51 protein-coding genes and 1 tRNA gene (2 of these 52 cut by a window edge) are annotated in these 56,078 nt (G+C 67.1%); 28 read left to right on the forward strand and 24 right to left on the reverse strand.

The window, feature by feature from the left end; translation table 11 throughout:
- The 3 genes in view from ACILR9_RS08280 to ACILR9_RS08290 are tightly spaced (at most 11 nt apart) and all read left to right on the forward strand, a layout consistent with a single transcriptional unit that may run on beyond the window.
- Positions 1–855, forward strand: the 3' portion of a protein-coding gene (locus tag ACILR9_RS08280; protein WP_395709432.1) for a hypothetical protein. 441 nt of this gene lie to the left of the window's left edge; the window shows 855 of its 1,296 coding nt (coding positions 442–1,296); the start codon falls outside the window, past its left edge; the stop codon is at positions 853–855.
- Between the two features lies 1 nt (position 856).
- Positions 857–1,486, forward strand: a complete 630-nt coding sequence (locus ACILR9_RS08285; protein ID WP_395709433.1) for a GNAT family N-acetyltransferase — start codon at positions 857–859, stop codon at positions 1,484–1,486.
- A gap of 11 nt (positions 1,487–1,497) precedes the next feature.
- Positions 1,498–2,046, forward strand: a complete 549-nt coding sequence (locus tag ACILR9_RS08290; RefSeq protein WP_395709434.1) for a GNAT family N-acetyltransferase — start codon at positions 1,498–1,500, stop codon at positions 2,044–2,046.
- A gap of 84 nt (positions 2,047–2,130) precedes the next feature.
- Here the strand turns inward: ACILR9_RS08290 and ACILR9_RS08295 are convergent, their stop codons facing one another.
- Positions 2,131–2,550, reverse strand: a complete 420-nt coding sequence (locus tag ACILR9_RS08295; protein WP_395709435.1) for a hypothetical protein — start codon at positions 2,548–2,550, stop codon at positions 2,131–2,133.
- 198 nt (positions 2,551–2,748) lie between these two features.
- Between ACILR9_RS08295 and ACILR9_RS08300 the strand changes: the two genes are divergently transcribed.
- Positions 2,749–3,120, forward strand: a complete 372-nt coding sequence (locus ACILR9_RS08300; RefSeq protein ID WP_395709436.1) for a hypothetical protein — start codon at positions 2,749–2,751, stop codon at positions 3,118–3,120.
- 198 nt (positions 3,121–3,318) lie between these two features.
- Here the strand turns inward: ACILR9_RS08300 and ACILR9_RS08305 are convergent, their stop codons facing one another.
- The 8 genes from ACILR9_RS08305 to ACILR9_RS08340 form a co-directional block, all read right to left on the reverse strand.
- Complete coding sequence (locus ACILR9_RS08305) at positions 3,319–4,203, reverse strand: ABC transporter permease (protein ID WP_395709437.1); 885 nt, start codon at positions 4,201–4,203, stop codon at positions 3,319–3,321.
- The gene (locus ACILR9_RS08310) at positions 4,200–5,141 is read right to left on the reverse strand and encodes an ABC transporter permease (RefSeq protein WP_395709438.1); all 942 of its coding nucleotides are present in this window, start codon (positions 5,139–5,141) and stop codon (positions 4,200–4,202) included. The genes ACILR9_RS08305 and ACILR9_RS08310 overlap by 4 nt, the downstream gene beginning before the upstream one ends.
- Before the next feature lie 208 nt (positions 5,142–5,349).
- A complete protein-coding gene (locus tag ACILR9_RS08315) occupies positions 5,350–6,867 on the reverse strand; it encodes an ABC transporter substrate-binding protein (RefSeq protein ID WP_395709439.1) in 1,518 nt (505 codons plus the stop codon).
- Positions 6,864–7,940 (reverse strand): ABC transporter ATP-binding protein, encoded by a 1,077-nt coding sequence (locus ACILR9_RS08320; protein ID WP_395709440.1) that lies wholly within the window; start codon positions 7,938–7,940, stop codon positions 6,864–6,866. The genes ACILR9_RS08315 and ACILR9_RS08320 overlap by 4 nt, the downstream gene beginning before the upstream one ends.
- 190 nt (positions 7,941–8,130) lie before the next feature.
- Positions 8,131–9,114 carry an ABC transporter ATP-binding protein gene (locus ACILR9_RS08325; RefSeq protein WP_395709441.1) on the reverse strand — a complete coding sequence of 328 codons (984 nt, stop codon included), beginning with the start codon at positions 9,112–9,114 and terminating at the stop codon, positions 8,131–8,133.
- A complete protein-coding gene (locus tag ACILR9_RS08330; protein ID WP_395709442.1) occupies positions 9,111–9,824 on the reverse strand; it encodes a DUF1028 domain-containing protein in 714 nt (237 codons plus the stop codon). Before ACILR9_RS08330 ends, ACILR9_RS08325 begins: the two co-directional genes overlap by 4 nt.
- A 7-nt stretch (positions 9,825–9,831) precedes the next feature.
- Positions 9,832–11,637 (reverse strand): gamma-glutamyltransferase family protein, encoded by a 1,806-nt coding sequence (locus ACILR9_RS08335; protein ID WP_395709443.1) that lies wholly within the window; start codon positions 11,635–11,637, stop codon positions 9,832–9,834.
- A 264-nt stretch (positions 11,638–11,901) separates the two neighbouring features.
- Positions 11,902–12,780, reverse strand: coding sequence for a YgfZ/GcvT domain-containing protein (locus ACILR9_RS08340; RefSeq protein ID WP_395709444.1), 879 nt, complete (start codon positions 12,778–12,780; stop codon positions 11,902–11,904).
- A 122-nt stretch (positions 12,781–12,902) separates the two neighbouring features.
- Between ACILR9_RS08340 and ACILR9_RS08345 the strand changes: the two genes are divergently transcribed.
- Positions 12,903–13,607, forward strand: a complete 705-nt coding sequence (locus ACILR9_RS08345; protein ID WP_395709445.1) for a hypothetical protein — start codon at positions 12,903–12,905, stop codon at positions 13,605–13,607.
- A gap of 4 nt (positions 13,608–13,611) precedes the next feature.
- Here the strand turns inward: ACILR9_RS08345 and ACILR9_RS08350 are convergent, their stop codons facing one another.
- Entirely contained in the window at positions 13,612–14,451 is an 840-nt protein-coding gene (locus tag ACILR9_RS08350) for a TauD/TfdA dioxygenase family protein (RefSeq protein WP_395709446.1), read from the reverse strand.
- A gap of 92 nt (positions 14,452–14,543) precedes the next feature.
- On the opposite strand from ACILR9_RS08350, the gene ACILR9_RS08355 reads away from it, so the two are divergent.
- The gene (locus ACILR9_RS08355; RefSeq protein ID WP_395709447.1) at positions 14,544–15,329 is read left to right on the forward strand and encodes a helix-turn-helix domain-containing protein; all 786 of its coding nucleotides are present in this window, start codon (positions 14,544–14,546) and stop codon (positions 15,327–15,329) included.
- Between the two features lie 175 nt (positions 15,330–15,504).
- On the opposite strand, the gene ACILR9_RS08360 is transcribed toward ACILR9_RS08355, so the two are convergent.
- Positions 15,505–16,080 carry a TetR/AcrR family transcriptional regulator gene (locus ACILR9_RS08360; RefSeq protein ID WP_395709448.1) on the reverse strand — a complete coding sequence of 192 codons (576 nt, stop codon included), beginning with the start codon at positions 16,078–16,080 and terminating at the stop codon, positions 15,505–15,507.
- Positions 16,081–16,243: 163 nt separating this feature from the next.
- Here ACILR9_RS08360 and ACILR9_RS08365 point away from each other — a divergent pair, with 163 nt between their 5' ends.
- From ACILR9_RS08365 to ACILR9_RS08375, 3 genes are all read left to right on the forward strand, one after another.
- Positions 16,244–17,005, forward strand: a complete 762-nt coding sequence (locus ACILR9_RS08365; RefSeq protein WP_395709449.1) for an SDR family oxidoreductase — start codon at positions 16,244–16,246, stop codon at positions 17,003–17,005.
- A 104-nt stretch (positions 17,006–17,109) separates the two neighbouring features.
- Positions 17,110–18,120, forward strand: a complete 1,011-nt coding sequence (locus ACILR9_RS08370; RefSeq protein ID WP_395709450.1) for a phosphotransferase — start codon at positions 17,110–17,112, stop codon at positions 18,118–18,120.
- A 123-nt stretch (positions 18,121–18,243) separates the two neighbouring features.
- Entirely contained in the window at positions 18,244–19,431 is a 1,188-nt protein-coding gene (locus ACILR9_RS08375; protein ID WP_395709451.1) for an adenylate/guanylate cyclase domain-containing protein, read from the forward strand.
- A 200-nt stretch (positions 19,432–19,631) separates the two neighbouring features.
- On the opposite strand, the gene cysC is transcribed toward ACILR9_RS08375, so the two are convergent.
- From cysC to ACILR9_RS08390, 3 genes are read right to left on the reverse strand one after another with little or no spacing between them, the layout of a single operon-like run.
- Positions 19,632–21,488, reverse strand: a complete 1,857-nt coding sequence (cysC, locus tag ACILR9_RS08380) for an adenylyl-sulfate kinase (RefSeq protein ID WP_395709452.1) — start codon at positions 21,486–21,488, stop codon at positions 19,632–19,634.
- Entirely contained in the window at positions 21,488–22,393 is a 906-nt protein-coding gene (gene cysD / locus ACILR9_RS08385) for a sulfate adenylyltransferase subunit CysD (RefSeq protein ID WP_395709453.1), read from the reverse strand. The genes cysC and cysD overlap by 1 nt, the downstream gene beginning before the upstream one ends.
- Position 22,394: 1 nt before the next feature.
- Positions 22,395–23,387, reverse strand: coding sequence for a hypothetical protein (locus ACILR9_RS08390; RefSeq protein ID WP_395709454.1), 993 nt, complete (start codon positions 23,385–23,387; stop codon positions 22,395–22,397).
- Between the two features lie 132 nt (positions 23,388–23,519).
- Here ACILR9_RS08390 and ACILR9_RS08395 point away from each other — a divergent pair, with 132 nt between their 5' ends.
- From ACILR9_RS08395 to ACILR9_RS08405, 3 genes are all read left to right on the forward strand, one after another.
- Complete coding sequence (locus tag ACILR9_RS08395) at positions 23,520–24,512, forward strand: MDR family oxidoreductase (protein ID WP_395709455.1); 993 nt, start codon at positions 23,520–23,522, stop codon at positions 24,510–24,512.
- A gap of 231 nt (positions 24,513–24,743) precedes the next feature.
- On the forward strand, positions 24,744–26,069 hold the full coding sequence (locus ACILR9_RS08400) for an aspartate aminotransferase family protein (RefSeq protein WP_395709456.1): 1,326 nt from the start codon (positions 24,744–24,746) through the stop codon (positions 26,067–26,069).
- 134 nt (positions 26,070–26,203) lie between these two features.
- Complete coding sequence (locus tag ACILR9_RS08405; protein WP_395709457.1) at positions 26,204–27,631, forward strand: phospholipase D-like domain-containing protein; 1,428 nt, start codon at positions 26,204–26,206, stop codon at positions 27,629–27,631.
- On the opposite strand, the gene ACILR9_RS08410 is transcribed toward ACILR9_RS08405, so the two are convergent.
- Positions 27,622–28,290, reverse strand: a complete 669-nt coding sequence (locus tag ACILR9_RS08410) for an endonuclease/exonuclease/phosphatase family protein (protein ID WP_395709458.1) — start codon at positions 28,288–28,290, stop codon at positions 27,622–27,624. The genes ACILR9_RS08405 and ACILR9_RS08410 overlap by 10 nt on opposite strands.
- Before the next feature lie 116 nt (positions 28,291–28,406).
- Here ACILR9_RS08410 and denD point away from each other — a divergent pair, with 116 nt between their 5' ends.
- Positions 28,407–29,408, forward strand: a complete 1,002-nt coding sequence (gene denD, locus ACILR9_RS08415; RefSeq protein ID WP_395709459.1) for a D-erythronate dehydrogenase — start codon at positions 28,407–28,409, stop codon at positions 29,406–29,408.
- 31 nt (positions 29,409–29,439) lie between these two features.
- Here denD and ACILR9_RS08420 read toward each other — a convergent pair whose 3' ends face one another.
- Positions 29,440–30,249, reverse strand: a complete 810-nt coding sequence (locus ACILR9_RS08420) for a class I SAM-dependent methyltransferase (RefSeq protein ID WP_395709460.1) — start codon at positions 30,247–30,249, stop codon at positions 29,440–29,442.
- A 152-nt stretch (positions 30,250–30,401) separates the two neighbouring features.
- Between ACILR9_RS08420 and ACILR9_RS08425 the strand changes: the two genes are divergently transcribed.
- Positions 30,402–31,751 carry a hypothetical protein gene (locus tag ACILR9_RS08425; protein ID WP_395709461.1) on the forward strand — a complete coding sequence of 450 codons (1,350 nt, stop codon included), beginning with the start codon at positions 30,402–30,404 and terminating at the stop codon, positions 31,749–31,751.
- A 1-nt stretch (position 31,752) separates the two neighbouring features.
- Positions 31,753–33,099, forward strand: coding sequence for a hypothetical protein (locus tag ACILR9_RS08430; protein WP_395709462.1), 1,347 nt, complete (start codon positions 31,753–31,755; stop codon positions 33,097–33,099).
- 396 nt (positions 33,100–33,495) lie between these two features.
- Here ACILR9_RS08430 and ACILR9_RS08435 read toward each other — a convergent pair whose 3' ends face one another.
- The 3 genes from ACILR9_RS08435 to pxpB form a co-directional block, all read right to left on the reverse strand.
- Positions 33,496–35,046: an acyl-CoA carboxylase subunit beta gene (locus tag ACILR9_RS08435; RefSeq protein ID WP_395709463.1), complete on the reverse strand. Its 1,551-nt coding sequence runs from the start codon at positions 35,044–35,046 to the stop codon at positions 33,496–33,498.
- A gap of 259 nt (positions 35,047–35,305) precedes the next feature.
- Positions 35,306–36,349 (reverse strand): biotin-dependent carboxyltransferase family protein, encoded by a 1,044-nt coding sequence (locus ACILR9_RS08440; RefSeq protein ID WP_395709464.1) that lies wholly within the window; start codon positions 36,347–36,349, stop codon positions 35,306–35,308.
- The gene (pxpB, locus tag ACILR9_RS08445) at positions 36,346–37,095 is read right to left on the reverse strand and encodes a 5-oxoprolinase subunit PxpB (protein ID WP_395709465.1); all 750 of its coding nucleotides are present in this window, start codon (positions 37,093–37,095) and stop codon (positions 36,346–36,348) included. The genes ACILR9_RS08440 and pxpB overlap by 4 nt, the downstream gene beginning before the upstream one ends.
- A 38-nt stretch (positions 37,096–37,133) precedes the next feature.
- Between pxpB and ACILR9_RS08450 the strand changes: the two genes are divergently transcribed.
- The 6 genes from ACILR9_RS08450 (at position 37,134) to ACILR9_RS08475 (ending at position 43,828) form a co-directional block, all read left to right on the forward strand.
- Positions 37,134–37,925: a LamB/YcsF family protein gene (locus ACILR9_RS08450; protein ID WP_395709466.1), complete on the forward strand. Its 792-nt coding sequence runs from the start codon at positions 37,134–37,136 to the stop codon at positions 37,923–37,925.
- A gap of 216 nt (positions 37,926–38,141) precedes the next feature.
- Positions 38,142–38,639: a heme-binding protein gene (locus tag ACILR9_RS08455; RefSeq protein WP_395709467.1), complete on the forward strand. Its 498-nt coding sequence runs from the start codon at positions 38,142–38,144 to the stop codon at positions 38,637–38,639.
- A gap of 159 nt (positions 38,640–38,798) precedes the next feature.
- Complete coding sequence (locus tag ACILR9_RS08460; protein ID WP_395709468.1) at positions 38,799–40,040, forward strand: hypothetical protein; 1,242 nt, start codon at positions 38,799–38,801, stop codon at positions 40,038–40,040.
- Between the two features lie 138 nt (positions 40,041–40,178).
- Positions 40,179–41,579 (forward strand): L-seryl-tRNA(Sec) selenium transferase, encoded by a 1,401-nt coding sequence (selA, locus tag ACILR9_RS08465; RefSeq protein ID WP_395709469.1) that lies wholly within the window; start codon positions 40,179–40,181, stop codon positions 41,577–41,579.
- Between the two features lie 195 nt (positions 41,580–41,774).
- Positions 41,775–43,700: a selenocysteine-specific translation elongation factor gene (gene selB, locus ACILR9_RS08470; protein WP_395709470.1), complete on the forward strand. Its 1,926-nt coding sequence runs from the start codon at positions 41,775–41,777 to the stop codon at positions 43,698–43,700.
- A gap of 32 nt (positions 43,701–43,732) precedes the next feature.
- Positions 43,733–43,828 (forward strand) — tRNA-Sec (locus ACILR9_RS08475).
- Positions 43,829–43,922: 94 nt separating this feature from the next.
- Here ACILR9_RS08475 and ACILR9_RS08480 read toward each other — a convergent pair.
- Positions 43,923–44,258, reverse strand: coding sequence for a hypothetical protein (locus ACILR9_RS08480; RefSeq protein ID WP_395709471.1), 336 nt, complete (start codon positions 44,256–44,258; stop codon positions 43,923–43,925).
- A gap of 199 nt (positions 44,259–44,457) precedes the next feature.
- On the opposite strand from ACILR9_RS08480, the gene ACILR9_RS08485 reads away from it, so the two are divergent.
- The 4 genes from ACILR9_RS08485 (at position 44,458) to mobB (ending at position 46,935) form a co-directional block, all read left to right on the forward strand.
- Positions 44,458–44,796, forward strand: coding sequence for a hypothetical protein (locus tag ACILR9_RS08485; RefSeq protein WP_395709472.1), 339 nt, complete (start codon positions 44,458–44,460; stop codon positions 44,794–44,796).
- Positions 44,797–45,230: 434 nt separating this feature from the next.
- Positions 45,231–45,461 carry a hypothetical protein gene (locus tag ACILR9_RS08490; protein WP_395709473.1) on the forward strand — a complete coding sequence of 77 codons (231 nt, stop codon included), beginning with the start codon at positions 45,231–45,233 and terminating at the stop codon, positions 45,459–45,461.
- Positions 45,458–46,330 carry a formate dehydrogenase accessory sulfurtransferase FdhD gene (fdhD, locus tag ACILR9_RS08495; RefSeq protein WP_395709474.1) on the forward strand — a complete coding sequence of 291 codons (873 nt, stop codon included), beginning with the start codon at positions 45,458–45,460 and terminating at the stop codon, positions 46,328–46,330. Before ACILR9_RS08490 ends, fdhD begins: the two co-directional genes overlap by 4 nt.
- 122 nt (positions 46,331–46,452) lie before the next feature.
- Positions 46,453–46,935, forward strand: coding sequence for a molybdopterin-guanine dinucleotide biosynthesis protein B (gene mobB / locus ACILR9_RS08500; protein ID WP_395709475.1), 483 nt, complete (start codon positions 46,453–46,455; stop codon positions 46,933–46,935).
- 24 nt (positions 46,936–46,959) lie between these two features.
- Here the strand turns inward: mobB and ACILR9_RS08505 are convergent, their stop codons facing one another.
- The 4 genes from ACILR9_RS08505 to ACILR9_RS08520 all read right to left on the reverse strand — a co-directional run bounded on the left by ACILR9_RS08505 (position 46,960) and on the right by ACILR9_RS08520 (position 54,030).
- Complete coding sequence (locus ACILR9_RS08505; protein ID WP_395709476.1) at positions 46,960–49,833, reverse strand: FecR domain-containing protein; 2,874 nt, start codon at positions 49,831–49,833, stop codon at positions 46,960–46,962.
- Between the two features lie 17 nt (positions 49,834–49,850).
- Positions 49,851–51,170: a tetratricopeptide repeat protein gene (locus ACILR9_RS08510; RefSeq protein WP_395709477.1), complete on the reverse strand. Its 1,320-nt coding sequence runs from the start codon at positions 51,168–51,170 to the stop codon at positions 49,851–49,853.
- A 128-nt stretch (positions 51,171–51,298) separates the two neighbouring features.
- Positions 51,299–52,294 carry a glycosyltransferase family 2 protein gene (locus ACILR9_RS08515; protein ID WP_395709478.1) on the reverse strand — a complete coding sequence of 332 codons (996 nt, stop codon included), beginning with the start codon at positions 52,292–52,294 and terminating at the stop codon, positions 51,299–51,301.
- On the reverse strand, positions 52,291–54,030 hold the full coding sequence (locus ACILR9_RS08520) for an IlvD/Edd family dehydratase (protein ID WP_395709479.1): 1,740 nt from the start codon (positions 54,028–54,030) through the stop codon (positions 52,291–52,293). The genes ACILR9_RS08515 and ACILR9_RS08520 overlap by 4 nt, the downstream gene beginning before the upstream one ends.
- Positions 54,031–54,383: 353 nt before the next feature.
- On the opposite strand from ACILR9_RS08520, the gene ACILR9_RS08525 reads away from it, so the two are divergent.
- From ACILR9_RS08525 to ACILR9_RS08535, 3 genes are all read left to right on the forward strand, one after another.
- A complete protein-coding gene (locus ACILR9_RS08525) occupies positions 54,384–54,974 on the forward strand; it encodes a cysteine hydrolase family protein (RefSeq protein WP_395709480.1) in 591 nt (196 codons plus the stop codon).
- 115 nt (positions 54,975–55,089) lie between these two features.
- Positions 55,090–55,902 carry a universal stress protein gene (locus ACILR9_RS08530; protein WP_395709481.1) on the forward strand — a complete coding sequence of 271 codons (813 nt, stop codon included), beginning with the start codon at positions 55,090–55,092 and terminating at the stop codon, positions 55,900–55,902.
- A 47-nt stretch (positions 55,903–55,949) separates the two neighbouring features.
- On the forward strand, positions 55,950–56,078 hold the beginning of the coding sequence (locus ACILR9_RS08535; RefSeq protein WP_395709482.1) for a hypothetical protein. It continues 1,458 nt past the right edge of the window; only the first 129 of its 1,587 coding nucleotides appear in the window; its start codon is at positions 55,950–55,952; its stop codon lies beyond the right edge, outside the window.

The following is a 56,078-nucleotide window of genomic DNA, read 5'->3' on the forward strand; positions in this document are numbered from 1 at the left end:
TTCCAGCGGGGCATCGGCGATGCCAATCGCAACGTCCTGATTGGCCTGTCGGCGACCATGGTGCTGGTTGCGTTCGGGACGGCCGGCCTGCCAATCGCCCGCGAAGCATTCCTGGCCGTCGGACTTGGTTTTGGCGCATTGGTGTTCGGCATCGGGCTGTTGTCCGATGTTCGCTCGAAGGTCGCGCCGAAGGGCGGCATCGGGTTGTTCTTCGGCACCTTCAATCCCTTTCACAACAGTCATGTCGCGATCATCCGGCGCGCCATCGAGGAGCGTGGCCTTGACAAGGTGATCGTCCACCCGACGCTGATACCGCGGCTGCACGCCGATGCCTTTCGCAAGGGCCAGATCCGGGTTGCCCGGCTGGAGAACGGATTCCAGATCTACGAAGCGACCGAGAAAGCCGATCTCAACGTCGACTACTTCCCGACCGGAAAGCAGTTCCTGCCGCCGGAAACCCGGCGTGTGCTGATCGAGCTCGCGATTGCTGAAGCCGGCCTCGCCGACAAGGTCGAGGTCGTCTTCTACCGCGAGATCTACGACACCAAGGGGTTCCGGGGCGTGATCGGCGAGGTCAAGCGGCGCTACCCGGGGGCGCGACTGCACGGCCTGCACGGCACCGACAACGGCGGCATGTCGGTACGCGCGACCTTGGACGAATGCGGCTGGATCTACCCGTGGTGCATCCTGCGCCGCGACAAGGTGTCGGCGACCGCCATCCGGCGCGGCGCAAAGGGCATGACATCGACCGTTGTGACCGACGTGCTGGCACAATTGACGGCGAATCTTCCTGTCGTGACGGCCGGTGGCCGCCGCTTCCGGAACGAGAACGGTGTGCTGACCGAAAGGGAGTAATATGACTACGCAAACGACGCTGGCGCCACCTGCTTTGACGCCGGTCGTGACCATCAAGATCGCCTCGACATCGGACGAGATGCTGCAGTGCTATGCGATGCGGGCCGCCGTGTTCATGGGCGAGCAGGAATGCCCGTACGACGAGGAGTTCGACGGCAACGACTACACCGCAACGCACGTCATCATGTATGTCGACGGCGAGCCGGCCGGCTCGATGCGCCTGCGCTGGTTCCAGTCGTTTTGCAAGTTCGAGCGTTGCGTCGTGCTGCGCCGCTACCGCGGGCTCGGCATCCACCACCGGATCAACGCCTGGTGCAAGGAGTTCGCGCGGCGCAAGGGCTACACCAAGGTCTACATCCATCTGCAGAAGCGGCACATGCCGATGATGGAGAAGGAGGGCTTCCGCCGCGTCGACGACAAGGTCTTCAACTTCTGCGACCACGAGCACTACGCCATCTATTGTGACCTTGCGCCGTCGCCGGACGCCGTCACGCTCGAATCCGAACCGATGGTCGTCAACCGGCCGGAAGACCAGCTTGATGAGGAAGGCATCCTCGAACTGTCGATGGAGCGTGGCGCCTCCGACTCGGACGCGTCTCATTCGCCGCGCCCCGAACGGCACGTCAACTGAGGAGAATGACCATGACGACGATCTCAGCTTCGATCGACGGCGTGCCCGTCACGACCCGCACGGCGACCAAGATGGAGGACTCGCTGCAGGCGTTCGCCGTTCGCGCGGCCTGCTTCATCGGCGAGCTCGACATACCGTACACCGAGGAGTTCGACGGCCACGATTTCAACGCCACCCACATCGTCGCCTACGTGGACGAGAACCCGGTGGGCGCCGTGCGGATGCGCTGGTTCCAGACCTTCGCCATGCCCGAGCGGCTGTGCGTCATGCAGCGCTACCGTGGCCATGACGTCGGGCGTCTGCTCATCGAACGTTGCCGTCATCTGGCTGAGAGCCGCGGCTGCAACATGCTCTACGTCCACGTTCTGCCGAAGGACATGGCCTATTGGGAGAAGCAGGGCTGGCGCCGCCTCGACCCTGAGGCGCCGCCGGCCGTCAACGGCACCATTGCGCTCGTTCGGCCGGTGGTCGAAGTCACGGCTGCGGTTGCGGAGCAGGCGCCGGAAGTCGTGACGCTGCGCCGGGAAGCGCCGGAGGCCGCGAGCGCACGCCGCGCCTGAGACATTCTGTGAATGATCCCTCGCGGCGCTCGAGCGCCGTGAGGGTCGTGGCGCTCCCGGCCATGAGTATCGCAAAATCGTGCTTCAGGCAGGATCGGGCAGGCACACCGCCTGGGCCCAGCCGTCGACGCCGGCGTTGCTCGTCCAAGCCCAGACACAGACGAACTGCCAGGTGCCGGCGGCATCGCGCTCGGGGCCGAAATTCTGCAGCCAGCCGGTGCCCGACTTGACGACGCAGCTGCCACCGATCGCCCTGGTCTTGGGTGGACAGGCCGAGGCAAAGACCGAGCCGGGACCGCGCCTGACCGACGGCGCCCCGGATTGCGTCACCGCCGTCGGGCCGGCGGCGCGCTCGGGTTCGCTGGGCCTGCCGATCTCGATCTGCACGCCGGCGCCGCCGATCTTGACCGGCGTCTTGTCGAAGATCACGGCGATGACGACCGCGATGGTGAGGGCCAGCCACAACAGGCTGCGCACCCAGGGCTCGGGGTTGAAGTCCTTCATGGCGTCTCTCCCGCCTGCGCCACGATCGCCCGCTCCACCGCCCCCGAGCCGCGACCGTGCGGCAAGAGAAACACGACCCGCAATAGCTGTCCACGCGAGGCGCTCTCCGGTAGTCGGTCAGTTTGAGAAATAGGCCACCTTCCTTGACGCGCGACCGAAGAAGCAGAAGACTTGGAACTGCAACCAAGAGAGGCGGCAATGAGGCTGGGACCGTTTCTTGCGTCATTGATCGGGCTGGTGGGCGCTGCTCACGTCTCCAGCGCGGCAGACGCATCGTGGGTTGCCGTTTCCGAGAGTAAACACCTTTCGGCGTGGTGCGGCTCCAACAGTGCGGCTTTTGATGTCGTCATAAAGGGGAACACGCTTACTTTTACGAGCCGATCGACGACGAAGCTTTCGGAGACCGTCGATTTGACGGCGCTGCAGCCTGATGGCTCCGGAAAGCTTGTCGGCAAAGACTGGAAGGACAGAGAGTTCTACGTAACGTTCGAGCCGGGCGCCGGACCCCGCCCATTCTATGTGACCACTTTCATCGGCCACTGCCGGTACCTTTTTACGCCCAAGACATAGTTGTTGGCTCGCCCCTACCGGGCGGCCTCCCATTCCTCCACAACCTTCACGACGTCACCCATCGCGCCGCGAGGTCGTTCTCCCCACTTGCGTCGACCTTGAACGCCGACGTCAGCTTCGTACGGCCACTTGTTCCTCGGACGACATCATCGTCGTCACGGATGGGGCATGGCACGGGCCCCTTCCTCGCCAGGCCTTCTACTTGTGTCTCGGATCGAGTGCGTCGCGCAGGCCATCGCCCAGCAGGTTGAAGGACAAGACGGCGAAGAAGATGGCGAAGCCCGGCCAGAATGCCATCCACGGTGCCTGGGCAAGAAAGCGCTGGGCGGAGTTCAGCATGCTGCCCCAGGACGGCGCCGGCGGCTGCTGGCCCAGTCCCAGGAAAGAGAGCGCCGCCTCCGCGATGATGGCGCCGGCGATGGCGAGCGACGCCTGCACCAGGAGCGGCGGCACGATATTGGGCAGCACGTGGCGCAGCGCGATGCGCCAGTGCGGATTGCCGACGGCCCGCGCGGCCTCGACATAGTCCTCGACCTTGGCGGCGAGGGTCTGGCCGCGTGTGAGCCGCACGAAGATCGGCGTCGCGGTCACGCCGATTGCGATCATGGCGTTGGTCAGGCTGGGGCCGAGGAAGGCCGCCAGCGCGATCGCCAGGATGAGGAACGGCACGGCGAGCATGGCATCGACGATGCGCGACAGCACCGAGTCGATCCAGCCGCCGGCGTATCCCGCCAGCAGCCCGAGGGGCACCCCGATGCCGAGCGCGATGCCCACCGAGACCAGTCCTGCCGTGAGCGAGGCGCGCGCGCCGAACAGCACGCGGCTCAGCACGTCGCGGCCGACCTCGTCGGTACCCATCCAGTGCGCCCAGCTCGGCGCCTTGCGGACCGCGCTCCAGCTTGTGGCGATGGGGTCGTAGGGCGCCACCAGCGGCGCAAAGACGGCGAGCAGCACGAACAGCACCACGACCGCCAAGCCGACCATCGCGCCCTTGCGGCGACGCAGGCGGCGCCAGGCGCGCGCCCACGGGTTCTCCTCGTGGCTCTCGGCCGGCGGCGCGGCGGGGAGGGTCGCGGCGGTCATCCGCGCAGCCTCGGATTGACCAGCACGTAGGCGATGTCGGCCAGGAGGTTGAGCACGATGTAGGTCGTCGCCGTCACCAGCACGACACCCTGCACCACCGCATAGTCGCGGTTGAACACGGCATCGACGATCAGCTTGCCGAAGCCCGGGATGGTGAAGATCTGCTCGGTCAGCACCGCGCCCGAGAGCAGCGTGCCGAACTCGAGCGCGCCCAGGGTGATCACCGGAGTCATGGCATTGCGCAGGGCGTGCTTCAGCACGACGCGCCGCTCGTAGAGGCCCTTCGCGCGGGCGGTGCGCACGTAGTCCGCGCCCATCGCCTGCAGCATGGCGCTGCGCGTGTGGCGCATCAGGATGGCGGCAATGGCGTTGCCCAGCACGAAGGCGGGCATCACGGTGGTGGCGAGGCTGGAACGCCAGTCCTCGCCCAGGCGGACATAGCCCGAGGCCGGCAGCCATCCCAAGGTCACCGAGAACAGGAAGATCATCAGGATGCCGAGCCAGAAATTAGGCGTGCTGATGCCCCACAGCGCGAAGATGTTGGCGCCGTAATCCCAGGCCGTGTCCTTCTTCACCGCCGAGATGATGCCGGCGGGGATGCCGATGCCCAGCGCCACCAGGATCGCCATGCCGGCGAGTTGCAACGTCACGGGCAGCTTCTCGGCGACGAGCGAGGCCACCGAGCTTTTGAGCCGCATCGACTCTCCCAGGTTCCCCGAAAGCACGCCCTTGATCCAGTAGAGGTACTGGATCGGGATCGGCTCGTTCAGCCGGTACTGCTCGCGGATCTCCTCCAGCACCCTGGGGTCGCGCTCCTCGCCTGCCATGATCAGCGCCGGATCGCCGGGCAGGAGCTGCTGCAGGCCGAAGATCAGCATCGACACCAGGATCAGCGTCGGGATGATCTGCAGCACGCGCTGGGTGAGGAAGGCTAGCATGCCCCGTCCTTCTCCTCCCCAGCTTCGCTGGGGAGGTGTCGCCGTCTTACGGCGACGGAGGGGTCATGAGCAGCGGGACTGGGGCCCATGACCCCTCCGCCCCCGATTACGGGGGCACCTCCCCAGCTTCGCTGGGGAGGGGAACGAAAAGCGCGCCCATATGCGAATGTCCCGCCCGATGACGGCGGAGGGAAAAGAATGCCGTCTCTCATTTCAGCTTCACGCCCACCACGCGGATCAGGCCGTCGGGCATCTGCTTGTAGCCGTCGACCTTGTCGGACAGGGCGACCAGGACGCGGCGGTGATAGAGGTAGACGACCGTGCCGGCGGCGAGGAACCTGGCAGCCACCGTCTCGTAGATCTTCTTTCGCTCGGCGGGATCGCTGGTGACGCGCGCCTTGGCGTGCGCGTCGTCGACCTCCTTGTCGCAGAACTTGCCGTTGTTCTGCGGCTGATTGCAGACCTGGAAGGCATAGGAGTTGCCATCGGGGTCGCTGCGCCCGCTCCAGCCGATCAGGAAGAGCTGGAACTCGCCGTCCTCGGCCTGCTTCAGCGAGGTCGCGAACTCGGTGACGCGGATCTTGAGATCGAAGCCCGCCTCGGCCGCCATCGACTGCACGACCTCGGCGACGGCTCGGGTCTCCGGTCCGTTCGGCACCATGAAATCGAGCGTGATCGGGCCGCTGACGCCCGCCTCCTTGAGCAGCGCCTTGGCCTTGGCGAGGTCGCGCTTGGGAACGGGGAAGGCCTGCTGGTAATAGAAGTTGGTCGGGTTGATCCACTGGTTGCCCGGCACGAACTCGCCGTTGAACACGACCTGGTTGATGGCGTCGCGATCGAGGCTGAGCTCGAAGGCGCGGCGGATGCGGGCATCTTTGGCGAACGGCGTGTTGGCCTTGGGGCCGTTGGCCAGGTTCATGGTGATGCCGAGATAGCCCAGCTCGACGGCGGCGATCAGCTTCAGCTTGTTGTTGTCGCGCACCGTCTTGATGTCGGTCGCCAGCACGCGCTCGATCATGTCGAGGCCGCCCGACCGCAGGTTCGCCAGCCGCACCGTGCTGTCGACGATCGGCAGATAGGTGATCTTGTCGATGAAGACGTTGTCCTTGTTCCAGTAGTCGGCGAACTTCTCGACCACGATGCGATCCTGCTGGACGCGCTCGACGAACTTGAAGGGGCCGGCACAGACCGGCCTCAGGCCGAACTTGTCGGCCGCCGCCTCTGCCGCCTTGGGCGACACCATCATGCCGGCGCGGTCGGTGAGCTGAGCGAGCAGCGGCGAGAACGGCGCCTTGAGGTTGAGCTTGATGGTGAGCGGATCGACCACGTCGACGCTCTCGACCGAGGCGATCTCGGGCTTGCGGAACGAGCCCTTCATGGTGAGATGGCGATCGAGGCTGTACTTGGCCGCCTCGGCGGTGAGCGCTTCGCCGTCGTGGAACTTGACGTTGGGGCGGAGCTTGATCGTCATCGTCTTGCCGTCGCCCGACGTCTCGTGGCTGAGCGCGAGCTGCGGCACGATGTTGAGCTTCTCGTCGATGTCGAACAGCTTGTCGCAGATCGACGAGAAGACGATGCGGCCGACGTAGGTGCGGGCCAGCGTGGGATCGAGCACGTCGGGGTCTTCGGCCAGGCCGATGCGCAGATGCGATTGCGCCAGCGCGCCACCGGCCAGGCCGGCTGTGAGCGCCAGCGCGAGGGCAGCCACTCCGAACTTGTTTTTCATGTTGCCTCCCTTTGAGCTGATACGAATGCCGCCTGCAGCCGCTCGAGCCTTGCGCGGTCTTGATCGGGGCCGCGCGCCGCCGCGATCGGCGCCACCGGCGGAAACTCGCGCCACCACGGGCAGGCGGTAGCATGTCCCGTGCCGTCGTCGGCGAGCGCCGGCACGTCGCTGCGGCAGCTCTCGCGCACGAACGGACAGCGCGTGTTGAAGCGGCAGCCCGGCGGCGGCGCCGTGGCGCTCGGCAGGTCGCCTTCGAGCAGCGCGCGCTCGCGCTGCATTGTCGGGTCGGGCACCGGCACGGCGGCAAGCAGGGCACGCGTATAGGGATGGCGAGGCTGCCGGAACAATTCTTCGGTCGTCGCCGTCTCCACGATCTTGCCGAGATACATTACGGCGATGCGATCAGCGATGTGCTTCACAACCGCGAGATCGTGGCTGATGAAGATGTAGGCCAGGCCGAAGCGCTGCTGCAGGGTGCGCATCAGGTTGATGACCTGGGCCTGGATCGACACGTCGAGCGCCGACACCGGTTCGTCGGCGACGATCAGCCTGGGCTCGACGGCAAGGGCGCGGGCGATCGCCAGCCGCTGGCGCTGGCCGCCGGAGAATTCGTGCGGATAACGGCGGGCATGGTCGGGACGCAGGCCGACCAGGTCGAGCAGCTCGGCGACGCGGGCGCGCCGCGCCGCTTCGCCCTTGGTGAGGCCATGCAGCATCAACGGCTCGCCCAGCATGGCGCCCACCGTCATGCGCGGATTGAGCGAGGCGTAGGGATCCTGGAAGATCACCTGCATGCGCTGGCGGCGGGCGCGCATCTCGCCGTCGCTCAACGCCAGGAGATCTTCGCCCTCGAAGCGCACGCTGCCGGCCGACGGCTCGATCAATCGCAGCACCAGCCGGCCGACGGTCGACTTGCCGCAGCCCGACTCACCCACGATGGCGAGCGTCTCGCCCGCCGCCAGCTCGAAGTCTATGCCGTCGACGGCGCGCACGTGACCCGAGACCAATCCGAACGCACCACGGCGTACCGGGAAGTGCTTGGCGAGATCGCGGACAGCGAGGAGGGCGGTCATGGGGCCGCTTTCCTGTGGCCGAGCAACCCACCCACCTCATCCTGAGGAGCGAGCGTAGTGAGCGTCTCGAAGGATGGGCAACGGGCAGCGCGCCTGATCCCCATCCTTCGAGACGCGCCCTGCGGGCGCTCCTCAGGATGAGGTGTTGTTGTTGGTCGCTTGCGATGGCAAGAATGCAGTGTCATCGCACCTAATCCAGCGGCGCGCGGCGGCAGCGGGAGAGGTGGTCGGGGGCGACCTCGACCAGGGCGGGCGCGGACTCGCGGCAGGCTGGCTCGACGAATGGGCAGCGCGGCGCAAAGCGGCAGCCGGCCAGGGGCTTCGACATGTCGGGCACGCGGCCCTCGATCGAGGGCAGGTGCTCGCGCTTCTCGTCGAGGCGCGGGATCGAGCCCAGCAGGCCGACCGTGTAGGGATGCTCGGGCCGGGCAAACAGCGTTTGCACCGGCGCGCGCTCGACGATCTGGCCGGCGTACATCACGGCGACGTCGTCGGCCATCTCGGCGACCACGCCGAGATCGTGGGTGATCAGGATGATCGCCGTGCCGGTGTCGCGCCTGAGCCCGCGCAGCAGGTCGAGGATCTGCGCCTGGATGGTGACGTCGAGCGCTGTCGTCGGCTCGTCGGCGATCAGGAGCTCGGGTCCGCAGGCGAGCGCCATGGCGATCATGGCGCGCTGGCGCATGCCGCCGGACAGCTTGTGCGGATACTCGTCCACACGCTTTTCCGGCGAGGGGATGCGCACGGTGCGCAGCATTTCTATGGCGCGCGTCCGCGCCTGGGCCGCCGCCAGGCCCTGATGGCGCTGGATCGCCTCGATGATCTGGTCGCCCACCGTGTAGGCCGGATTGAGCGACGTCATCGGTTCCTGGAAGATCATTGCCAGGCTGGCGCCGCGCAGGTCGCGCATGGTGCCGCGATCGAGCGTCAGCAGGTCGCGTCCCTGGAAGCGCACCTCGCCGTGCACCTTGGCGTTCTCCGGCGGCAGCAGGCCCATGATGGCGAGCGACGTAACGCTCTTGCCGCAGCCCGATTCGCCGACCAGCCCGAGCGTGCGGCCGCGCGCCAGCGCGAGGTCGATGCCGTCGACGGCGTGGACGGTGCCGTCGTCGGTGGCGAACGAGACGGCGAGCTGTCGCAGATCGAGAAGGGGGGCGTCGGCAAGCCCGGTCATGATGGCTCTGCCGCCAGGCTCCTCTCGATTCCGGCTTCGAGCTCGGCGCGATTGAAGGTGCCGGCGGGATTGTCGCGCGTCGCGAGGAAGGAGCGGAAATGCGTCCAGTGCTCGCGGCTCACCCGCTCCAGGCGCGACAGCTCGATCAGCGGCTCGATGTGATCGTCGACGCGCAGGTCGAGCTCGGAGTAGTCCTGATCGCCGTAGATCAGCAACGCCGCCGACTGCTTGCCTCGCTTGTCGCCGCCCGCCCTTTCGCCGGCGCGCATCGCTTCGATGAGGCGGCGCGGCAGGGCGAGGTCGGCGCGCTCGCGCATCGTGCGCACCGTCTCGGAGATCACCTGCGGACCGGCCAGCATGTTGCCGGCCACCGACATGGTCTCGCCGATCCAGTGGCCGCACCACGGCACGCAGTCGGCGCCGGTGTGGGCGGCGAAGGCGCCGTCGGCCCCCAGCACGTGGAGCTGGCGATTGGCGCGGCCCGGATCGGATGCGGTCAGCAGCCGCACGATGTCCGACGCGCCGAGGCCGTCACGGATCAACTGCAGGCCGCGCGGACCGTAGAACGGATTGAACAGTGCCTGGCTGCACACCGCGCCCCTGGTCGGCTCGATGCTGGGTACGCGCGCGCCGACGGCGAAGAATTTCGTGGCGACCGCGATGGCGATGCGGCCGCTGTCGGGTTCGTGGAAGATGATCGACCAGGTCATCCGCCGATCAGCGTCCCGCGGCGTAGCCCTGCATGCCGCGCGGATTGGCGGCCGCCTTGCGCCACGGATCCTCGCGCGAGGCGGCGGTGAGGCGACCCTCCGACCAGGCGTCGCCGACCTCGACCTCGTGACCGCGCTTGCGCAGCTCGGCCACCGTCTCGGCCGGCACGCGGCCCTCCAGCACCAGCACGCCGGGGCGCGCGGTGCGCGGCCAGAACGAGGAGGGGAAGTGCTCGCTGTGCCAAGCCGGCGCGTCGATCGCCTCCTGCAGGTTCATGCCGCAATGGACGTGGCGCAGGAACATCTGGGTCACCCACTGGTCCTGCTGGTCGCCGCCGGGCGAGCCCCAGACCATGTACGGCTCGCCGTCGCGGTGGGCGAGGGTGGGAGTCAGCGTGCTGCGCGGCCGCTTGCCCGGCGCCAGCGAGCCCGGCAGGCCTTCCTCGAGCCAGAACATCTGGCCGCGCGTGCCGAGCGGGAAGCCGAGCTCGGGAATGACCGGCGAGCTCTGCAGCCAGCCGCCCGACGGCGTGGCCGAGATCATGTTGCCGTCGCGGTCGACGATGTCGAAATGCACCGTGTCGCCGGACGTCTGGCCGACCCGGCCCACGGTGGGTTCGCCGGCACCGCTCGCCGCCACGCCGAGCCGCGCGGCGTCGGCGCGGCGCAGCTTGACCACGCCGCCATAGCCCTCGACCTTGCCCGGCCGCTGCTCGAGCGACGCCTGCCGGGGGTCGACCAGCTTGCGGCGGTCGGCGTTGTAGGCGTCGGACAGCAGGGTCTTCATCGGCACGTCGACGTGGGCCGGATCGCCGTAGAACGCCTCGCGGTCGGCATAGGCGAGCTTCAGGCACTCGGCCTGCAGGTGGATGAAGTCGGCGCTGGTCGGATCCATGCCGTCGAGGTCGTAGCCCTTGAGCAGGGCGAGCTGCTGCAGGACCACCGGGCCCTGCGTCCAGGTATGGGCCTTGCAAACTGTGTACCGGCCGTAGTCATAGGCGAGCGGCGCCTCGACGGTGGCCTGCCACCTCGCCATGTCATCGCCGTTCAGCACGCCGCGATTGCGCTTGCCCGAGACGTCCATGACCTCCTGCGTGCGGCAGAACTGGTCGATGGCGGCGGCGACGAAGCCCTGGCTCCACGTCTTGCGCGCGCGCTCGATCTCGGCCTCGCGATCGCCGCCGCCGGCTTCGGCCTCGGCGAGGATGCGGGCATAGGTGTCGCCGAAGGTCGGGTTGCGGAACAGGACACCCGGCTTCGGGACCGCGTTGCCCGGCATGAACACGGCGGCCGAGGTCGGCCAGTGGGTGCGGAATTGCTGCGCCACGGTGGCGATCGTCGCCGAGGCGCGCTCGACCAGCGGGAAGCCCGTCTGCAGGTAGCCGATGGCCGGGCTGATCACGTCGCGCAGCCGCATCGTGCCGTAGTCGCGCAGCACCAGCATGTAGGCGTCGAAGGTCCCCGGGATGCAGGCCGGCAGGAGGCCGGTGCCGGGGATCAGGTCGAGGCCGAGGCCGCGATAATGGGCGATGGTGGCCCCAGCCGGCATCGGGCCCTGGCCGCAAATCACCTCTGTCTTGCCGCGACGCGTGTCGTGCAGGATCAGCGGTGCATCGCCGCCTGGGCCGCAGAGATGCGGCTCGACGACCTGCAGGGTGAAGGCGGTGGCGACGGCGGCGTCGAAGGCATTGCCGCCGCGTTCGAGGATGCCCATGCCGACGGCGGTGGCGATCCAGTGGGTCGACGCGACCACGCCGAACGTGCCGACGATCTCGGGCCGGGTGGTGAAGGGATTGGGATTGATCAGGCTCACGGGCCTCTGCTCCTGCGCTTGTCGTGAGGGCGCTGCAAAGCCGGGACCTTAGGCCCGTGAGGCGGCAGAGGCTAGCAGGGCATTCGCAGAGGGGTGCGCCTTTCACTCTCCTCCCCAGCTTCGCTGGGGAGGTGCCCCGTCATACGGGGCGGAGGGGTCATGAGCCTCAGTCGCGTTGCTCATGACCCCTCCGCCCCGTATGACGGGGCACCTCCCCAATATAGTTGGGGAGGAAGTTGAGGGAGCGCCCTTATGCGAATGCCCTTAGGGGTTGGCTGGCTCGGCCAATCGCATCCAGGCGGGCCTTTCCGGCACGAGGCGTGCGTCGCCGGCAGTCAGCGTGTGGCCGTCGCCGATGGCATCTAGCCGCAGCATGGCGAGCGCGCGCCCATCGACGCCTGATCGCACTTCGCCGACCTCCTCGCTGCCATCGAGGATCGCGGTGCCGGGCGCCGGCAGCGCGCCTTCGACCCGCACCGGGAACAGGCGCTTGCGGATCAGCGCGCGATACTTGGTGCGCGCCGTCAGCTCCTGGCCCATGTAGCAGCCCTTCTGCCAATCGACGCCGTTCAGCTCGTCGAAACCGTTCTCGAGCAGGAGAGCCTTCTCCACGACGAGATCGCGGCTGCCGTCGGGCACGCCGAGAGAGAGGCGCAGCGCATCGTAGTCGGCGAGGGGCCGCTCGACGCAGCCGAGAGAGGAGAGCGCGGCTGCAACCTTGCCGGCCGGGCCAAGCACGCGGGCGCCGAGCTCGGGCAGGCGCGGATCGACGAAGACCGCCAAGCCATCCCGCGACAGGCGATCCGCATCGATCCCGGCGCCGAAGACGGCGGCGACTTCCATCGTCGCGCTGCGATCCTCGACCTTCACCTGGGAGCGCAGCTTGTAGATCGAGAGCTTGCGGGCCAGCGCGGCCGCGCGCTCGCGTTCGGTCTCCAGCAACAGCGTTTCGCCGTCGGCGACGACGAACATGTCGTTGAGGAAACGGCCCTGCGGGGTCAGCAGGGCGGCCCATACCGCATGGCCCGGTGCCACCTTGGTGGTGTCGTTGGAGATCAAGCCTTGCAGGAACTCGACGCGGTCGGCGCCCGAGACGGCAATGACCCCACGATGCGCAAGGATGCTGAAGGAGCAATCGGACATGGCGAAGATTTGGGTCCTGTTTTCCCACTTGGCAAGCCAGTAGCACTAGGGAGTGAACGCATCTCATTGACCTCCCCAGCGAAGCTGAGGAGGACAATGAGGCTAGGAGCGCGGGGGAGACGATGAAACAGGTTCTGTGGTGGCTCTGCCTGCTGGTTGCGCCGCTGGTGCTGATCGGGTTGGAGCTGTTTCATCCCGCAAGCTTCACGGCGCATCCGGGGATGTATCGGTTCCTGTCCCACTACCACGGGCCAGGCAATGACGCGTTGGGCTATTTCGGGCCGACCTGGTGGTTCGTGCTGCACATGATCCAGACGCCGACCGTGGGGCTGGTCGCCGTCGGGCTCTGGCTCATGGTCGATGATATCGGCGCCGGCGACGGCGCGGCGGCCGTCGTCACGGCACGGCTGGCGCGGATCGCGATCTTCGTCTTCGCGGTCTATTTCACCGTGCTCGACGGGATCGGCGGCATCGGACTCGGTCGTACCATCCTCGTGGTCGAGCGCCTGGTCGCGGAGGGCAAGCTCACGCCGCAGCAGTTCCAGGGCGTCGAGCTGCTGCTCAACACGATGTGGGTCGATCCGATGGTCGGCGGCGTCGGCTCGCTGGTCAGCGAGACGGCCTCATGGGCGGCCTTCGCCGCGGCATTCCTGATCGGGCTCAGCCTGCGCCTGTCCAGGCGGGTGGGCTGGGGCCCGGTCGTGCTGCTGATCGCCTTCGGCTGGGTGCTGCAGACGGCCCATGCCAGTCCGCACGGGCCGATCGCCTTCAGCCTGCTGATCCTCGCGGCGGCCTGGACCTGGTGGTCGCGCCGTCGCGCAGCCTGACGCCCTACGCTGCGCGATAGAACGGCTTGTTGCCGCACACGGTGACGCGATGGCCGTAGCGGCGGTGCGGGAAGTAGTCGAACAGCGCGTGGTGCTGGGTCGCGCGGTTGTCCCAGAACGCCACCGAGTTGGCCTGCCACTTGAAGCGGCAGTGGAACTCCGGCGTCTCGATGTGGCGGTAGAGCATCTCGAGCAGCGCGTCGCTCTCGAAGCGCTTGAGCTGCGGGATGCGCAGCGTGAAGCCGCGATTGACGAACAGCGCCTGCCGGCCGGTCACCGGATGGGTGCGCACGATCGGATGCTCGGCGTTGGGGAACTTGATGTCGTCGCGATCGGTCGCCTTGACGCGGTAGTAGTGCGCCTTGGAGCTGTCGTGCAGGGCGGTGAGGCCGGTCAGCAGCTTCTTGATCGGCTCGGAGAGCGTTTCGTAAGCGCGGTACATGTTGGCGAACATCGTGTCGCCGCCGCCGTCGGGCGGCACCTCGGTAAGGTAGAGGATCGAGCCCATCGGCGGCTCGATATCGCAGCTTACGTCTGAGTGCCATTCCTCGCCGGCGACGTGCCTGGATTTCTCGTCGGCCTTGATGACCAGGATCTCGGGATGATCGGGGAACTCGATCGGCGCATTCGGATGGGTGTGCAGCGGGCCGAAACGGCGGCCGAAATCCTTGTGCTGGTCGATCGACATCTTCTGGTCGCGGAAGAAGATCACCAGATTGTCCATCAGCGCGTCGTGCACTTCCTGGAATTGCTGGTTGCCGAGCGGCTGGGCGAGATCCACGCCGAAGATCTCGGCGCCGATGGTCGGCGTGAGCTTGCGCACCTCGATCGTCTGATAGGCCATTGGCGGTTCCTCCTTGGCGCTGAGTGTAGGCCGACCGCTGCGGCAGGCGCGGGCAAAGTCGACAAAGTCCGTAATACGGACTAGCTTGCGGCATGGCAGAGACCGTCATCGAGCCGGTGCGCAGGAGCTTCGCGGTGCTGGAGGCGCTGAGCCGCCGGCGCACCTCGACGCTCACGCTGCTCGCCGGCGAAACCGGCCTGCCGCGGCCGACGGTGGTCCGCCTGCTGCATACGCTGGCGGCGCTGGGTTATGCGCAACGGGTGTCGCGCGACCAGGGCTGGCGGCTGACCGACCGCGTGCTGGGCCTGTCCGAGTCGATTCGTTTCGTCGATCACCTGGTCGATGCCGCCATGCCGCACATGAGCCGTTTCACAGCAGAGCACGGCTGGCCGCTCTATCTCGCCACCCTGAGCAGCGGCGCCATCACCATCCGCCATTCGACGGCGCCGGAAAGCCCGATGGCCTTCGAGGCCGCCGCGCTCAACACAAGGCGCTCGGTGCTGCTGAGCGCGCTCGGCCGCGTCTGGCTCGCCTTCTCCGGCCCGCAAGAGCGGCGCGCCACCCTGCGCGACAGCGAGACCGCCGCCCTCGGCGCGCGGGCGACGGCCGCGCTCGACGAGATGCTGGCGCGCATCCGGCGCGATGGATGGGCGTTCACCGCGCGCACGCGCTCACGCATCCATGGCATGGCGGTGCCGATCCGCAACGAAGGCCGCATGCTGGGCAGCCTCTCGATGCGCTTCCCGCATTCGGCGATGAGCGAGGACGAGGCGGCGAGCCGATTCGGACACCGGCTGGTGCACGTCGCACGCACGATCGCCAGCGATGTCGTTGCTGCACGTGATTCGTCGGCGGCTCATTCTGCTCTCGCTGGCTAGGGCAGAGCATTTGCATAGGGAGCGCCTCTTCCGTCTCCTCCCTAGCGAAGCTGGGGAGGTGCCCCGTCATACGGGGCGGAGGGGTCATGAGCGTCAGTGGTGGTGCTCATGACCCCTCCGTCGCCGTAAGACGGCGACACCTCCCCAGCGAAGCTGGGGAGGGAAGTCTCTGCTGCTATCCGCGCGGCGCCTCGATCAACCTCCGAGCGGCCTCGGCGCCGGCGGCCAGGGCGTGATCCGACAGGGGAGTGCCTTTCGTGGCGCGGGCAAGCTGGAGCGCGCCGATCAAGGTCGCGTAGAGGCCGAGCGCCGTGTCCTCGCGATCCTCGGTCCCGGGCGGCAGGGCCTCGGCCAGCGCGCGCACCGTCGCGTGGAGACGCTCGGCGCAGGCGCGGCGCGTCTTGACCGGCTGGCGGGCGAGCTCGGGCAGCAGCGCCGCCGCGGCGCAGCCGTTTGCCGCATCGTCACGATGCTGCGGCGACAGGTAGGCCGTGATCACGGCATCGAGGCCGCCCGCGTCCAAACGGTCGAGCAGACGACCCGTCTGGGCGTCGATCGTCCCGGCGACGCTGTCGCGGACGAGTTCCTCCTTCGACCTGAAATGCGGATAGAACGCGCCGTTGGTCAGCCCGGCTTCGCTCATGATGCCGGCGAGGCCGGACGCCGCGATGCCGTCGCTGCGAAACCGCTCGGCCGCCACCTCCAGGATGCGGCGGCGCGAGGCGTCCTTGCGGCCCTTTTCGTAGCGCATGGCTTTCCGGCCTTGATTGCTGAATTATGATCATAATATCACTATGTGGGATCGATGCAATGTGCCCCGCAGCTTCCATGAGCGTTGCTTTGGGGATGACCGCCATCGCTGCGCAAGCAGACGCGCCTCACCACCTGACACCTGACGGAAGCGAGCCCGCACCATGACCCAACCCGATATCCAGGACGTTGCCCTCATCGTCGGCGGCGGCCCCGGCATCAGCGCGAGCTGCGCGCGACTCTTTTCCAAGGACGGCATGCGTGTCGCCGTCGCCGCCCGGACGCCGGGCAAGCCGGTTCTGCAGGCGCTGGAGGAGAAGCACGGCGTGCGCCGCTATCCCTGCGATGCCGCCGACCCGGTGTCGGTGGCGCAGCTGTTCCAGGCCGTCGGGCGCGATCTCGGCGCCCCGACGCTGGTCGTGCACAATATCGACGGCCGCGTGCCCAGCATCTTCCGCAAAGCCATCACCGAGGCCCAGCCGGAAGACGCCTTCGCGACGCTGCGCAACGCGGCGTTCAGCGCGTTCCTGGTCGGGCAGCAGGCCGCGCTGGTGATGCGCAAGAACGAGCCCAACACCAATGGCGCGCGGGGAACCATCATCTTCACCAACGCCAGCGCGGCTCTGAAGGGCTACCCGTCGAGCGGCGCCTTCGCCATGGCCTGTCACGCCAAGTCCGGCCTCGCCCAGAGCATGGCGCGCGAGCTGATGCCGCAGGGCATCCACGTCGCCAACGTGCCGATCGACGCCGCAATTGGCTTTACGCAGGACGACGGCAGCCGCGCACATCGCCGGGCGGGCGCCACCGTCGACGACAACATGGCCGACCCCGAGCACATCGCGGAGACCTACCTGCAGCTCCATCGCCAGCACCGCTCGACCTGGGCCTATGAGATCGTGCTGCGGCCGTGGCTCGAGAAATGGTGAGCGGGACCTGAGAAAGGCGCGCGCGCCGCGCGGTAGCGAGTCAGTTTGAGATCTGCCGGCCTTGACCTGCCTTTGCGCCAAGAGCAATCCTGGAAAAGCAGCTCATGGACAGTCTCAACGAAATCTCGCCGGAGCGTCGCGACGCTGCGCGAGCAGCGCTGGCGTTGTGTACGCGTGGTCGCGACGTCGGACCCATAGCGCTGCTGAAGGGTGGAGTGTCCGGAGCCCTGATCTACCGGGTCGATACGGATCAGCGTTCCTTCGCGTTGCGAATAGAACCCGAGCGCATCGCGCTGGAACACCGGCGGCGCGGCTTCGCCTGCATGGAGACCGCTGCCGCAGCCGACGTCGCCCCGCGTGTATTGTTCGCTGACCCGACGGCCGGTATCGCGGTAATGGATTTGATCGACGCAAAGCCGATCACCACACATCCCGGCGGACGAGCGGGAGTCGCGCGCGAGTTGGGCGCGCTTTTTCGACGACTCCAGACGACGAAGCCGTTTCCCCGGATGTCAGGCGGGGACGAGGACATGATCGCTTCCGGGCTTCAGTCCCTGGAGGCGTCAGGGCTGTTTGCGACGGGCCTATTGGAACGGCACCGCGACGAACTGGCCCGTATCCGCGCGGCGGTGCCGTGGGATCCGTTGTCCCTGGTGTCGAGCCACAACGACCCGAACCCGCGCAACCTGCTGTTCGATGGCGTCCGTCTCTGGCTCGTCGATTGGGAGCTGGCCTCGCGCAACGATCACCTGTTCGATCTCGCCATTGCCACGACGGAAATCGCCGACACGCCGGACCTTGAAGCGGCTCTGCTCACCTCCGCATTGGGCCGCCCTCCCGATGCGACCTTGCGCGCGCGACTCCGCGTCGTGCGCCAGCTCACGTGGCTCTTCTACGGCTGCATCGCGTTGGACGCAGTCATGGCTGGGCGAGCGGAGCGAGAAGACAGCCTCGACGCGCTCAGTCCGGCACAATTCCGAGCGGCTGCGGCGCAGGGTCGTTTGGCGCCAAGCGAGATCGGCTACGCCTTCGGCAAAATGTCGTTGGCGGCATTCATCGACGGCTGTTCCACGCGAGACTTCGGAGAGTCGCTGGCCCTGGTCAGTCTGGCATGACGGCTTGCAGGGCTGTCGCCGGTCGAAGTCCGCTCCGGGTCCGTGAGCGGAATTCCAGCTGATCCACTACCTGCCGCGCGCCGCGATGGCGTTCGCGAGGCGATCGCACTAAGGTCGCGCGCGATGGATACCGAAGAGACAGACTCGACGGTTCTGGGCAGCACCATCAGCGAATGGCTCGCCGAGGAGGCGCTGAACGACTCCGAACCGGCCGCGCTCTATGACGGCCTGTGCCGGCGCTTGCGCGGCCTCGGCCTGCCGATCCTGCGCGGGCAGGTCGCCTTTCGCATCCTGCATCCGCTCTACGACGCCAGCACCGTCACCTGGATGGCCGACACCGGTTCGGTGGTCGGCCTGTTCCGTCCCGACGCTCCCGGTCAGGGTCGCTTCATGCGCAGCCCTTACGGCCACGTGCTGACCCATCGCCTGCCCGTGCTGCGCCGCCGGCTGACCGGCGAGACGGCGCTGCTCGATTTCGACGAGCTCGACGAGTTCCGCGCGCTGGGCGGCACCGACTATGTGCTGTTCCTCGTGCGCTTCGATCGCGCCGGCAGTCGCGGCATGATGGCGTCGTGGCTCGCCGATCGGGCGAGCGGCTTCACCGACGGCGAGATCGTGCAGCTCCGTCGCATCACGCGCGAGCTCGCCATCTCGATGAAGTCGCGCATCGAGCGCAGCGTCGCGCACAACGTCGCCCACGCCTATCTCGGCGAGCGCGCCGGCGAGGCGGTGCTGGCCGGGCAGATCCGGCGCGGTGACGGCGAGAAGATCACGGCGGCCTTGTGGTACAGCGATTTGCGCCAGTCGACGGCGCTGGCCGACCGGCTGTCGGCCGAGGATTTCCTGGACCTGCTCGGGCGCTACTTCGAGATGACCGCGTCGGCGGTTCTGGCCGGCGGTGGCGAGGTGGTCTCGCTGATCGGCGATGCCGTGCTTGGCCTTTTCCGGGTCGAGGACTCGGCCGGCGAGGCGTGCCGTCGTGCGCTTGCTGCTGCCCATGAGGCGCGCCGCCGGCTCGCCGCGGCGGCTGAACCAGCGACCAACCTGCCGCTCGATTTCGGCATCGCGCTCCATCTCGGGCAGGTCATCCACGGCAATGTCGGCGTGCCCGAGCGCCTGCAATTCACCGTGGTCGGCGCCGCGGTGAACGAGATCGTGCGCGTGCAGGATCTCACCAAGCAGCTCGGCTGGCCGCTGCTCGCCACGGCGCCTTTCGCCGCCAATGTCGCCGGTCCGTGGCGTCCGGTCGGCGAGCATGTGCTGCGCGGGCTCGATACGCCGATGCCGGTCCTGACCATGGCGCAGCCCTGAGGCACATTGGCGCTCATGCGCCGGGAACGCGCCACTCTCTCAGTTTCCTCCCTAAGCGCAGCTTGGGGAGGTGTCGCCGTCTTCGGCGACGGAGGGATCACGAGCAGCGGGACTGAGGCTCATGACCCCTCCGCCCCGTATGACGGGGCACCTCCCCAGCTACGCTGGGGAGGACAATGAAAGTGCGCCACGTCGGCGCTCTACGCGCGCAGCGGATAGGGCCGCTCGAGGACGCCGTGAGTGCGCAGGGTGTCGAGCACCAGCTTGACCTCGGCCTCGACGTCGGACTCGGTGGTGCGCAGATGGAGGTCGGGGTGCTCGGGCGCTTCGTAGGGTGAATCGAGGCCGGTGAAGTTCTGCAGGTTGCCGGCGCGCGCCTTGCGGTAAAGGCCCTTGGGATCGCGCCGCTCGCATTCGTCGAGCGGGGTGTCGACGAAGATCTCGGCGAAGAAGAAGTCGGTGCCGAGGCGCTCCCGGGCGCGCGCCCGCTCGGCACGGAACGGCGAGATGAAGGAGATCAGCACGATCAGGCCGGCATCGGCCATCAGGTGCGCCGTCTCGATCACGCGGCGGATGTTCTCGACGCGATCGGCGGCGGTGAAGCCGAGATCGCGGTTGAGACCGTGCCGGACGTTGTCGCCGTCGAGCGTGTAGGTATGATGGCCGAGCTCGAGCAAGCGCTTCTCGACGCCGTCGGCGATGGTCGACTTGCCGGCGCCAGACAGGCCGGTGAACCACAGCACCGCCGGGCGATGGCCCTTTATCGCCGAGCGCTGGGCGTGGTCGACGGTGAAATCGTGCCATCTGAGGTTGGCGGCGCGGCGCAGCGGGAAGCGGATCATGCCGGCGCCGACCGTGGCATTGGTCAGGCGATCAATCAGCACGAAGCCGCCGGTATCGCGATTGGCGTCGTAGCCGTCGAACGGCATGGGCCGGTCGAGGGCGAGATTGGCGAAGCCGATCTCGTTCGCCGCCAGTTGCTTCGCGGCCTTGTGGGTGCCGTCGTCGATGTCGAGCTGGTGCTTGAGCTCGCTCACCGTCGCCGTGACGGTGGCCGGGCCGAGCCGCATCAGGTAGGGCCGGCCGGGCAGCATCGGCGTCTCGTCGAGCCACAGCAGGTGGGCGGCAAATTGGTCGGCGAGCTGCGGCGGGCGGTCGTTGGGGGCGGCGAAAAGATCGCCGCGGGAAACGTCGATCTCGTCGGCGAGAGTCAGTGTTACCGCCTGCCCGATGCTCGCTCGGGCAAGGTCGCCGTCCCTTGTCGCGATGCGCGCGATCCGGCTCTGCCTGCCCGACGGCAGGGCGACGATCTCCTCGCCGGCGTCGATGCTGCCGCCCAGCACGGTGCCGGCGTAGCCGCGGAAGTTCGTCGTCTCGTCGCGCGTGACCCATTGCACGGCGAAGCGGAACGGCCCGCTTTGGGGCGACACGACATCGACCGATTCGAGGTGTTCGAGCAGAGCGGGGCCATCATACCATGGCATGTGTGTGCCGAGGTCGATGACATTGTCGCCGAGGCGCGCCGACATCGGGATCGCCGTGACGGTGGGCAGGGCGAGCGGCGCGGTGAGGGCGCGGTAGGTGGCCGCAATTGCGGCGAAGGCCTCCTGCCGCCAACCCACGAGGTCCATCTTGTTGATGGCGAGAACGACCTGGCGGATGCCCATCAGTGCCACGATGGCGCTGTGCCGATAGGTCTGCCGGCGCACGCCCTTGGTGGCGTCGACCAGGATCACCGCCAAGTCGGCGGTCGAGGCGCCGGTCGCCATGTTGCGCGTGTATTGCTCGTGTCCCGGCGTGTCGGCGATGACGAAGCGTCGCCGCGCGGTGGTGAAGTAGCGATAGCCGACATCGATGGTGATGCCCTGCGCGCGCTCGGCCTGCAGGCCGTCGACGAGCTGGGCTAGGTTGCCGTCCATGCCGTTGGCATGCAGGTGATCGTCGGGCACGGCGTCGGCATCGACCAGCAACCGGCCGATCAGCGTGCTCTTGCCGTCATCGACGCTGCCGCAGGTGATGAATCGCAGCACGTCGCCGGCGCCATTGGCGCGCAGCATCAGAAGTAGCCTTCGAGCTTCTTGCGCTCCATCGAATCGCCGCCGTGGTCGATCGCGCGCCCTTGGCGTTCCGAGGTGCGCGCCGCGGCGAGCTCGTCGAGGATCGCCTCGACGCTGTCGGCACGCGACTCGATGGCGCCGGTCAACGGGTAGCAACCTAGGGTGCGGAAGCGCACCCAGCGTTGTTCCGGCACTTCGTTCGGCAGCAGGGGCAGGCGCTGGTCGTCGACCATGATCAGCATGCCGTTGCGCTCGACCACGGGCCGGCGGGCTGCGAAGTAGAGGGGCACGACCGGAATCTCCTCACGCGCGATGTAGGCCCACACATCGCGCTCGGTCCAGTTGGATAGCGGGAACACTCGCATGCTCTCGCCCGGGCCGAGGCGACCGTTGTAGATCCGCCAAAGCTCTGGCCGCTGACGTCGCGGGTCCCAGCGATGATTGGCGCTGCGCAGGGAGAAGATACGCTCCTTGGCGCGCGACAGTTCCTCGTCACGCCGGGCGCCGCCGATCGCCGCGTCGAGCTGGTGCAGCTCTAGCGCCTGCTTCAGCGCCTCGGTCTTCATGATGTCGGTGTGGATTGCCGCACCGTGCACGATCGGGTTGATGCCGCGCGCCAGCCCATCGGGGTTGACGTGCACCTGCAGCGGCAGGCCGAGCTCCTGCATGCGCCGATCGCGGAAGGCGATCATGTCGCGGAACTTCCATGTCGTGTCGACATGCAGCAGCGCGAAGGGCGGGCGCGCCGGATGGAATGCCTTCAGCGCCAGATGCAGCAGGACTGACGAATCCTTGCCGATCGAATAGAGCAGCACCGGCCGGCGGAAGCTCGCCGCCGTCTCGCGCAGCACGTGAATGCTTTCGGCCTCGAGACGGTCGAGCCAGGGGTAGGCGGCGGCGGGCACGTCAGGCGGCGCTGGCGACCGCGGGTACGGCGGCGGCCGGCCAGTCGAACAGTGCGGTCTGCACGCCCAGGCTCTCGAGCATCGCCAACGCCTCGCGCCGGAGCTTGAGGTCGCCGCGGCCCTCGGCCTTGGTGGGATCGCGGCGGATGTGGCTGCCGCCGTCGCGCCGCGTCCCGTCGAGCGAGCGGCCAAGCTCGCTTTCGATCGCTTTCATGTGGTCGCGGCGAGCCAGCCACACCGCATCGGCAAGCGACGGCCAGTCGCGCCGGCTGCCGGCGAAGTGATCGAGCAGGCCGGCCATTCCCTCGACCGGATGAACGACCAGACGTTCGTAGGGCATCAGCTTTACATGCGCGGGATGGCGTGCCGCCATTTCCTGAAAGGAGATGAACTGGCGTGCGTAGGAGGGAAGCCCGAATCTGAACAGGTAGTCGCGGAACGGCACGCCGGCGAGCGGACGGCCGTCCACCATGCTGTAGGCCGGATTGCGGTGCTCCTGGCAGTAGCGATAGTAGGACGCCGCCTGGTCGATCGGATTGCGATAGACGAAGGCGATCCGTCCGCCGCGGCCGCGACCGGCGGCGCGCTCCATCGCCGGCACGCGCACTGGCGTGTAGCGCTGGGGCGCGAGGTCGACCGGGGTGTAGCGGTAGTTCATGTCCTCATGGAAGTAGTCGTACCCAGGCACGTGGAACCGGCCCTGTGCCCACCAGTCGAGGTTGCGTCCTAGCCTGTCGAACCCGGGACACACAGTGTGGCCGACGAACAGGTTATCCACCGGCAGGGTGCCGCGGACGCGGAACAGCGGGCCGCCTCGGAAGTGCTCGAAATCGAACGCCGGGCCTGACTCGGCCCCGAAAACGCGACCCGTCAGCCGGTCTTCGATCCGACCGCCACGGTCGAGATGGCACAGGAAAGAAATCGAATAACGCAGGAACCAGGTCCCGGAGCGCGGAACGGTCGACAGGATTGGCGTAGGGCTAGGGTCGAACATCGCACACAATACGAGGCGAGGCCGATTTGCCTCCCCATGGAAAACTTATCTCATATCAAATGCCAATCCAGTGTGGTTGAGATCACATGGCAGGAATGTCATTTGGACTGCAGATCAGGAACGGATTTTGACATGACGCTGAATGCACTGGTTCTGAATCAAGGCGCCGACCGCAAGGTCAGCGGGGCAATCGAAACGCTGCAGGATGACCAGCTGCCGGCAGGCGATGTCACGGTAGCGGTCGAGTATTCGACCTTGAACTACAAGGACGGCTTGGTGCTGACCACGGGCGGCGGGCTGGTGCGCACATGGCCGCATGTCGGCGGCATCGATTTGGCCGGCTCGGTCGAGACCTCGGACAATCCCGCCTTCCGCCCGGGCGACAGGGTCGTATTGAACGGGTGGCGTGTCGGTGAGTTGCAGTGGGGCGGCTATGCTACCAAGGCCCGCGTCAAGGGAGACTGGCTGGTCAAACTGCCTCAGTCGATTTCATCGCGCCGGGCGATGGCCATCGGGACGGCGGGCTACACCTCGATGCTCTGCGTGCTCGCGCTGGAGAAGCACGGGATACGGCCGGAGGCGGGCGAGATCCTGGTGACCGGCGCCGCCGGCGGCGTCGGCTCGGTTGCCGTCGCCATCCTGGCCAAGCTCGGCTACACCGTCGCCGCCGCGACCGGCCGGCCGGAGGAGGGCGACTATCTCAGGTCGCTGGGTGCTGCCACCGTCATGCCGCGCAAGGAGCTTCTCGAGGCGCCCGACCGTCCGCTGCTCTCGGAGCGATTCGCCGGCGTCGTCGACACGGTGTCCAGCGTGATGCTGGCCAAGGCGCTGGCGCAAGTGAAGTACGCCGGAGCCGCCGCCGTGTGCGGCCTGGCTGGCGGGGCGACGTTCCCCGGCTCGATCCTGCCGTTCATCCTGCGCGGCGTGACCATGTACGGCATCGATTCGGTGATGTTGCCCAAAGGCCCGCGCGAGGAGGCCTGGCGCCGCCTAGCGACCGACCTGCCGCTCGACAAGCTCGATGCCACGGTGAGCGAGGCGGGTCTCACCGACCTGATGACGCTCGCTCCGAAAATCCTCAAGGGCGAAATCCGCGGCCGCATGGTGGTCGACGTGCATAAATAAATTCTCCCCGGCGTCTTCGCCGGGGAGGTGTCGGCGTCTTACGCCGACGGAGGGGTCGAGAGCCGTGACTCATGACCCCTCCATCGCCGTATGACGCCGACACCTCCCCACTGCGTGGGGAGGAAATGACCCCCTGAATATTCCTCAATGCAGGATGAAGTGGGCGCGTGGCCGCGGATGCGTCGTGCTGCTAGGGTAAACTATCGCATCCGCTCAGCCATAGGGTCCGCCATGTCGTCCTCCGCCGCTCCTTCCGCCAACAATCTCGACGCCTTCCTCATGCCGTTCACGGCCAACCGGCAGTTCAAGGCCAATCCGCGGCTGCTGGCCAAGGCCAAGGGCGTGCACTATTGGACGCCAGAAGGTCGGCGCATCATCGACGGCACGGCGGGCCTGTGGTGCGTCAATGCCGGCCACGGCCGCGATGAGATCAAGGCGGCGATCACCGCCCAGCTCGAGGAGATGGACTACGCGCCGTCATTCCAGATGGGCCATCCCAAGGCATTCGAGCTTGCCGCCCGTCATGCCGCCTTGCTGCCGGGTGATCTCAATCACGCGTTCTACTGCAACTCCGGCTCCGAGGCGGTCGACTCCGCGCTCAAGATTGCGCTCGCCTACCAGCGGGCGCGCGGCCAGGGCACGCGCACCCGATTCGTCGGCCGCGAGCGCGGCTATCACGGCGTCGGCTTCGGCGGCATCTCCGTGGGTGGCATGGTCAACAATCGCAAATGGTTCGGCGCCATGCTGCCCGGGGTCGATCACCTGCCGCACACCCATCTGCCGGAGAACGCGTTTTCGAAGGGCGAGCCGGAACATGGCGGCATCGCGCTGGCCGACGAGCTGGAGCGTATCGTCGGTCTGCACGACGCCTCGAACATCGCCGCCGTCATCGTCGAGCCGTGCGCCGGCTCGACCGGCTACCTACCGCCGCCCAAAGGCTACCTGAAGCGCCTGCGCGAGATCTGCGACAAGCACGGTATTCTGCTTATCTTTGACGAGGTCATCACCGGCTTCGGCCGTCTCGGCACCGGTTTCGCTGCCGAGAAGTTCGGCGTGCTGCCCGACCTGATGACCGTCGCCAAGGGTATCAGCAACGCCACCGTGCCGATGGGCGGCGTGTTCGTGCGCAAGCACGTGTTCGACGGTCTAATGACCGGTCCGGAGAACGCCATCGACCTGTTCCATGGCTACACCTACTCAGCCCATCCGCTGGCCTGCGCCGCGGCCTCGGCGGTGCTCGACATCTACCGCGACGAGGCGCTGTTCGAGCGCTCCGCCGAGCTGTCGCCTTACTGGGAGGACGGCGTGCACTCGCTGAAGGGCCTGCCCAACGTCGTCGACATCCGCAACCTCGGCCTCGCGGCCGGCATCGATCTCGCGCCCAAGGGGGCGGTCGGCACGCGTGGCTATGAAGCCTTCACCAAGGCCTTCGAGCTCGGCCTGATGGTGCGCCAGTCGGGTGACGCCATCGCCATGTCGCCGCCGCTGGTCATCGAGAAGGCGCAGATCGACGAGATCATCGACATCACGGCCAAGACCATCAAGGCCGTCGCCTGACGGCTGCTGCCGGAGCAGCGCTGAAAGAAATATCCCCCGCTGCACTCGGGATGACATCGTTGTCGTCATCCCGAGCGCAGCGAGGGATCTTTTCTGGGCTGGTTGCGATCCTTCTTTCTCTTTAGGGAGGGCGGGTGACTGGATCGGACTCCAATCTCGCCATCTTCCTTGGGGAGCTGGCGGCGCTGGCGCATATCGTCATCGCCTTCGCCGTCACCTTCCATGTGCTGCTCTACAAGCGCGATGTCGGCTCGGCGGTGGCGTGGATCGGCATCGCCTGGCTGTCGCCGTTCCTGGGCGGCCTGCTCTATGCCACCATGGGAATCAACCGCGTGAAGCGGCGCGCCCAGCGCCTGCGCCGCGAGCGCCTGACTGCCAGCGATGCCGCGGCCAGCCAGGAGATCGCAGCCTCCGCCGCGACCGATCCGTACTCGCCGCTCGAGTTCGCCATCGGCCGCCTGACCGGCCTGCCGTGCGAGGACGGCAACCGGATCGAGATGCTGCACAGCGGCGACCAGGCCTATCCGCGCATGCTGGCTGCCATCGAGGGTGCCCGACACAGTGTCGGCCTGGTGAGCTACATCTTTCGCGACGACAAGGCGGGCCAGGCCTTCCACAAGGCACTCATCGCCGCCCGGCAGCGTGGAATCGACGTCCGGGTGTTGGTCGACGGTGTCGGCGGCGGCTATTTCTGGTCAGGCACCTACCAAGTGCTGGCCAAGGCGGGCGTGCCGGTCGCGCGCTTTCTCCACTCGTACCTGCCGTGGCGAATGCCGTTCGTGAACCTGCGCAACCACCGCAAGGTGCTGGTGATCGACGGTCGGCTCGCCTTCACCGGCGGGCTCAACATCGGAGCGGAGAATATCCGTGCCGACAATCCGCCAGAGATCGTGCTCGACACGCACTTCCAGCTCGAAGGTCCGATCGTCGAGCAGCTTACGGACGCCTTCGCCGACGACTGGCTCTATACGACCGGCGAGCGGCTGCTGACAGACCGCTGGTTCCCGACCCTCGACAAGGTCGGGCCGGTCAAGGCGCGCGTCGTCACCTCGGGGCCGGACGAGGACATGGAGCAGATCGAGTTCGTCACCCTGCACGCGATCTCCTGCGCCCAGAAATCGATCCGCGTCGTGACGCCGTATTTCCTGCCGCCTGATCCGCTGACCATGGCGCTGGGGCTGGCAGCCCTGCGCGGCGTCAAGGTCGACATCGTGCTGCCCGAGCATTCCAACCATACCATCGTCGACTGGGCGCGCCGCGTGCCTCTGCGGCCGCTGATCGTGTCGGGCTGCAACGTCTGGCTCCGGCCCGCACCGTTCGATCATTCCAAGCTGATGGTGATCGACGATTCGTGGTCGCTGATCGGCAGCGCCAACTGGGATACGCGCAGCTTCCGGCTCAATTTCGAGCTCAATGTCGAGCTGCATGATTCGGGATTCGCCCGGCAGATCGTCGCGGCGAGCGCGGCCAGCCAGCGCCTGCGACTGGCCGATCTCGACAACGAGCCGCTGCCGCTGCGCCTGCGCAACGGCGCCGCCCGACTGCTGCAGCCCTATCTGTAGAGCCGGCGGAAGCGGTCCCGCCGCGTCGGCCGGTGCTCGGGCCGGGCGCGCAGGCCGGTCGGGTCGACGTTCCAGTGGTCGGCAATCGCCAGCTCCAGGCGGATCGGCCGGTGATCCGACGGACCGAAGGCCAGCGCCGAGGCCGACCGACAGTCGAGAAAGTGGACCAGGCATCGATCGAGGCGGAACGGCACGACATTGCTGGCGAAATGGGTCGGCTCGCGTGGCCCGACGTCCCTGAAGTCGGGTAGCTCGACCCGGCCGACCATGTTGAAGTCGCCGATGATGGCCGCGGGCTTGCCGCGCAGGGCAGCGGCGCAGCGCGCGAGCTGGCGCCGGTTCAGGAGCTGGCCGTGCGAGAGGTGCACGTTGGCGAACTGGACGTCGCCGATCTGGACCAGCTGGGCACGCCGTCGCGGCAGCCGCCCGGGCAGGCGCGAGGCGGGCAGTGAGAGCGCGCGCGGCGCGGCAAAGCGATGGGGACTCCATACCGCGAGGCCATGGATGCGGCCGAGCCACGACAGGCGATGGAAGTGGCCGCCCACCATGTGGGGCAGGGCCTCGATATGCTGGGTCGCCTCCTGCATTAGCATGACGTCGGGTTTTTCGCGTCCGATCAGCGCCGCGACGTCCTCGACTGCCGCTCCGGTGATACGCAACAAATTCCAGCTAATGACTTTCACCGGGCAAACATAGACTGGCGCCGCTGATCTGTGCACACTTTCCGCCAACACTTGTACTGGGTCTTTTGGCACTGAATCGGAATGGAGACGTCATGAGGGTGGTGATCACCGGTGGGGCGGGATTCCTGGGCAAGAAGCTGGCCCGCCGGATCCTGCAGCAGGGCACGCTCGCCGATGCCAGCGGCCAGCCGCGGCCGGTGAGCGAGCTGATGCTGTTCGACGTCGGCGAGGCGAAGGGGCCGGGGCTCGACGATCCGCGAGTCAAGGTGCTGACCGGCGACATCGCCAATTTCGCCACAGTGCAGAGTGTCGTGCAGGGTGCCGACACGGTGTTCCATTTCGCCGCCGTGGTCAGCGCAGGCGCCGAGGCCGATTTCGATCTCGGCTATCGGGTCAACCTCGATGGCACGCGCAACGTGCTTGAGGCGTGCCGCGCGCTCGGCACCAATCCGCGCGTCGTCTTCACCAGCTCGCTGGCCGCGTTCGGCGGCGACCTGCCGCCTGCCGTGACCGACGACACGCCGCTCACGCCGCAAACCTCCTACGGCGCGCAGAAATCGATCGGCGAGTTCCTGGTCCGCGACTATACCCGCAAGGGATTTTTGCGCGGCACTGCCGTTCGGTTGCCGACGATCTGCGTGCGCACTGGCCTGCCCAACAAGGCCGCCTCGACCTGGGCAAGCTCGGTGGTGCGCGAGCCGCTGACCGGCGTCGACGTCATCTGCCCGGTGACACCCAAGACGGTGATGGTGGTGCTGAGCCCACGCAAGACGGTCGACGCCTTCATGCGCCTGCACGATCTGCCGGCCGATGCCTTCGGCCCTGGCCGCACCTTGCTGCTGAATGGCATCAACGTCACGGCGAAGGAGCTCGAGCAGGCGATCGGCCGTCATGCCGGCAACCGCTGCGTCGGCAAGGTGACGTGGCAGCACGACCCGTCGATCCAAAAGATCTGCGACGGCTGGCCCCAGGGAATCGACTCGCGCCGCGCGCGAGCCTTGGGCTTCGAGATCGACAAGGACCTCGACGAGGTCGTCCGCAACTTCATCGCTGACGACCTCGACGAGCAGATGAGGATCGCCCGATCGGCTTAATTCTCCTCCTCAGCTTCGCTGGGGAGGACTTCTAGCGCCCGCGCAGCATGCGCCAGCCGTTCTGCAGATGGCGCAGCGGGCTCCAGACGTGGCGGCTGCGGATCATCTGCCAACGCTGCGGCTCGTTATCCGGGCCGGCGATCGGGCCGGCATCCTCGACATAGTCGGTGATGCCGACGGCGTCGGTGTCCCACGGCCCGGTCGTCTTGAAGATGGTCGTGCGCGCGCCGTAACCGGTAAGGCTGCGGCTCATGCCGCCCGCCATGAAATCCATGTAGCGCGGCAGCGCTTCGGGGCGGCACAGGTAGCCCTTGTTGAAACCGACGGCGAGCAGGCGGAAATGGAAGGGGTTCTTCTCCAGGTAGCGCAGCGCCTCGGTCGTGTTGGCCGGGTAGCGCGGCGAGAAGAAGTCGTCGATCACCACGATGCCGTCGGCATTGACGATGCGGTTGGCGAATTCGAGCTCGCGATAGACCGCGGTGCCGGTGTGCTCGCCGTCGATGTGAAACCAGCGCACGGTCTGGTGCATCGCCTGCAGGTCGAGCTTGGCCGCAAGGTCGGCTGACGGTCCCGACAGGGGCACGATGTTCGCCGGCTCGACGCCCACCGAGCGGATGGCCCGATGAACCGCGGGCTCATCGAGTCGCAGATCGCAGAGATAGAGCTTCTCGGCGCCCTTGCGATACGACGCCAGTACCGAGGCCGAGCGGCCGCGCCACACGCCGATCTCGAACAGGTCGCCGGTGAGCCTTGCCTGCTGGTCGAGCAGGGCGCGCCACACGCAGTAGGATTGGAACATGAACCAGCCCGGAATGGCGTCGATCTTCTCCCAGCTCAACATCGGCAGCTCACCATTCGGTCGTCCTCGCCTGCGGGCGGCCTTGCTAACAGCGCCCCTGCGCGCCGGCAAGCCGCTCCGGCCCCGGCCGCGCCGACTTGCCTTCTTGCGTCGGCAGCGAGCCTCCTGTACAGCGCGACAGCCCTAGCCCGCGCATGCCAAGCACGAAGATTGTCTACCGCACCACGGTCTGCCTGATTTGGGGGCTGGCGCTCTGGCACAGCTGGGAATGCCGCGGCCTCTTCGTCGACGGCTCGGCCTTCCTGGTCCAGATCGCGCGGCGAGAATGGTTCTTCGACTTCTATGGCCCGCGCCTCTACGCCATGGTCGTCACCCAGGTTCCGATCATAACCGGGTTGTTCCTCGGCGTTACCGACCTCCACCTGCTCGCCCGGCTGCTCTCGCTCGGCCTGTTCGCCCTCCCCACTGCGCTCTATCACCTCGCGCTGCTCCGCGTGAAGGACGATGCGGTTCTGCTCGCAGCCGTGATCGCCGCCATCGCGGTCGTCTTCATGACCACGTCCTTCTTCATCGTCGGCGAATACAACACGGCCTATGCCATCGCCGTCCTGGCGGCGGCCCGGCTGGTAACCGCCCAGCGGCTCACCGTGGTCGACGGCCTGTTTCTCGCCGTGATCGGCCTGCTGGCGGTGCGAACCTACGAGGCGATGCTCTATCTCGGCCCGCTGCTCGCGGCGATGATCGTGTGGGCGCTGTGGCGTGCGCCGTCTCGCCCCTGGCTGGCGAGCGGCCTGCACCTGCTCTCGGCGGCCGGATTCCTTGCCGGGATGGTGGTGGCCATCGGCTCGCTGCGGCGACCCTATTCGGAGGAGCATCTCGACGAGACACTGCAGACCGCGGCCAACTTCTGGCAGAACCTGCAGTTCGATCTCGCCCTGCTCGCCGCTTTGGTGGTGGTCGTTTGGGCCCTGGTCCGGCCGCGCGACCTGTTGACGGTGAGACCGTATCGCTGGGCGATGCTCGGGCTCGCCATCCTCGCGCTGTCCCCGCTGATGGCGTTGAGCGACACGCTGGTGCGTCCGCTCGCCAAGTCGCAGTACGTGGCTCGCACGGCCGCGGGCCTGGTCGTCGCCGCCATTGTCGTTTTCATCTGGGTCTACGGCTCGCGACTGCGGGACAAGGTTCCGGCCTTGCTCGTCCTGGGCAATCCACCGGCGGCTCGCCGGTTCCTGGGATTCGCCGTCGTGATGCTCGCGGCGGTCCTCCCGTCGGACATCTACCTGACGCAAAACTGGATATCCTATCTCGATGTCATGCGCTCGACGGTGCGCGACAGGGACGGGGTGATCGCCTTCGAGACATCCCCGCTCGCCCGGCATCCATACGATCTGCTGGTCGAAGCCTGGATCCTGCCCAGCCAGAGCCTTGCGCTCCGCGCCAGGCGAGGCGACGGGATCGTCGCGCCGCCAAAGGGGTTCAACTCCTGGCAGCCATTCCCGCCGGATGACCCGTATCCTCTCGGCCCCTTTATCTGGCGCGACTGACGTGACGGCGGCTGCCTATCGGGGCGTTGCAATGCTGCTCTGGGCGCTCGCCGTCTACAGCATCATCAGCTGTCGCGGCCTGTTCTGGGACGGTGCCTCGTTCCTGGTCAATATCATCGACCTCGGGGGCTTCCACGATTTCTATACCGCGCGGGCGCACGTCGATTGGGTGACACAGACACCCGTGATCGTCGCTGCATGGCTTGGTGTGCGCGACCTGCATGTCCTGTCGATCGTCTATTCCCTCGGCCTGTTCGCCTTGCCGGTCGGCCTCTATCACCTCGGCCTTGCCCGGGTGCGCCGCGACCCGGTGAAGCTGGCCATCATCATCGTCGTTGTCGCCACGGTATACCTGCCCACGTCCTTCTTCATTGTCGGCGAGTACAATGCCGCGTTCGCTGCAGTGACCGCGGCAATGGCGATTGCACTGACCGATCGGCGGCGCGGTGACGCCGTATTGCTGTGCATCCTGGGCCTGCTCTGCCTGCGCTCCTACGAGGCGATGATCTACCTCGGACCCTTGGTCGCTGCCTGCATCCTGTGGTCGATGCGTGGCGTGCGCGACGCCGGAACGCACCTGTTGCTCGCCGTGGCGGCGCTGGCATTCGTCGCCGCGGCCATAATTTCCGGCGTCACGATCATCGACTACTGGAACCATCCGCACTTCGCGAAGGTGCGTAGCATGAGCCTGGAGTTCTGGCAGAATCTGCAGTTCACGGTGCCGATTGCCGGCATCGTGATTTGCGCCCTGATCGGCCTCGTCCGTCCGGGCCTGCTGCGAGGCCGGCTGCCGATCACGGTCGTTGCGATCACCAGCGTCGCGCTGGCGTTGACGCCCTGGTTCCGCCTGCTGTCGGATTATTCGATCCTCTATCCACCGTCGCACTATCTGGCACGGCAGGCGGCCGGATTGCTGCTGGCCGCGATGCTCGTCTGCCTGTGGCTGCAGTCCGCCTGCCGCAACAATACGCCGCGGGTCCTCGCGGTGCTGCGTGAGCCGGATGTCGCACGCCGGCTGGTGGGCTCGACTCTTGTCCTGTTCGTCGCCGCAACGATCCCCGATCTGGCGCTGACTCGCCTGTGGACGGGCTATCTCGATCGCATCGCCGCTCTCGTCGATCGTGGCGAAGGTGCCATCTCCACGCGCACGCTGCCGCTCGCCCAGTGGCCCGACAAGCTGTTCGCCCAGGACTGGACGCTGCCGGCACTGAGCGCCGTCGTCAGCCACACGCCGGGCCGCGCCTACGTCATTACCGACAAGGATTACCTCTCCAACCCGCCGTTCGATCCGGCATGTGGCACCTTGCCGAGGCTGGCGGGTTACCAATGGGGTCGCCAGCTTCGCTAGAGAGATTCCCGATCGGGCAAGCCACCGCGCGGTGCTGCCTGACCGGGATTGCGCGCGGGGTTGGCTGGCGCAGGAGGCCCGCGCCGCTCGGCTCCTCCAGCCGAGCTGTGTGCCAGGTCAGGCGCCCGATCGCGGCGGCTCCTCGAGCATCCTGCCGGCGCCGAGGATCAGAGTGCGCAGCCAGGCATGGCCAGGATCGTTGTCATTGCGACGGTGCCAAAGCATGGTCTCGTGGAAGCGCGGAAACTCGATTGGGACGGGGAACGTCCGCACGCTGGGCCATTCGTCGCGAGCCCAGCGAGGGACCTTTGTCGTGGCCTCAAAGGTCGCTCGCTGGGCCCGGGATGACAGCGGTTGTCGTGCCTCGGACCCTCGTTCGCATTCGGCGCTCGCCGACTACGGCCGCATGCCGTGCAGCCGCGGGCCGCTGCCGCGCACCGGGGCGGCCATCTCGGCGAACTCGCAGAGGATCCTGCGGGTGTCGCGCGGGTCGATGATCTCCTCGATCCAGAACGTCTCGGCGCTGCGGAAGGGCGATCGCAGCTTGTTCAGCCGCTCTTCGATCTCGGCCATCTTGGCCTTGGGATCGGGCGCCGAGGCAATGTCGGCACGGTAGGCGGCCTCGATGCCGCCCTCGAGCGGCAGCGAGCCCCAGCGGCCGGACGGCCAGGCGTAGCGCCAGTTGAGGCGCCCGCCGTTCTGGTGGGCGGCGCCGGCGACGCCGAAGGCGTTGCGGATGATGAAGCTGCACCACGGCACGGTGGTCTGGAACATCGCCGACATGGCGCGCACGCCCTGGCGGATGACGCCGCTCTTCTCCGCCTCGAGGCCGATCAGGAAGCCGGGGCAATCACAGAAATAGACCACCGGCAGATGGAAGGTCTCGGCGAGGTCGACGAAGCGCGCCACCTTCTGGCATGCATCCGACGTCCAGCCGCCGCCATAGAACATCGGGTCGCTTGCCATGACCGCCATCGGCCAGCCGTCGACGCGGGCGAAACCGGTGACGACGGAGCGGCCGTAGAGCTTGCCCATCTCGAAGAAGCTGCCCTGGTCGACGATCTTCTCGATGATCGGCCGGATGCGATAGACCTTGCGGATGTCACGCGGGATGGCGTCGAACAGCGTCTCCTCGCGCCGGCTGGGATCGTCGGTCTGCGGCCCGCGCTCCGCCGCGCTGTCGATCGAGGACGGCAGGTAGGAGAGGAAGCGGCGGGCATGGGCGAACGCCTCGTCCTCGCTATCCACTGCCTCGTCGATGGCACCGGCGCGCAGCTGGATCTCCCAGCCGCCCAGCTCCTGCTTGTCGAACTGCTTGGGGCTCAACCGGTTTACGACGGGCGGGCCGGCGACGAACATCGCCGAGATCTCCTTCACCATCACCGAATAGTGCGTCGCCGCGAGCCGTGCCGCGCCCAGCCCGGCGACCGAGCCAAGGCCGAGTCCGACTGTCGGCACGGCGGCCATGTTCTGCACCACCCATTCCCAGCCGCGCACGCCCGGCACGTTGGCACGGCCGGTGGTCTCGATGGTCTTGACCGATCCGCCACCGCCCGAGCCTTCGATCATGCGGATCAGCGGCACGCGATACTGGTTGGCGAAGCGCTCGATGAAGAGGTCTTTTTCCTTGATCGTGGCGTCGGCCGATCCGCCGCGCACGGTAAAGTCGTCGCCGGTCACGGCGACCGGCCGGCTGTCGATGCGGGCGCGGCCCATGACGGCATTGGCCGGCGTGAGGTCGACCAGATCGTTGCGGCCGTCATATTCCGCCTTGCCGGCAATGCTGCCGATCTCGCGGAACGAGCCCGGATCGACCAGCCGGTCGATGCGCTCGCGCACCGTCAGCCGGCCGCCATCGTGCTGCCGCTTGACCTTGTCCGCCCCGCCCATGCGCCGCGTCAGCTCCTGACGGCGTCGCAGCTCGTCCATCTCCGGCTGCCAGCTCATCGCAACCTTTCCGATCCCGCTGTGACCTCAATGAGGATGTCGTAGCAACGCCGGCCGGCAGCGGCTACCGCGAAAGCGGCCCAGTCCGGCGCACCGGGCCGAAGGACGAAATGCCGGTCTTGGTCTTCCGGACCCGCGAGCGTCTCGCTCGCTCATGGATCACGAGCGGGCGGGACGCCGGCGGTCCAGAAAGAAACGAGCGCCACGGAGAGGCGCGCTCCCGGCCATGACGTTCGCGGTCCGGAAGACCATGACGTGCTCAGGGCGCTGGTGTGTGGAATACCACGCCGTCGATCAGGTTCTCCTCGTAGAGGCGGCCGAGATCGATGCCGCCCGGCGGGCGGGCCGCCTGGAAACGCCCGATGGCGCGCTCGATCCGCGCCTCCTGGTCGCGCCGCAGTGCTTCGGCCTCCTCGACCGTCACCGGCTGGAAGCGCACGACCTGACCGGGCAGCAACCGGCCGAGCCGCGGCAGGTCCGCCGAGGCCACGGTCGCGATCTTGGGATAGCCACCGACGGTCTGGCGGTCGGCCAGCAGGACAATGGGGAGCCCCGCGCCGGGCACCTGGATGGCGCCGGGGCCGATGCCGTCTGAGATGATGTCGGCGCCCTTGGCATGCTCGATGGCCGGCCCCTCGAAGCGGATGCCCATGCGATCGGCTTCCTTGGACACGCGATAGTCCGATCCGGCGAAAGTCTGTCGGCCGGCCTCGCTGAAATAGTCCTCCTGCGGACCCCAGACGATGCGGATCGGCCCCGAGCCGTAGTCGAACGGCTGGTCGAGCTTCCGGTCCTCTCCCGGTGGCGCCTGGGGCCGCACGAGAGGCAGGAGATCGCCTTCCGCGAGCTTGCGCCCGTCGAGGCCGCCGACGCCGGCGCGTGCATAAGTTGCCAGGCTGCCCATGAAGGGAGGCAGGGCGAAGCCGCCCGCGACGGCGAGGTATGCCGTGCTCGAGCCTTCGACCATGCCGACCTTGAGGATCTGGCCGCGCTTCAACAGATGCGAGCGGTCGGTTTCGATCGGCTTGGGCGACGCTCCCTCGGCTTCGATCAGCGATGCAGAAAGCGGTCCGACGAGCGCGATGCGGACGCTGTCGGCCTCGATCAGGAGGTCGGGCCCCATGACACCGATCTCCAGCCCGGCCGTGTTGGCGGGATTGCCGCACAGGGCGTTGGCAAGGCGAAGCGCGACGCGATCCATCGCGCCCGCCGTCGGCATGCCGAGCGCCATGAAACCGATACGGCCAAGATCCTGCAGCGTATCGAACAATCCTTGCCGGACGACCTTCAGTGCCGCGCTCATGCGTCGTCCTCGGGCGTGCGGATGAGCTGCGACCAATCGAAGGTGCCGGCCTCGACCTGGCGGGCAATGTCATCGAACGTCGCGCGATCGATGCGCTGAAACGAGAGCGAATCGCCGGGCGCCAGGAAAACCGGCTGCTCGCGCCGCTTGTCGAACATCCAAAGCGGCGTGCGGCCGATCAGATGCCAGCCGCCCGGACTCTCGAAAGGATAGATCGTCGTCATGTCCATGGCGATCGCGACCGATGATCTCGGCACGCGCACCCGCGGATCGGCGCGCCGTGGCAGGTAGAGCGATGGCGTGAGGCCAGCGATGTAGGCGAGTCCGGGCATGAAGCCCAGCACATAGACCTTGAACGGCGAGGCGAGATGGTCGGCGATCACCTGCTCGGGCGTCTTGTTGGTCCGTTGGGCGACATCGGCGAGATCGGGTGCGAACTCGGGATCGTCGTAGCAGCACGGCAGCGTCACCTGCCGTTCCGCCATGCCGCTCGCCAAGCCGCCTTCGACCAGCGCGTGAATCTGCGGCTCGAGCTCGGCGCGCGACGTCTCGAGCGGATCGTAGCTCACCATCAGCGAGCGCATGGTCGGCACGGTCTCGATCACGCCGCCGAGCGAGCCGGCACGCATGGCGTGCCCGATCGCGCCGTGCAGCGCCATCACGCGACCGTTGATTTCGGGGGAGATTTCGTTGCCGAATTCGACGGTGAAGGCAGTATCGCCGCAGGACAGGTACCGGACGCTCACATCTGCTAGGATAACCGCTTCATCCAAGGGAGTCTCCAATGGCCGCAACGAACGCCGGCATGGTCAACATCAACTCGGATCTGGGCGAAAGCTTCGGCCCGTGGGTGATGGGCAACGACGCCGAGGTGCTGAAGATCGTGCGCTCGGCCAACGTCGCGTGCGGATTTCATGCCAGCGATCCGACCGTGATGGTCGACACGGTGGCACTCTGCCAGAAGAATGGCGTCAGCATCGGCGCCCATCCCGGCTTTGCCGACCTGCAGGGTTTCGGCCGCCGTGTGATCAACCTCGCGGCGAAGGAGCTCGAGGCCAACATCGCCTACCAGCTCGGCGCCCTGCAAGGGATCGCGGCGCTGTTCGGCGCCAGGGTCACGCACATCAAGCCGCACGGCATGATGGGCAACATGTCGGCCGAGAGTGCCGAGATGTCGGACGCGATCTGCCGGGCCGCCAAGGCGTTCGACCGCGACCTGATCTTCCTCGCCCAGGCCAACACCGAGCAGGGCAAGTCGGCACGCAAGGCCGGCCTGCGCGTGGCCGAGGAGGTGTTCGCCGATCGCACCTACACCGACACCGGTTTCTTGACGCCGCGCAAGGAGCCCAACTCGATGATCAAGGACGCCGCGCAGGCGGTTGCGCACGTCCGCCGCATGGTCGACGAGCAGGCGATCTACTCGACCTCGGGCAAGCGTATCCCCTGTCAGGTCGATTCGATCTGCGTGCACGGCGACGGCCCGACTGCGGTCACCGTCTCCAAGGCGGTGCGCGAGGGGCTGGAAGCCGCCGGCATCCGAGTCGTGCCGCTGACCGAGATGAACCTGACGCATTGAGGTTCGACGCCATCCCGTCTGCGGCCTTCCCCCTCCGCGCCGTATGACGTGGCCGATGACGGGGGAGGGATTGAAGATGTGTCCAACTCGCAGCCGGCTCCGCCGCGACGCGAATGACGTGAAAGTGACTGCGCGGCATCCTGTGTCCTGGCAGGGCAATTGTCATAGTTCCCCGGCCATCCAAAGAGATGGGACTTTTCCGGGAGATTAAACGTGATGAACAGGCTGACCATGGCGGCTGTAGCCGCCGCTTTCCTGCTGTCGCCAATTGCCGCTGTTGCCCAAACGCCGGCGGCGCCGCCGCCCTACGGCGTGGGGATCGGCTTCGATGCCGCCAAGAAAGCTCTGGCTGCCGCCGAAGCCGAGGCAAAGAAAAACAACTGGCCGGTCGCCATCGCCATTGTCGACAGCTCGGCCAAGCTGGTGGCCTTCTCCAAGATGGACAACACCCAGCACGCCAGCGTCGACATCGCGATCGGCAAGGCGGTCACCTCGAACAACCTCAAGCGCCCGACCAAGGCGTTACAGGACGGCATCGCCCAGGGCGGCGTCAATCTGCGCATCCTCGGCCAACCTGGCATCACGCCCCTCGAAGGCGGCGTGCCGATTGTCGTCGACGGCAAGATCGTGGGTGCGATCGGCGTGTCGGGCGTCCTGAGCAACCAGGACGCCGAGGTCGCGATGGCGGGGGCGGCAGCCGCGGCCGCGAAATAGCCGTTTCGCCGCCTTGTCGCAGACCGCTTCGCCGCTATAGTCCGCCCGACCTCACGCACGGGGTCGGGCGTTCCAGGGATGGCGAATGGCGGGTTTGTCGAGGGTTCAGCGCGTTGAACGGGGCGCAGACAGGATGATCGCCTCGCCGGCAGGGCTGTCATGAAACAGCGCATTTTCGGCTGGATCACGGTCCTGGTCGGGTTCGTGCTGGCGCTGGCGATGATCGAGGTCGCGGCCATCGCCTTGCTCTACGTCGAGGAGGGCCGCTACACGCCGGCCGCCGAGCTGTTCCAGCGCACGCAGAACACCTATGTGCGCGACGCGACCAAGGGCACGTCCTGCCGCTATGTCGACACGCTCTATCCACACCCCTACGTCGCCTTCGTTCACCACGCCAACCCGCCGTGCGGCATGCCGTGGGTCAACAATATCGGCCTGTTCGGGCCCGACTATCCGGTCCTGAAGAATCCCGACCGCTACACCGTCATCCTGATCGGCGGCTCGGTCGCCTCTCAGCTGGCGCAGAACCAGGCGCCGCCGGCGCCGCGCTATCTCGAGGAGGAGCTGAACAGGAAGTATGTCAGTCCCAACGGCAAGCCATGGCAGGTGCTGAACGGCGGCGACGGGGCGTGGAAGGAGCCGCAGCCGTTCATCCTGTTCTCGCTCTATGCCGGGTCCGTCGACGCCATGGTGTCGCTCGGCGGCTTCAACGAGCATTACGATTTCCGGCCCTACTCGAGCGAGCGTATCGAGGCGCCGGCATCGAATTTTCTCGACGTTAATCCCTTCGTTGCCGACGAAAATTTCGGCGACGCCGCGATCGGCTGGGTGATGGGCCGTCTCGCCGGCAGCCTGGCGCTCAATCCGGTTCTCGGCCATTCGCATGCCGCCTACCTGATCATCCGTGGCATCGAAGCGAGCGCCAAGGGACAGGACACGTTCAAGTCCAGCAAGAAGACTTCGATCCGCGGCATGTTCGCCCTGCCGCAGGAGGTCCGGGAGGATCCCAACCGCCTGTTCGACGTCCAGCTCGCCCTGTATCAGAAATACATGCGCGCCGAGCAGGTCGTGGCCGCCGACAACAAGGTCAAGACGGCGTACTTTCTTCAGCCAATCCCCGCCTGGGGCAAGGTGCTGACGGAGGAAGAGAAGCGCGTGGTCGGCGACCTGTCCTACGGCGAGCTCTATCGCCGCATCGTCGCCGGCATCCTGACCCTGCGCCCGCAGGGCCTGCCGATCTACGATCTCGGCGACGTCTTCGCCAACGAGAAGGGGACGATCTACGCCGACCACATCCACTATTGGCGGGACGACAAGAACGAGAGCCCGGGCAACCGGCTGGTGGCGGCGCGCATCGGCGAGAAGCTGGCCGAGACCTGGGGCCTGCAGCGGAAACCATAGCCCAATCACCGCGGACTCCGCCCGCGTCGCCAATCCGTTCGTGCTCGCCGGCGCCGCAGCGGATTGATCCCGGCCGGTGGCTGGGCCATTGTGCGGGGCGAGGCCGGCAGCCGGCCGATAATCATCAGGAAACGTTCCGTGTCGCGTGCCGACCGCCCAGCCCCCACTCTTTCACCGTCGCCTTCGAATCGCCCGCCGTCGATCGACCGCATGGCCGGCTGGCCGGCCCTGCAGCCGCTGATCGGGCGCGCCGGCCGACCCATGGTGATCGACGCCCTGAGGGCATGGGTCGAGGCCAGACGGGGACAACCGGACGTCAGCGACGAGGCCGCCTGCGCACGCTGGTGCGAGGCACGATTGGCGGGCCTGATGAGGCCGTCGCAGCGCCGCATCTTCAACCTCACGGGCACTGTCCTGCACACCAATCTCGGACGGGCGGTGCTGGCCGAGGAGGCGATCCAGGCCGCCGTGGAAGCCATGCGCTCGCCGACGACGCTGGAGTACGATCTCGCCGACGGAAGCCGTGGCGAGCGCGACGAGCATGTGGCACCCTGGTTGCGACGGCTCACCGGCGCCGAAGCCGCGGTCGCAGTCAACAACAACGCCGCTGCCGTGCTGCTCGTGCTGGCGACCCTGGCCGCGGGACGGGATGTCATCGTCTCGCGCGGCGAGCTGATCGAGATCGGCGGCGCCTTCCGCATTCCCGACATCATGGCGCGCGCCGGCTGCCGGCTGGTCGAGGTCGGCACCACCAACCGGACGCATCTCAAGGACTACGCCGAGGCGATCGGACCGGATACGGCGGCGATCATGAAGGTCCATCCGTCGAACTACACGGTCACCGGCTTCACCAAGACGGTATCCGCCGCCGAGCTGGTGCCGCTGGCGCGCGAGCGCGGTCTTCCCGTGATCGAGGACCTCGGCAGCGGCACGCTCGCCGACCTCGAGACCTGGGGCCTCCCGCACGAGCCAACGGCACGCGAGGCGATTGCCGCCGGCATCGATGTCGTGACCTTCTCCGGCGACAAGCTCCTGGGTGGTCCGCAGGCTGGTCTGATCGTCGGTCGCAAGGAGCTGATCCAGCGCATCGGACGCAATCCCATGAAGCGGGCACTGCGCCTCGACAAGGTGCGGCTGGCGGCGCTCGAGGCGACGTTGCGTCTGTATTCCGATCCCGATCGGCTGGCCGACCGGCTGCCGACCATCCGCACGCTCGCCCGTCCTGCGAACGAGATCCGCAGCCTTGCCGAGCGTCTCCTGCCACCTCTCGCCCGCCAACTCGGCGAGGCTCTGCAGGTGACCATCGAGCCGGCGCGCGGCCAGATCGGCTCAGGCGCGCTGCCCGTCGATCTTCTGCCGTCCTTCGCGCTTGCCATCCGCGGCAAGGGGCTGGATCGGCTGGCGGTGGCGTTCCGTCGGCTACCTGTACCGGTGATTGGCCGCATCACCGGCGGCGCGCTCCTGTTCGACCTGCGGACGCTGGATGACGAGAGGGCGTTCCTTGCCCAACTGAGTGAGCTCGATGGCTTGGCTGAGTAGGCTGCTCGGGCGCAGCAGCGGGACTGCGCCGACGGAATGCCTGCTGGCCGAGGCGCTGGCGGCCTGGAATGAGCTGTCGAGGGCCCGGGCCGGCGGCGCGGGCGAGCTGGCGCCCGGCTTTAGACAGGAGGCTCTGGCCAGGACGCGGCCATTGCAGCGTCAGGAGGCCGAACGCCATGCGACGGAGGCGATGTCATGATCGTCGGTACCGCGGGCCACATCGACCACGGCAAGACCGCTCTGGTGAAAGCGCTGACCGGGGTCGATGCCGATCGCCTGAAAGAGGAGAAGGCGCGCGGCATCACCATCGATCTCGGCTATGCCTACAGCGATCTGGGCGACGGGCGACAATTGGGCTTCGTCGACGTGCCGGGCCACGAGCGGTTCGTGCACAACATGCTGGCTGGCGCCACCGGGATCGACGCGGCGTTGCTCGTCGTGTCCTCGGTCGAGGGCATCAAGCCGCAGACCATCGAGCATCTGCAGATCGTCGACCTGCTCGGCCTCGACCGCGGCATCGTCGCCCTGACCAAGGCCGATCTCGTCGACGACGATCAGATCCTGGAGCGCATGGCCGAGATCGAGACCCTGCTGTCGGTAACCGCGCTCAAGGGGGCTGAGATCGTGCCGGTGTCCGCGCTGACCGGCCGGGGCGTCGACGAGCTGAAGGCGAGGTTGCTGGCGCTGGGCGAAAGCGGCAAGGGAACGACCGGTTTCGCCCGGCTGGCGGTCGACCGCAGCTTCCTGTTGACCGGCGCCGGGGTCGTCGTGACCGGCACCATCCACGCCGGCGAGATCAGAGTCGACGATCGGCTGCTGCTCTCGCCGTCCGGGCTGGAAGCGCGCGTTCGATCGCTGCATGCCCAGAATCGCGCCGCGCAGGTCGGCCGGGCGGGCGAGCGTTGCGCCCTCAACCTGACGGGGTCGCGCCTGTCCAAGGACGCGATCCGGCGTGGCGACTGGGTGATCAGCCCCGATTTGCACACGCCGACCGACCGCGTGGATGTGCGTCTGAGCCTGCTCGGGTCGGAAGGGCAGCCGCTCAAGCACTGGTCGCCCGTGCACGTGCATCTGGGCTCCGCGCACGTGATGGGCCGCGTGGCCTTGCTGGAGGGCGAGAGACTGGTGCCCGGTGCGACAGGGCTGGCGCAGCTGGTGCTCGATGAGAAGGTGGGCGCCCTTGCCGGGGACCGGGTCATCCTGCGCGATCCCTCGGCCAGCCGCACGATGGCGGGGGCTGCGGTCATCGATCCGTTCGGTCCTCCGCGCAACCGGCGCACGGCGCGCCGGCTGGAAGAGCTGCGGACGCTCGACCAGGCGGACGAGGACGTGCTGCCGGGTTTGCTGCGGCTGGGGTCGGGTTTCGTCGAGCTGCGCCGCTTCGGCCAGGCGCGCAATCTGCGGCCGGCTGATGTGGCGACCCTGTTGCAGTCGGCCGGTGGTGCCGAGCTCGATGGGTTTGGATTTCTGGCCGATACCATGGCGGTGGCCCGCACGGACATCGTCGAGACGCTAACAGCATTCCATCGCGACAAGCCGGATGCACCGGGCCTGCAGCCGGAGCGATTGCGTGTGGCGCTGCCCTGGCGCTGGCCCATTCCCGTCTTCAAGGTGCTGCTCGACCAGGAGATCAAGGCGAAGAAGGTCACGGTCGACGGACCCTACCTGCGCCTGCCTGGGCATTCCCTGAAGTTGGGGGCGCGTGACGAAGCGCTGTGGAGGAAGGTTGCGGCCGATCTCCAACGCGAGCGCTTCAAGCCGCCCCGGGTGCGCGACTTCGCGACCACCTATTCGGTGGCGGAGGTCGACATGCGGCGGCTCTTGCAGCGGCTGGCCCGGGTCGGCCAGGTAGTGGAAGTGGCGCCGGACCAGTATTTCCTGAGGCCGGTCGTGGCCGAGATGATTGCCATCGCCAATGATTTCGGCCGTGACTTCACGGCGGCCGAGTTTCGCGACCAGCTCGACAACGGGCGCAAGGTGGCGATCCTGATCCTGGAATTCTTCGACCGTCACGGCATCACCATCCGGCGCGGCGATTTTCGCCGTACGGCGCCGCAGAAGCTCGAACAGTATGGGCCGCTTCCGAAGCCGGCCGATACTGTCGCGGCTTCCGGTGGATGACAGCGGACCGGTTCTCGGGAATCATGGTCAATGGAGGGGAAGCGCTCCCGGTGGGGCGGCTGGCCTTCAAAGCCAGAGAGGGCCGTTAGCCGGTTCTTAGTGGGTTCGACTCCCACTCTCTTCCGCCAACTCGCATCGACGTGCAGGTCACGGGACCGTCAACCTTGATAGCAACGCCGTGAGACGATCGTTGTGGCCGCCTGATGCCGCCTCAGAGCGGCGTCAGAAGATGACTTGGCCTCGCGCGCGCAGCACGTAGCCCATCGCCCGGAACTCCGAGTTCTGCCGGATCGCCGACGTGACCTTGGTGTCGCCGTCGCGGTTGACGGCGGCCGCCAGCTTCTCTGTTTCCTCGCTGCAGGCAAGCGCCACGGCGCGCGCTATGGTTGCGGCGTCGCTGTCGGTGGCGATGTCGGCGGAAGCGTTCCGAGACAGGCAATTGTCCCGTGCCTCGGACAGCCTGGCGATGGACGCCTCGCGTCCCTTGTCGCCCACCATGAAGAAACTTTGCTCGCACCCAGGCAGGATCAGGACGAGGCAGACGATGAGGAAGCGCATGCAGACCTGAGCGGCAGGAGGGGAGCGGAGGCAGCACTTCGCGCCTCTGGCGGACACTAACGCCACGACAGGCCGGGCAGCGTCAAGCTTGCGCTTGAATTTTTTGCCGCACGGCGCAGGCTGACTGCTGCGTTAAGACAATGTACCAACAGCTTGTCCAACCCATCCCCGCACCGTCGCTCGATCTGTCGAGGCCCCCATGAGACCTGCCGCCGTCCTGCCCCTGCTGTTGCTATTGAGCGGTTGCGCGGGAGCCTATCACACGTCGAGCGACGGCCGCCTTCAGACCAAGATCGATACCTCCTATGAGGCACGCGACAAGTGCCTGGCCAGGCATGCGGCAGCCAACGACATCAGCGGTTCGGACACGCAGACCATCGCCCAGGCCGCCACCCTGGCTTGCGCAGCGGAGACCGAACGGCTGATCGAGATCTCCAACCGCGACGGCGACCCGAAGGTGGCGGCCGCGATTCGCAAGGATTCGGAGTTTCGGGCGATGGGCTACGTGCTGCGGGCGCGGGGCCAGGCGGGCGGCTAGCGGCAGGCCGTGGGCGACACCATCGGACGACCCAGACGCAAACGGCGCGGGATCGAAATCCCGCGCCGTAGCGACCGCCTCAGGTGTGCTTCAGGGAGGAGGGGCGGCCGAACGTCTGTTTCAGTGCGATCCTTCGCAAGAGTTCGTCATGCTCGTGCAACTTTCTGCTTTCCGGCTTACGGCGACCTTACCGAAGTCGACAAATTAGCCCACAGGCGGGCCTGCCCCTCCCCCGGACAATGCCTCGGCTTGCTGTTTTGACTTGCGTCAGAGAGCAGGGTGGCGCTTGCCGGCGGGCTGGCGGACAGGCAACGTGGTGGCGACATGATCGCCGCTACCGATTTCCTGATTGCCCGCCTGCAAGCCGATTGCACTGACGCGGAAACCCAGGAGCGCGCCGTTCGCGCGGCCGTCGAGATCTCGTTGGCGACGACATGCCTTGGAACGACATGTGCCGATTGCTCGACAGCGCCCGCACGCCGTGGGACGGGGTGGCCTTCTTCGTCGGCCTCGACACCGCCGGCGGGCTGCTCGCCGAAGCCGTGGCGGCGCGCAAGCTGCGCGAGGTCGAGGCTGATGTGACGGCCGATCCGCTCGCCCTCAACCGCGGCCTGCTCTTCGGCCGCAGGGGCCATCACCTGCGCATCGACGAGGTGGCGCGATGAGCGATCGCAACGGCGCGACGACCGGCCAGCCTTCGGCAGGGACCGACGTCGGCTCGATCCATCGCACCGCGCGGCGGCTCACCGCGTCAGGCGAGGAACTGCTCGACGAGGTGGTGGCCGAGGAGGAGGCGGTGGCGCTGGTCTACAACGGGGTCAGCCATGCCGTGATGATGGCGACGCCGTGCGACCTTGGGGATTTCGCCCGCGGATTCACGCTTACCGAGCGGATCGTCGAGAAGCCGTCGGAGATCTACGACATCGAGGTCGCGGACGAGGATTTGCGGCCGGGCGGACGCGGCATCGAGGTCCATCTCAGGATCGCCAACCAGCGCATGGCGGCGCTCCAGGAACGGCGCCGAACCCTGGCCGGGCGAACCGGTTGCGGCCTGTGCGGCGTCGACAGCATCGCCGAGGCGCTGCGTCCGGTGACCCAGGCGGCCACGAAGGCCATCGTGCAGCGAAGCGCCATCGAACGGGCAATGGCCGCCTTGCCGGGATGGCAGCACATCAACCGGTCGAATGGGGCGACCCATGCCGCAGGCTGGGCAACCGTGGATGGCATCTTGATCGCGGTGCGCGAGGATGTCGGGCGGCACAACGCGCTCGACAAGCTCGCCGGGGCACTGGCACGGCTGCAGAGCGCTGCACCCGGGGCCGTGGCGCCCGGTGGTTTCGTGGTGGTGACGAGCCGCTGCTCCTACGAGATGGTGCACAAGGCGGCGGCGATCGGCGCCGCCGCGATCGCGGCGGTATCGGCGCCGACGTCGCTTGCCATCGAGACCGCCGAGGAGGCGGGTATTGCCCTGGTCGCTTTCGTGCGCAGCGGCCGCCTGACCGCCTATGCCAATGCGGACCTGATTGCCGCATGAATGGGCGGGGGCATTGCCGGGAGCGCGCCACTCCCGTGGCGCTCATAGGGTGTGTGATCGGCAAGAAGAGCGCCATGGGAGTGGCGCGCTCCCGGCAATGACATGAGCCCCTTCAGAAGACCATGACGCCGCCGCGCATCTTCGGCGTCACCGGCTGGAAAAATTCGGGCAAGACGACGCTGGTAGAGCGCCTGGTCACCGAGTTCGTCCGGCGTGGCTGGACCGTGAACACGGTCAAGCACGCCCATCACGACGTCGACATAGATCAGCCCGGCACCGATTCGGCCCGCCATCGCGCGGCTGGGGCGACCGAGGTCGCGCTGGTCGGCGGCCTGCGCTACGCCATCATGCGCGAGCAGGGGGAGCCTGCCCTGTCGCAGGTGCTGGCGCGGCTCTCGCCGGCCGACCTGGTGCTGATCGAAGGCTACAAGCGCGAGCCCCATCCCAAGATCGAGGTGCGGGCCGGCCCGGGAGAGTCGATAGCGGCCAAGGATCCCGCCATCGTGGCGATCGCGGCTGACACGCCGCCTGCCGAGACCCATCTGCCGTGGTTCCGCCGCGACGACATCGCCGCCATTGCCGACTTCATCGCCGGCCGCCGATAGCGGCCGGAGCATCTGATCGATCGGTTACTTCTGGGCCGCGAAGGAACCGCCGGCCTGATAGTTCGGTCCGGTGATCGAGAAGTTGCCCATCTGTCCCGCCGCGACGGTGCTGGCGGATGACGTGAACGCCCCGTTCAAGGTCAGGCTGCGGCCGGTGGGGAGGCCGCCGGTGGTCCCCGCCAGGGGGGAGATCGTCTGGAAGTTCGAGGTCGAGATGCTGCCGATCGTGTTGGGCGTGATGCCGCCGCCGAACGAGGCGCCGTCGAAATTGACCGTGGCGATTCCGGTGCGGGTCCCGAAGTTCCACTGGTTGGTGTAGCTGCCGGCCGCAACGTAGCCGTTGCCGCCGTTCTGCACGTTGCCGACGAGATGGCCGGAATAGCTCGCGCTGCCGGTCATCTGGTTGAGCTGGGCGACCGGGGTCACGGTGCCGGCGACGTAGGTCGCCAGGTTGAGGCGGTCACGGCCATTGGGATTGTACGAGCTGCCGGCGTTGTACTTCACGTCACCGCCCCACCAGCCCCAGGTCATGAAATCGCACGTGCACGGTGTGACGCCCTGGGCGGCGAAGAACTCCGGCGTCGGAGCAGCGTTGTAACTGGCCATCGTCGTGCGCGACTGAACGTTGAGTCCCCCCGACGTTATCCCGTTCGACGTGACGCTGGTCGTCTGCGTCGCAAATTCCGTGGGCGAGCGGTCGAACACCGCGTAGGTCCGGTCGTCGATGAAGGCGCTGGTGGCGTGAGTCTGGCCCGTGGTGCCACCCAGCTGGAACCTCGCCGAGGTCGACGTGCCGTCCCACTGGTTGATCGTGATCGTTGCTGCCGCCCGGTTGTTGCTGGCGCTCGTCTCCAGGGCGATCTCGCCGCCGAACTGGCGGGGCGCCGAGAAGGTGCCATTGGCGCTCTGGCCTTCGGCAATGCCGCCGACGAAGCCGGTGAGCTGCTGGTTGGTGCGGGTCTGGCCGACCGAACCGGGAGTCGGAGTCCTGGTGGCGACGGTGTCGACGATGTACGGTATTCCGTTCAGGTTGGTGTAGGGTTGGTCGAACGAGGCCTGGGGCGCGCGGGTCGTGTTGCCGGAGATGATGATCCCGCCGCTCGTCGTGATGTTCGAGCCGGCGCCGTCGTTGGTGAACACCATGGTCTGGGCGTTGTTGCCGTAGATCGAGTTGCCGCCGCCGGTATCGAAGGTCGATTCGCTCGAGACCTGGCGCCCGATCCGCTGGTCGCCGCCCATCCGATAGGTGCTCTGGAAGCGGCCCGAGTTGAAATTGCTGTCGTTGTTGTAGTCGCGGAAATAGTCGCCGATGAACACGCCCATGTAGGACTTCTGGCCGGCCCCCTGACCGGCGATCGACACTGTCGATTGCATCGACACGGCGCGCTGAGGGCCGGGAGCCGGGCTGCCGATCGCACCGTTGCTCTGGCTCGAATAGGCCGAGTAGAGCGGCGACACCGAGGCGGCCGCGCGCAAGGCCGGGTCATTGCCCACAGCCAGGTTCGAGAACGGCAAACGACCGTTGGCTTCGAGAGACGACAGGACGTGGGTGGCAAAGCCCTGGGTCGGGAACTGCGCCAGGGTGGTCGGCGTCCCGCCGACAAAGCCCATCCGGGTGCCGGCGGCGTCGGTGAACACGAAGGCGAAGAAATCGCCCGTCTGGTTGACGAAGCCGGTCCCGTTCAGGAGGCCCAGATCCGGGTGCGTAAAGCTGATGGCATAGGGCGCATCGCTCGGCTGCCAGGGAACGGAGAACGATCGATTGTCCGCGAGGTTGATGGTCGCCGTGCCGTTCGCCAACGACCCCGTTGGCTGCAGCTGGACGTTGTTCCTGGGGACCGGCGCGACGGCGAGCGTATTCCTGTCAAAATCGGTGAAGCGCGGTTCCTGCGCGAACTTGCCACGGGTGACGATGACGGTCGTCGGCGGACCCGGTGGATTAATCGGCGGTGTCGTGCTGCCTGGCGACTGGCCTTGATTCGTCGGCAGGTTCACGGCCTCGAACGGCTGCCGATCGACGCCGGGATTGGTTACCGCATTGATGGGTGTGTTGTTGAAATTGCGGTTGTTAGGTCCCGGCCCGGTGCCGAAATTGTTCGTGTTGCCCGGCGGTTGGGCGAAAGTACCGCCTGGCTTGCCGGAGTTCTGATTGGTGAAGCCGGAGGTCTGGACAGCCCGGTCGGGATTGACGCCGCCAAAGGGAGGGGGACCCGCACCCGGGCCGCCGCCGGGGCCCTTGCCGACATTGCCCTCGAGCTGCGTCAGCTGGCTGGAATAGCCCGCCGTGTTGGCCTTGGTCGGTTGCCCCGGCGTGCCGCCGAGCGTGGTGATCACCTCGAAGCCTGGACGCAGGACGGTTTGCACGACGCCGTTGGCGGTTACCGTCATCTTGCTGCCGAACACGAAGGTGGCCTTGGTGAACGACGACTGGGCTTCGCCGATCATGATGCCGCCGCGGATGCCGATGGTGCTCGACGGCGTGGTCACGGTGATCGGTTGGGCCTTGCTGATCTTGCCGCCGACAAGACGGAACACGCCGCGCGTCGCATTGACGGCGAGCTCGCCGGTGCTGCTCGCCGGGTCGTAGACGAACCTGTCGATGGTGAGCTGGGCGTTGGGGCCCACCGTCAGCGAGGTGCCGTCGAGGAACACGAGATGGGCGCGATCGTTGGCCCGTGTGGTGATCAGCTCGTTGGCCTGGACGTCGATGCCGATGCGCAGGATGCGCTCGTTCTGCTGCGGCGGCTTGCCGAGCGGATCGCCGTCGGTCGCCGAGGTGACGCCGACCTTCGCCTGGGCGTCGCTAAGACCGAGCGACAGTCCCACGGTGGAGATCGCAGTCATGCCGAGCAGGGCGGCGCGCACCATGCGGGAGCCGACAGACGCCGTATTCGCCATTGGACCTCCTCGGATCCTCAGAAGCGCCAACCCACACCCATGAGGAAGCTGTTGTTCACGAACTGGTAGTTGGGCAGGCTCGCCCCCCGTACGAAACGTCCAGCTGAGACTGTGAGGGTCGTCCGCTCGTCGAATGGAATGGCCAGAGTTATGTTCAGTATTGTGTCGTTTTGCAGGCGGTTGACCGACGGGTCGATGACGACGTCGGGCTGGTCGTAGGTCCACCATTGCAGGTTGACCGAGAGGCCGATGCTCCACGCCAGCTCGCTCTTGAACAGGGGGTCGATGAAGCGGAAGCTCATGCCGCCGCCGACGCCGTAGAGCTGATAGCTCTGCCATGGCGCGTTGTCGGTTTGGAAGCGCTGGACGTTGCCGTTGGTGAAAATCGAGAGGGCTTCGTTGACCTGGTACTGGAAGGTCGTGTTGCCCGAGTACTCCCAGCCAGTGAACTGGCTGTTGGTCGGCACGTACCAGGTGTCGGGATGCATCTGCCGCCGCCACACGAAGTTCGAGGTGTTGCGCAGCCGGTCGGTGATCAGGGTGCCGACTTCGAGGCCGGCGCCGTAGGCTCCGTAGAACGGCGTGTCGTTGACCCAGATGTAGCCGCCGGTGAAGAACGGCTTGACGCTGACATCCTCGGCGATTCCCTGCAGGACCTGGAAGCGCGGACCCATGGTCAGGTCGATGATCGACACGTTCGCCGCCGAGATCTGGAACTGGCGGTTGACGTAGCCGGTCAGCTGCGTCTCCAGCGCGGCGCGGTCCTGCGTCCCGAGATCGTAGACATGCCGGATGTAGCCGGAGGTGAGGACGCCCCAGTCGGCGGTGCCGATCGATGACTGGTTGAGGTTGGCGGTCTGGCCGAACAGCCGCACGCTCGAGGTCGGCGGGCCGAGATTGGCATTGGACTGGTAGCGCACGCCGCCGAAGACTTCGCCGAAGAAGCGCGACGGGCTCTGGCGCTTGCGGATCTCGGCCATGAACTGTTCGGCGCGCGCCCGCACGTCGGGCGGCACGGCGGGCGAGGCGAGGGCAGTCTCGAGGTAGGTATTGGCGATCTCGTAGGAGCCAAGCCGGAAATAGAGCACGCCGAGCTCGAGGCGCACGCGCGGCAGATCGGGGTTGATCAGCAACATGCGCTCCAGGGCCGAGATCGCGCCTTCCATGTCGCCGGCTTGCGCCGCAACCGTGGCGAACTTGAACAGGACGTCCAGGTTCGCTGGCTGCTGCATCATGGCCTGGAAGGCGGCATCGTATTCGCGCCCGCGCTCGGTGCCCGCCGCCGGTGTCTGTTGGGCGCTTGCAGGCTGGCCAACGGCCAGAATTGCCGCAGCCATGACCAGTACGCTGAGCCGACGAAGTACCTCCAACTGCGTCCCATCTCCCCTGAGATGACAATAACGCGGCAGGTTCTTGCAGGCAAGGTTACGAGAGTTGGCGGCTGTGTGCGATCGCAGTGGCGCTGTCACACCAGCCAGCTGCGTGCCATCAGGAACCAGGAGACCGGCCAGCTCGCGCGCGCCGCCTGCATGCGCAGCAGCATCTGGCGATACTGTCGACCGCCCAGGGCGCCGGTGAAGCGGTCGCTCTCGCGCTGCATGGCGGCCAGCATGCGATCGAGCATCACGGCGTAGGTATTGCCCCAGTTGCGGCTCGACAGGTGAAGCCGTCCGCCGAGCACCGGGTTGTCGGCGGCACCGTTTCGGCCGTGCAGGCGATAGGCGTAAAGCGCTTCGTCGATCAGCAGGGAGCCTGCCACCATCTGCGCCATGACCACGACGTAGAAATCCATGTGCAGGCGATAGGTCTCGTCGTCCTCGGGAAATACGAGATCGATCAGCGAGCGGCGGAACATCATCGACGAGGTGCTGACCCAGACCCAGTGCACGACGCGGCTGGTGTAAAGACGGTACGGCGTCTGCGATTGCCAGCGCACGATGCCGGTCGCCGGATCGACGCTGGGGACGCGCGCCGGATCGATCGGGGCGAAGGCGCGGTCGCGGTCAGCGCTGGCGCGCTCGCGGCCGAACCAGTAGACGCAACCCGCGATCAGCTTGCCGCGTCCGTCGATCAGCCGGGCGTTGCAGGCCGTGAAGCCCACCGCGTACGTCTCGTTCAGATGCGCAGCGAGATGGCGCTCGAGGAAGTCGGCGTTCCACAGATCGTCCGAATCGAGGAAGCAGACGAAGGTACCCTTGGTCTCCGCCAACCCGCGCCGCGTCGCCCCGGCCTGGCCGACGTTCTTGTCCAGGCGAATGAGCGAGAACCGGGGATCGGCGAGCGTGTCGAGCGTCCGCTGCACGACCGCCGCGGAATCGTCGGTTGAGGCGTCGTCGACGATGACGCAATGGAAGCCGCGCAGCGTCTGGTTCGCCACCGAGCGGATGGCGTCCGCGACATAGTCACGGCAATTGTAGCAGGTGACGACGACCGAGATGTCCGGAAGGGCTGCCTCGCTCACGGCTTGGCCGGGCCGAGGAAGTCGAAGTCGACGCCCTGGTCGGCCTGCAGCACCTCCTTCTGGAACAGGCCGGCGTAGCCGCGATCGCTGCCGGCGTGCGGCGCCGGCGCCTTCCACGCCTTGCGGCGCTGGGCGAGCTCCTTGGCGCTGACGAGCAGCTCGAGGCGGCGCTTCGGCACGTCGAGCGTGATGCGATCGCCGGTCTTCACCAGGGCGAGCGGACCGCCGACTGCGGCTTCCGGCGCCACGTGCAGCACGATCGTGCCGAACGCCGTGCCGCTCATGCGCGCGTCGGAGATGCGGATCATGTCCTTCACGCCGGCGCGGGCGAGCTTCATCGGGATGGGAAACGAGCCGGCTTCGGGCATGCCTGGCGCGCCCTTCGGGCCGGCATTGCGCAGCACCAGGATGTCGTCCGGTGCGACGTCGAGCGCCGGATCGTCGCCGCGTGCGGCGAGATCCTCGAGCGAGTCGAAGACCACGGCGCGGCCGGTATGGCTCAGCAGGCTGGGCGAGGCGGCAGCATGCTTGATCACCGCCCCGCGCGGCGCCAAATTGCCGCGCAACACCGCCATGCCGCCTTGCGGCTTTATGGGGTTCTTGGGTGTGCGGATGACGGTCTGGCCGGGCACCATCTCGGCCGTGTCGATCACCTGCTTCAGGGTGCGTCCGGCAACGGTCCGGCACTTTTCGTCGAGCTGGCTGCGAATCTCGCGCATCAGCCGGGAATTGCCGCCGGCCCAATGGAAATGCTCCATGTAGTGGTCGCCGGACGGCTTGAGGTCGACCAGGACGGGCACGTTTCGGCCGATCTCGTCGAACTCCTCGAGGGCGATCTCGACGCCGAGACGGCGCGCCACGGCGGTGAGATGGACCAGCGCGTTGGTCGACCCGCCGATCGCCTGAAGCACGGTCAGAGCGTTGCGGAATGCCGCCGCGGTCATGATCTCGCTGGGCTTCGGGCCCTGCTTTCTCGCCATCTCGGCGGCCAGCCGGCCAGTCGCCTCGGCGACCCGGAGCCGGTCGGAATGGGTCGCTGGAATCGAGCCGCTTCCCGGTAGTCCCATGCCGAGCGTTTCGACGATGCAACCCATGGTGCTGGCCGTGCCCATGACCATGCAGGTACCCTTGGTTGGCGCGAGGCGCTCGCTCACCTGCTCGATGTCGGCTTCCGAGAAGGTGCCGGCGCGATACTGGCCCCACAGGCGGCGACAGTCGGTGCAGGCGCCCAGCACCTCGCCCTTGAAATGACCGACCAGCATCGGCCCCACCGGTAGCACGACTGCCGGCCGGTCGGCGCTGGCGGCAGCCATGAGCTGTGCCGGCAAGGTCTTGTCGCAGCCGCCGATCAGCACGACGGAGTCCATCGGCTGGGCGCGGATCATCTCCTCGGTGTCGATCGACATGAGGTTGCGCAGGAACATGCTCGTCGGGTGCGAAAAGCTTTCGTGAATCGAGATGGTCGGAAAGACCATGGGCAAGGCGCCGGCAAGCATGACGCCGCGCTTCACCGCCTCGATCAGGTCGGGCACGTTGCCGTGGCAGGGATTGTAGTCGCTGAACGTGTTCGTGATGCCGACGATCGGTCGATCGAGCGCATCGTCGGAGTAGCCGCCGGCCTTGATGAAGGCTTTGCGCAGAAACAGCGAAAAGCCCGCGTCACCGTAGGTGGCGAGGCCTTGGCGCAGGCCGGTGGGCTTGGGCGCGCCGGGGACGCGTCGTTTGCGGGAAGCCATGGCGTATTTCTCCTGACTGGCTGTATTTTGTCAGGTCGATCGATGCCAGACCAGACCGCGTGTGCGCCGGGGCGGGGCATGGCTCATGCGGACCGCGGGCATCCCGCCCGCTCATGGTTCACGAGCATGAGCGGGCGGGATGCCCGCGGTCCAATGAAGACCATGAGCTTCGCTGTCACTGTCTCGATCGTGAGCGGACGGAATTCACGGGTTCCCGTAAGTGTTTGGTCAGGTCGTGCTGCCAACGTGACGCCTGTGCGCATTTTTGTCGAGAAAGAGCTTGCCAAGCCGCCCGTTGTGAGCGTTGATAGACCAACGACTAATGCAACCGTGAAGATGTGGTGAGGACGAACATGGCAATGACCATGCTGCAGATGGCAGGGATGGCGCCAACGCCTGCGACGATGGCGGATGGCATCCTGCTGATCATCGATGCCCAGAGGGAATATACGGATGGCCTGATGCCGCTGCCGGGCGCTCAGCCGGCGATCGAGGCGCTGGCTGGCCTGCTCGACAGGGCCCGCAGTGCCGGTGCGCCGATCGTCCATGTGCGCCACCAATCCAAGGGCAGGGCGTTCAATCCGACGTCGACCGGCTACGAGATCGTGTCGCCCCTGACGCCGCGGGCGGGTGAGACGATCATCGACAAGGGCCTGCCGAACGCTTTTGCCGGGACCGATCTTGCCAAGCATCTCGCTGCGATTGGCCGTAAGAATCTCATCGTTGGCGGCTTCATGACCCATATGTGCGTGTCGGCGACGGTGCGTTCGGCGACGGACAATGGATTCATGTGCACTGTAGCGGCCGACACCGTGGCGACGCGGGACCTGCCGGATGCGACGGGTGGACCGACCATCACGGCCGAGACCATCAACCGCATCGAGCTTGCGGCCCTGTCGGACCGCTTCGCATGGATCGTGCCGGTGGCAAATCGGATCGTCTGACGCGTCGGGCGGGGCCGAAGCATCGATCGGCCCGAGCGCCATCGGTTGAAGCATCGGACCGGCTGAAGTCTCGGTTGCCGCGTGTTAGGATACGCCCAAACAGGGAGGGCGTGTCATGAAGTCGATCTTGACCATGGCGTGGACGGCGGAAGACCCGGCGGCCTTCGAGTTGGCGGCAAAGCTCGCGCGTGCCTTCGATTCGCGATTGGTAGGATTGGAGCCGCCATCCTACGGCGTCATGAGCATGGCGTGGGCGGATGCCGGGATGGGCGCTCCGATCGGCGGTGGACTGGCGGAGGACGCCGAGGAACGTCAGCGCGTTGCTGCCGTCAAGCAGGCCTTCGAGCAACGCGCCACCGGCATTCGCTCGGAATGGCGCTCGGCCGACGATAGTGGGCCGACGGCAATCGGCACCATCGGGCGCGCCTATGATCTGGTGGTGATGCCACAACCGGGCGCGCTGCCCAAGATGCCCGAGAGCGTCTTCGAGACGGCCTTGTTCGATTCCGGCCGGCCGGTACTGGTGGTGCCGGCGGGCTACAAGGGCATGGTGGGCAAGCGAATCCTTTTTTCCTGGAACGGATCGACCGAGAGCGCGCGGGCGATCTCGCTTGCCATGCCGTTCCTGAGCCGCGCCGAGTCGATCGACGTGATGAGCGTCGATGGTCCGAGCGGCATGGTGCCCGGGCCAAGCGCTGCAGAGATTGCCGAATCGCTGCGCAGCCACGGCCTCAACGTGACCAGCCAGCACGTCAAGTCCGGCAATCGGTCGGCGGGCCAGACGATCGTCGACACGGCCATCGCCGGCGGTGCCGACCTGATCCTGAAAGGCGCCTACACGCAAAGCCGTCTGCGCCAGATGATCTTCGGCGGCATGACCCGGCATCTGATCCTGAATTCGCCGTTGCCTGTCCTGTTTTCTTACTGACAATGCGTCGCCGGTGTCGCCGCCGGCAGACGTGGTAGCATTCGTGTATGACGTCTGGTTCGACCGACACCATCGGTCGGCGGCTTTTACGCTGCGTCCTGGTTGCGACCCTCCTGTTTGTCGGCACGTTTGCGGTAGCCGCCTCGGTGTCGCTGCGCGCCGACGACGCCGGGGGC

It is taken from the genome of Reyranella sp., from assembly GCF_044224635.1.
GTDB lineage: Bacteria > Pseudomonadota > Alphaproteobacteria > Reyranellales > Reyranellaceae > Reyranella.

Coding starts and splice junctions, on each gene's coding strand:
- ACILR9_RS08485 (WP_395709472.1), top strand. CDS start 44,458: ATGAGACCTGCCGCCGTCCTGCCCCTGCTGTTGCTATTGAGCGGTTGC.
- ACILR9_RS08295 (WP_395709435.1), bottom strand. CDS start 2,550: ATGAAGGACTTCAACCCCGAGCCCTGGGTGCGCAGCCTGTTGTGGCTG.
- ACILR9_RS08360 (WP_395709448.1), bottom strand. CDS start 16,080: ATGCGCTACGAAAAGGGCCGCAAGGACGCCTCGCGCCGCCGCATCCTG.
- denD (WP_395709459.1), top strand. CDS start 28,407: ATGAGGGTGGTGATCACCGGTGGGGCGGGATTCCTGGGCAAGAAGCTG.
- ACILR9_RS08440 (WP_395709464.1), bottom strand. CDS start 36,349: ATGAGCGCGGCACTGAAGGTCGTCCGGCAAGGATTGTTCGATACGCTG.
- ACILR9_RS08330 (WP_395709442.1), bottom strand. CDS start 9,824: ATGACCTGGTCGATCATCTTCCACGAACCCGACAGCGGCCGCATCGCC.
- ACILR9_RS08370 (WP_395709450.1), top strand. CDS start 17,110: ATGGACAGTCTCAACGAAATCTCGCCGGAGCGTCGCGACGCTGCGCGA.
- ACILR9_RS08510 (WP_395709477.1), bottom strand. CDS start 51,170: ATGGCTGCGGCAATTCTGGCCGTTGGCCAGCCTGCAAGCGCCCAACAG.
- ACILR9_RS08455 (WP_395709467.1), top strand. CDS start 38,142: ATGAACAGGCTGACCATGGCGGCTGTAGCCGCCGCTTTCCTGCTGTCG.
- ACILR9_RS08285 (WP_395709433.1), top strand. CDS start 857: ATGACTACGCAAACGACGCTGGCGCCACCTGCTTTGACGCCGGTCGTG.
- ACILR9_RS08310 (WP_395709438.1), bottom strand. CDS start 5,141: ATGCTAGCCTTCCTCACCCAGCGCGTGCTGCAGATCATCCCGACGCTG.
- ACILR9_RS08355 (WP_395709447.1), top strand. CDS start 14,544: ATGGCAGAGACCGTCATCGAGCCGGTGCGCAGGAGCTTCGCGGTGCTG.
- ACILR9_RS08435 (WP_395709463.1), bottom strand. CDS start 35,046: ATGAGCTGGCAGCCGGAGATGGACGAGCTGCGACGCCGTCAGGAGCTG.
- ACILR9_RS08325 (WP_395709441.1), bottom strand. CDS start 9,114: ATGACCGGGCTTGCCGACGCCCCCCTTCTCGATCTGCGACAGCTCGCC.
- ACILR9_RS08400 (WP_395709456.1), top strand. CDS start 24,744: ATGTCGTCCTCCGCCGCTCCTTCCGCCAACAATCTCGACGCCTTCCTC.
- fdhD (WP_395709474.1), top strand. CDS start 45,458: ATGAGCGATCGCAACGGCGCGACGACCGGCCAGCCTTCGGCAGGGACC.
- ACILR9_RS08305 (WP_395709437.1), bottom strand. CDS start 4,203: ATGACCGCCGCGACCCTCCCCGCCGCGCCGCCGGCCGAGAGCCACGAG.
- ACILR9_RS08300 (WP_395709436.1), top strand. CDS start 2,749: ATGAGGCTGGGACCGTTTCTTGCGTCATTGATCGGGCTGGTGGGCGCT.
- ACILR9_RS08365 (WP_395709449.1), top strand. CDS start 16,244: ATGACCCAACCCGATATCCAGGACGTTGCCCTCATCGTCGGCGGCGGC.
- ACILR9_RS08520 (WP_395709479.1), bottom strand. CDS start 54,030: ATGGCTTCCCGCAAACGACGCGTCCCCGGCGCGCCCAAGCCCACCGGC.
- ACILR9_RS08525 (WP_395709480.1), top strand. CDS start 54,384: ATGGCAATGACCATGCTGCAGATGGCAGGGATGGCGCCAACGCCTGCG.
- ACILR9_RS08505 (WP_395709476.1), bottom strand. CDS start 49,833: ATGGCGAATACGGCGTCTGTCGGCTCCCGCATGGTGCGCGCCGCCCTG.
- ACILR9_RS08490 (WP_395709473.1), top strand. CDS start 45,231: ATGCCTTGGAACGACATGTGCCGATTGCTCGACAGCGCCCGCACGCCG.
- ACILR9_RS08320 (WP_395709440.1), bottom strand. CDS start 7,940: ATGACCGCCCTCCTCGCTGTCCGCGATCTCGCCAAGCACTTCCCGGTA.
- ACILR9_RS08480 (WP_395709471.1), bottom strand. CDS start 44,258: ATGCGCTTCCTCATCGTCTGCCTCGTCCTGATCCTGCCTGGGTGCGAG.
- ACILR9_RS08425 (WP_395709461.1), top strand. CDS start 30,402: ATGCCAAGCACGAAGATTGTCTACCGCACCACGGTCTGCCTGATTTGG.
- ACILR9_RS08345 (WP_395709445.1), top strand. CDS start 12,903: ATGAAACAGGTTCTGTGGTGGCTCTGCCTGCTGGTTGCGCCGCTGGTG.
- cysC (WP_395709452.1), bottom strand. CDS start 21,488: ATGCTGCGCGCCAATGGCGCCGGCGACGTGCTGCGATTCATCACCTGC.
- ACILR9_RS08340 (WP_395709444.1), bottom strand. CDS start 12,780: ATGTCCGATTGCTCCTTCAGCATCCTTGCGCATCGTGGGGTCATTGCC.
- ACILR9_RS08450 (WP_395709466.1), top strand. CDS start 37,134: ATGGCCGCAACGAACGCCGGCATGGTCAACATCAACTCGGATCTGGGC.
- ACILR9_RS08390 (WP_395709454.1), bottom strand. CDS start 23,387: ATGTTCGACCCTAGCCCTACGCCAATCCTGTCGACCGTTCCGCGCTCC.
- ACILR9_RS08460 (WP_395709468.1), top strand. CDS start 38,799: ATGAAACAGCGCATTTTCGGCTGGATCACGGTCCTGGTCGGGTTCGTG.
- ACILR9_RS08375 (WP_395709451.1), top strand. CDS start 18,244: ATGGATACCGAAGAGACAGACTCGACGGTTCTGGGCAGCACCATCAGC.
- selB (WP_395709470.1), top strand. CDS start 41,775: ATGATCGTCGGTACCGCGGGCCACATCGACCACGGCAAGACCGCTCTG.
- ACILR9_RS08395 (WP_395709455.1), top strand. CDS start 23,520: ATGACGCTGAATGCACTGGTTCTGAATCAAGGCGCCGACCGCAAGGTC.
- ACILR9_RS08420 (WP_395709460.1), bottom strand. CDS start 30,249: ATGTTGAGCTGGGAGAAGATCGACGCCATTCCGGGCTGGTTCATGTTC.
- ACILR9_RS08315 (WP_395709439.1), bottom strand. CDS start 6,867: ATGAAAAACAAGTTCGGAGTGGCTGCCCTCGCGCTGGCGCTCACAGCC.
- ACILR9_RS08530 (WP_395709481.1), top strand. CDS start 55,090: ATGAAGTCGATCTTGACCATGGCGTGGACGGCGGAAGACCCGGCGGCC.
- mobB (WP_395709475.1), top strand. CDS start 46,453: ATGACGCCGCCGCGCATCTTCGGCGTCACCGGCTGGAAAAATTCGGGC.
- ACILR9_RS08290 (WP_395709434.1), top strand. CDS start 1,498: ATGACGACGATCTCAGCTTCGATCGACGGCGTGCCCGTCACGACCCGC.
- ACILR9_RS08350 (WP_395709446.1), bottom strand. CDS start 14,451: ATGGCCTATCAGACGATCGAGGTGCGCAAGCTCACGCCGACCATCGGC.